We start from the raw sequence: 44,962 nt of genomic DNA, 5'->3' as shown, positions 1-44,962 counted from the left end.
TCAACAGGAAAAAGTATAGAGCCGAAATTTCAGGAAGAATTCGGTGGAAGTCGGATTCTTTTTTTTCGCAAATTTTTGGCTAATAATGCTATATTTTGTGGTATGATGAATTCATCACTACTATATGTATGTAAAGAGAAAGGGATTAACTATGAATACTATTTACTTAGCAGCGCCATTTTTCAGCGACAATCAGAACGCCAGAATTAAAGAGGTGCTCGATTTACTTAAGGCCAACAAAACGATTGATTCAAATGGCATTTTTGTGCCAATGGAACATCAGCATGAGGACTTAGAATTTGGATCATTTAAATGGCAGGTTGCTACGTTTGCTTCCGACATGCGTCAGGTACGCAAGGCCGATGCAGTGGTTGCTATCCTAGATTATCAAATGGAAGAAACGCAAGAAAACGAGCCAGATTCAGGAACAATTTTCGAAATTGGTGCAGCATTTGAACATGGAATTCCCGTGATTGTGATTCAGTATAATCAAGATCAAAAAATCAATTTGATGGTCGCACAATCATACACTGCTTTATTTAGTGGTAAAGACGATATTCAAAACTTAAAGAATTATGATTTTAACGACTTAGCACAAAAGTACGTTGAAAAAGAAGTGCTATAAAAATTCGGATTAAGGCTGAGAAAGTTTCAGCCTTTTTATTTTGGTAAAATTTATATTTCAGGCAGATTAAATTTTGTGGATAAACGAACAAAAATTCGCACGCTTTCAATTTATTCTGTACAATGATAGCAGAACCAAATTTACCAAGGGGGATTAGTTCAATGAAAAAAGTCATAAAATACATAGCAGCTTTGCTACTACTAGGTGCAGCAACGGGTGCGGGGATTGTCACAAGCAATTCCAAGCAGAATGTTGAAGCCGCTACTTCGTTTACGGTTAATGCACAGCATCAGGGGATGAAGGCGGATGATAAGACAGACAATACGCCAATTTTGCAAAAACTACTCGACAAATACAATAGCGATACGCCAATGACCATACATATTACCAAGGGGACGTACCTATTTAAAGATTCAGAATTAAATGCGATTAAATTACGTTCAAACGTGACGTTTAATTTTGACAAAGGAGCCATTTTCCAAATTCGGGGTGGCGATCGGATTGCCTTCGCTTATCCTAGTCCAGAAGACGGCTATAACGGTGGGATCAAAAATGTGACATGGAATAATGCCACGTTTAAAGGAACTCATCCTTCCGCAAATACGCAGAGTGTTTTTGTCCAAAGCTTGAACCATGCGGTAACCGTTAATTTTAACAAGTGTACGTTTACCAATGCCGAATCACCCACAGGACACTACATTGATATTTGTGGGAGTCATAATATTCATATTAAGAACTCAACCTTTAATGGATTCTATCCAAAAAAGGGGTATGAGTATAAGGAAGCTATCCAAGTTGACTACTCAAATTCTAAGGCAATGTCCTATAAGAATTCCGGTGATAGTTATGACGGACTTCCTTCATACAACGTCTACATTTCAAACAACAAATTCTTACCAATCAACAAGGCGTCTGGAACCATTAAGTCATACGCGCCTAACCCAGTTGGGGAACATGTTGTTTATACGAAACTATTCAACGGCACAATCCATGACGTTTACTTCAAGGGAAATACAGTTCAGGATGCAAAACCATTACGAGAAGAAGATGGCGCTAACTTACATTTCGTAGCCGTTTCTAACTTGTATATCGAGAACAATACCTTTGAGAACAAGCATGCGTTAGGGTCAGGTAACTACATTCGGTTATACAATACCCGTTCAGACATTCAAATGGATAACCTCAACATTAAAAATAACAAGTTTGTTAACTTGAACCCTGGCAACCGATACGTCTATTTTGAAAAAGATGGCGAAGCGGGCGATATCACGGGCGTTGACGTTTCCAATAATCAGATTACGTCTTCTAAGAAGTCGATTTCATTTGTATCAGCTAACTTTAGTACGGATGGGATGACCATTGATAGCAACAAGGTTTCAACTGCTAAAGCAACTGCAACCGCAAAGGCAGCTAAGCAAAAAACAGCAACGCCTATCAACAGCAAGAAAAATAAAAAGACAAATAAAGTCGAAAAATATTATGCTGGATTAGCATCTCAATATGCTTACTTTAAGACAAATGCTAAAAAGACCTATGCTCTTTATACGCATATCAAGGGATCTAAGAACTGGAACTATGCAACCAAGAAACTAAAGGCTTCTAAGGCAACTCACGTGTACATCGATATGCGGGCTGAAGCCACAAGTGGTAACTGGTATCGAGTTCGATTTACCTCAAGTACGAGCAGTATTCGCTACTGGATTAAAGCGGGGTCACTCTCATTTAATAAGATTACTTATGAGGACTACAGCAAGACGGTAACCCCACTGCAAAGTTATCCAACCTATACCAAGGTCTTTAATGACTCGACGTTGGCTAAATCAGTTGGGACTACGGCAAGTTTCCCAAGTTCAGTTAATGTTACCCGCCGAGCAGTCAGAACGGCGCATAACGGGAAACAAACAACGTATTACTATATTCCTGCCCAAAAGGCTTGGACTAGAGCATCAGCGTTCTTCTAAACAAATATTTTTATGAGATAAGCCAAGATAATGTTGGTTTATCTTTTTTTAATTTGGGGGTTGAAAAAATGCTGGAAAGGATTATACTAAGTTCATAAATTAAATTTAGATGAGATTTAACAGACGATTATAAGAAACGATCCTTTTATCCGATTGTTATAGAGAGTCCCGAGTTGGTGTAAACGGGATACAGTCATGATTGCGACCATCATTCTTTAAAGTTGCGCGCTGAATTCAAGTAGGTTGCGTCGGGGATGCCCGTTACAGCATGACTGTATCGCCAATTTGGCTGTACAGGATGAGGCTAATTTAGCGATAAATTGGCAAATTAAGGTGGTAAAGTGCAATAGCACCCTTAACTTTCAGAAATGAGAGTTAGGGTGCTTTTTTCGTCTAAATTTAAAATACATATTTTGAGGGGGTGGTTTTATGGAATCGGACATTATGAAGAATGCTGACGATGGTCAGATTCAGATTAGAGTGACTGCTAATGGAGGCAACAATACGATTTCTCAAAAGGCACCCAGGCAGTATAGGTAGCACATATAGTTCCAACATAACGTTCCAACACATAGCATCACATAGTAACAACACATAGAACAAGACACATATAGAAAAATTTAACACATAGGAATTCACATAGAAACACATAGGCGACACCGGTTGTGGGTAAGGTGTTGACACATATAGCGTCAAATAAAAAAATCATCCAGTTAATGAGCTGGATGATTTTTTGTGGTTAACATTTCTTTTAGTTAATTTCTCGCATTATGCACTTTCACTGCCAACTTTGCTCTCGCAACATCGGTACTTGTGACTAGGCTGAATCCCTTACTACTATTTTTGACTTTATTATAATTATAAATATCGTTTGTCCCACTCGCCCAGTACATTAAATCCGACTTGTTTGGCGAATGCTTTAAGCCCATCACGTGACCAAACTCGTGAGCCAAGGTGTTGGCATATTCGAATTCACGGGCCTTGATTGCCAGTCCGGATTTCAAATTGCTCTCTTGGTTATCAAAAGCGGCCTTCGCATAGTCAACTTGCTGCTGTTGGTAAGTATCAAGCTTTGACTGATAATCTGGATCAGTGGTGCTTAAGCCAGCTTTGTAAGCTGCTAAATTGGCGTTTGCCGTTTTGACGAGCGATTTTTCACTGTTATACAATGTTGTATTTGTGATAACCGAAAGATCATCGGCATAGAGACTGTTACGAATCTGAACTTTCTTAGTTGATGGGATCCACCAAGCATCACTGTCATCCGATTTGGATGCTTTCGCGTTGGAAACGGAGAAGGTGACGGTGTGGTATTTCTTGGAGCCAACCTTAATTGCTTGGCGGCCAAGTTTAGAATTCCAATAGTTCATTGCCAAACTGAGACTTTTTTTGAGGTAAGAACTCTTCGTTTTCTCGTAGACATAAATGGTGCCAGATTTATTCAATCCGGTTTGGGCACTATACGTAAATTTATACTTCTTTGCGATTGCTTTGTAATGCTTTTTATAATAACTATTGCTCTTCTTTAACATTGCAGATGAAGGCTTAACACTGGAAGCTTGTGCTGGAATAGTGGCGACTGGTGCAAAAATCATTAGCCCCGATAATGTTGCAAGCGAAACGTGTAAAATTAGTTTTTTATGAGTCATATGGATCCCTTCTCCCCCGAACGAAATAGTGCATCTATAAACTACCATCATAATACGCTAAAACCCAATATTATGGAATTTTAACGGCGAATTATTTCCAAAAATTAATCCTTTTTCGAGAAGTATGATTTTTCAGTGAAAGAAAACCGAAAAGACAGTGAATCCGCTTCCATTGAGGGACTTTATAAGATATGATAACACTAAATTGGAGGTGGCTCACTTGAAAAAAATTCTCATCATCAATGCTGGCAGCTCATCCCTTAAATGGAAACTATTCTCGATGCCAGAAGAAATCGTGGTGGCAGAGGGGCACGTTGAGCGAATTAATTTGGCAGATTCAACGGTCAAGTTAAAATTTAACGGTGATAAAACAAAGCGGACTTTCGATAAGCTATCCATGAACGATGCCGTCCAAAACGTGCTAAATAGCTTGGTGGAATCCAAAATTGTGAGCCAACTCGACGAAATCGGTTCAGTGGGCCACCGGATTGTTGCCGGAGCGGCCGAATTTAAATCCGTCACAGAATTAACAGCGCCCGTGATTGAAAAATTAAAACAACTCAGCGATTATGCACCACTGCATAATCCGATGCAGGTCGCAACGGTGGAAACTTTAATTTCCTATTTGCCAAATACGCCTCAATTTGCTGTATTTGATAGCGCCCTTTTCCACCAAATGGCTGAAGAAACGGCATTGTTTGGTATCCCATACGAATTATCTAAACAGTTTTATATTCGGCGCTACGGGGAACATGGGATTTCCCACGAATACTTGGCCTGCCAAACTGCAGCCTTGATGAGACAAGCCCAAGCAGATTTGAACATCATCACCATGCATTTGGGCAGCGGTGCTTCTATTTCAGCATTTAAGAATGGCAAAATTTACGACACGTCAATGGGCTTAACCCCAGTAACGGGGGTTCTGATGGGAACCAGGTCTGGAGATGTTGATCCAAGTCTAGTGCCATTTTTGATGAAACGGTTGGATCTTGATACGCCTGAAGAAGTGATTAATATCCTGAATGAACGATCAGGGTTACTCGGCGTATCGGGGCTTTCTTCAGACATGCGCGACCTAAACGCTTCGGAAAATTATCAATCTGAACTGGCTTTGCAAATGTTTGAAAATCAAGTCGTCAAACAAGTTGGCGCCTACTATGCGGAAATGGGTGGCGTTGATGCGCTCGTATTCTCAGGTGGGATTGGTGAAAAGGATGACGAGATGCGCCGCCGAATTTTAACAAGGTTAAGTCATCTTGGCGTTCAAATTGATCCAAATTTAAACGAGATTGGCGTTGAAGGGCAGATTACCGTTGAAACGAGCCCAATAATGGCGTTAATTGTGCCGACGGATGAAGAATTGGCAATCGTGCGGCAGGTATTTGATAAGGACAAATTGGATGACAAAAGATTAGTGCATTAAAAAAAGAGCTGCGAGATTAATCGCAGCTCTTTAAAATTGCTTATTTAACCATTACGTAGGCTTTGTTAGCCGTGATGTAGTGGCCGTTTGATAGTTGAATTCTTGGTGTTCCCTTAGTTGACTTAGCAATTGCTTTAACCGTGTAAGTCTTGCCCTTAGAAACCTTTGAAAGCTTACCCGTGAAGTTTGCGGTTGTGTATTGGTAGAAGGCCTTTTTAGCAGTAACCTTTTGACCAGCAGTTACGGAAGTGTAATAGCTTGGTGCCGTCTTTGTACTTGATCCTGAGTACCAGCTAGAAACAGTGGATGAGTCAACGACCTTGTTTAAGTCGACGTTGCCACTAATTCCTGAGACCGATCCTTTACTCGTGTATTGCCATAAGTCGGTGCTGACGTTTGGCTTGTTTGAGTAGTTCGCAATCCATGAGCCATCAAACTTAGAGTAGTTGATGCTGTGGACGGATACGAAGTTTTGGTATGAGTAGTAAACGATAGGCTTGTTGGTCAGTGAACGCATCGTGGTTAACCACGCATTCACGTAAGTTTGTTCCTTACCCTTAACGCCTGACTTACGCTTTTCGTTATCTAAAACGTAGAACTTGGCGTTTTTGCTGGCTAAGCTATAAAATTGTTTTGCATCAGCTTTGGCATCAGCGACACTATCAAATTCAGCGAAGTCGTATTGGCCAAATGGCACGTTGTACTTGTAAGCGCCGTTTGCGTTTGTATTTCGTTTTGTATCAATCGCGTAATCTGAATCTCCTGGGTTACCATGCTTAACCCGGATGATTACCATTTTGAGTTGCTTTGAGGCCTTTGACCAGTTAATGGAACCTTGCCATTGGGACACATCGGCAATCTTCGTCTTAGCAGCATCCGCACCAGTGGCACCAATAGCTAGAAATGCGAGACCGACAAAGGCACCGGTAATAAGTCGTTTTAATAAAGGTTGTTTCTTCATAAAATGTTTCCTCCCTATGTAATTATATTTACCCCTAGTGTAACGAGAAAATAAAACAAAGTAAAAACAGGGGAATTACAGTCGACTAACAATTGTGTATCAGTCTGTCATGAACTTAATTTTTAAAAAGGGTTGCATTTTATTCTAAATGAGATTATGATGTGAATCATTAAAAACAAATTAAACGACAAGCAATGAAGAATCAAGGATGACGATTTAAGCCATGCAAAGGGAGCGCCAGTTAGTGGGAAGGTGCCATGACTTATATCCAAAAGTTGATTTGAGCTGATAAAAAAATCCGGTGGCCCCGATAACGGTCAAACACATCGCCAAGTGGCCGTGTGTGAGAGGTTGGCGCAAGCCAGCAATTAGGGTGGTACCGCGTTGAAAGCGTCCTTAGTAATTTCGATTACTGAGGGCGTTTTTTATATTTTAAGGAGGTGGTGGCAGTGAAGTCCCAGTTAGCGTTACAAGAGGAACAATCTGATGGTCCGTTACTAAAATTCGAAGGGAAGTACTATTATGACAACAACAATTTACAAGAACGCAAACATTTACAGCTACCGCCAACACAACTTTATCAGGGACGCATGGTTCGCCGTAGATGACGAAACCGGTAAAATTTCTCAAACTGGTGAAGGACGCATCAACATTTCCGCAGATAACACGATTGATGTTCACCATCAATTTGTCATGCCGGGCATCATGAACGCCCACACTCATATCACGAGTGTTCCTCGCGACTTTGCCGACAAGGTTGATGCACGTCATCCATCAACTCGCGAAACCGCAACGATGTACGCCATTCATAACATGCAAGACATGATCGACAACGGGGTTACTTATATTAGAAACGTGGGCGCACCATTTGATGTTGATATTGCCATTCGAGAAATGCAAAAACAAGGATTCATTCAAGGACCGCAAATTAAAGCATCGGGTCAAGCAATTTCGATGACTGGCGGCCATGGTTCAGATGGTGGCTACGAAGTCGATGGCGCCGATGAAATGCGAAAAACAGTTCGAACAGCTATGAAAAATGGTGCCAACAACATTAAGATGATGGTTACTGGCGGTGTTCTAAAGAATGGCGAAACGCCAGATGACATTCAGCTCACATTTGATGAAGTTCGTGCAGGGGTTATTGAAGCGCATCATAAGGGCTTTACGGTTGCCGCTCATGCACAGGGCAATGCGGGAATTAAAGAGGCCGTCAAAGCTGGTGTTGATACCATTGAACATGGCTTTGATATTGATGATGAAACGATTGCCATGATGAAGGAACACGGGACCGCGGTAGTGCCAACATTAAATGCCATGTACGGGATTTATGAATTTGGCGAAGGCACCGTTCCAGACTGGGCGCGTCAAAAGGTCATTGTTAACATTAAGAAACATTTTAAATCAATTGAAAAAGCCGCTAAAGCAGGAATTCCGATCGCAATGGGCACGGATGCAGGAACACCCTATAACGGCTTTAAAGAAGAAAGTGCATACGAGATTCAGCTAGAAGTTGAAAAGGCCCATATGACACCCGCTCAAGCAATTGAATCAGCAACGATTGTTTGTGCAAAGGTCATGCAAGTCGGCGATGAGTACGGAAGCATTGAAACAGGTAAGTTTGCGGACTTTATCATCATGGCCGATAATCCAATCGATGATATCAGTGTCATCCAGCGTGATAAGGACGTTTACCAACACGGCAAACGCGTCCACGCAGTTATCCAAGAAATTGGTGCAGCAGAGGTGGAACCAATCGCTGAGGCTGGCCGTTAATTAGCTAAAATTCACATAGAAAATGAAATGCGTACACATAGCAAAGAAGGGCTTCCCGAAACGGGGAGCCCTTCTTTATGGATGAATTATAGTGCTGACTTTAATTTTTCATTTGTACGATGAATCATCATCAGAACAATTAGGATCACTAGCAGTAAAACAGCGTTCACCACGAAGGTGCCGCGATAATCGATGATACCGGCAAGCACGGCTCCCATCATCGGGCCAATGACGCTGCCGAATCCCTGGGCAGATTGACTATAGCTAAAGATGGTCCCCACACTTTCTTTGGGGGTCATTTTAATGAGCATTGTCTGAACGCCAGGGAGCAAGGCGGCATCCGCAAGACCAATGATAAAGCGAAGTCCCCAAAGCTGCCAAACGTTTGTGACAATGGCGCTTAGGATGAATACGATAACGCCAAGGCCAAGTGCAATCTTGATAATTCGGGCGGTGCCAATGTGATCGCCAATGTCGCCCAATTTTGCGGCAATGAGAACGGTGGCAAATCCTGGGGTAGCGGCAATGACGCCACTAACCATCGTTATTGGCCCGTGGAAGTGCATGAGTTCGCGGATAAATAGGGTTAGGAAGGGATTAACCATGGTAATTGCCGTTTGAATGATGAGGGTGGTCAGCATCATGCCCCAAATGACGTTTTCGTGTTGGGTGGATGCCATAATCTGTTTGAAACTAAGCTTGGCTTTCTCCTCGGATAAGGGGGTAAAGTGCTCTTTAACTAAGATTAGGCTTAAAAAGAAGACAATCAGCAGTAGAATCCCAGTGATAATGAAGGTGCTGCGGTAGCCCCAAACCGATGCAATTGCGCCACCCAGTAAGGGTCCCAACAAGGTGCCGGAAATGTTGCCAGTCGTTAGGAATCCTAGCGCTTTCCCACTTTGATTTTGGGGAACTTCGGTTGCAATGAGGGCGCTAGCGGAAGGGATATAGCCAGAAAAGAGGCCAATTAGGACTCGAGCAAAGACTAATTGCCAAGTATTTGTGACAAACGCCATGGCTAAGTTGACGACGGCCATTCCAAGCGAGGACCGGAGCAACATTAATTTTCGCCCCTTTTTATCAGCCAAACGGCCCCAAAGCGGTGCAATTAAAGCAGACACTAAGAAGGTTGAGGAATAGGCAACCCCATTCCAAAGGTTGAGCGAATTTTTGCTGAAGTGACCCAACGTGTTGATAAATAACGGTAGAAATGGCATGAGTAGGTTAAACGCAATTCCAGCAATAAAGTTACCCAGCCACAATATGTAAAGATTTCGTTTCCATGGGGTAGCAGTTGTCATCGTGAACGCCCCCTTGTGGTAAAATTTTATTAAAGTCGTTATGACCATTGATTGACAAACTGCTTATAGAAAAATAAGTATGTATTTACCTATATTACCAGCTTATTAGGCGGTCGTATAGGGTTCTTGCCCTTTTTAGTGATTAAATTTGGAGGTGGCGCAATGCCAGTTTTACCAGAAACGTTTTATTTCAAAGGTGGTCCCACAGCTATCCTACTTTTTCATACATTCTCAAGCAGTCCAATCGATGTTCGCTCATTTGCCCAGGACTTGAATAAGGCTGGTTATACTGTTCTCTGTCCCTTATTTAGCGGTCATGGGACGGATGATCCGGAAAACGTCATCACGAATGGTCATCCAGACATGTGGTGGGAGGATGCGTTGGCCGCTTACCAATTGCTGAAACGGGATGGTTACAGTCCAATTGCCGTATTTGGCGAGTCACTGGGTGGGATTTTTGCCCTTAAGTTAATGGAAACTTTTCCAGAAATCAGTTGTGGCGGAACCATCAGCACGCCCCTTTTTCCAGTGGATAAAACGCACGTCAAGGCAAGATTTGTCGAACGGGCTCAGAATTGGTTTCAAAAGGAAAAATTATCGCCAGAGACTATTGCCGAGCGGGTCGGCTGGCTTAGCGAGCATATTTCGGATCAATTGCAGGCAATCAGTGCTTATACGGTGGGGATTCATGATGATCTATCAAGCATTAAGCAACCCGTTTTTATTGCTGAAGGAACGGCGGATGAGTTATTAGATCCGAAGATTAATGAACAGCTTGCTACCTACCTAAGGCCGACCACAAGTGTGACTTTGAAAAAATACGAAGGGGCGCCACACGTCATCACGTATAGTAAGTACCGTCAACAGCTTGCGGCTGACGTCATTGAATTTATTAAAAATAAGGAGTCCTCAAAATGAGCAAATTAACGGAAACGTATGAACTATCAAACGGGGTTAAGATTCCCAAAATTGGTTTCGGAACCTGGCAGGTACCAAATGGTCAGGTTGCCTATGACGCGGTTACTGAGGCGCTTTCGCAGGGTTACCGTCATATTGATACAGCGTGGCAGTATGGCAATGAGGAAAGCGTTGGACGGGCCATCAGAGATTCCGGATTAAACCGGGAAGATGTTTTTGTGACATCTAAGCTTGCGGCTGCGGCCAAGAGTTATGATGCCGCGATGAAGACGTTTGATGAAACAATGGATCGAATTGGGTTAGATTACCTGGACCTTTATTTAATTCACGCACCATGGCCATGGGATGAAATGGGTGCCGATTATAGTACCCAGAACATTGAAGTTTGGCAAGCCATGGAAGATATTTATAAAACCGGTAAAGTCCGAGCAATTGGCATTTCTAATTTTAACGTTGCCGACCAAAAGAACATTTTAAAACATGCCACAATCATGCCGATGGTGAACCAGATTCAATATTACATTGGCTATACAGAACCAGACATTACTGTTTACGCGCAAGACCATAATATGTTGGTCGAAGCCTTCTCACCTTTGGCCACTGGTTACTTGTTAAATAACGAAGCGGTCAAAGATATTGCAGCACACTATGACGTCTCTGTTGCGCAACTGGCGATTCGATACGTCTTGCAACACGGATTATTGCCCCTTCCAAAGGCAACTAATAGCGCTCACATTGAAAATAATAAACAAGTCGAATTTGAAATTAGTGTTGCCGATATGGCCGTATTAGATAAGTTAAAAGACACAGCTCCCGGTGAAGATCATAACGGTTAAAATTAATGGTAATAATGATTGCTAAAGGCAATGAAACCTGAGTATACTTAGCTTGAAAACTGAGGGGAGTGAGCTAAGTTGAACTGGAAAATCGGGGTTAGTATTTTTGCAGCCGCACTAATGGGCGCTTTAATGACTGTGGGATTTGCAGAAACAGTTCACGCGAAGACGACTAGTCGTGCTGTTACAATCAGTCAAATTAAGACTAAAAAAACAGCCCAAAAATATAAAAAGCAAATTGGGAAAAAGTATGGCATTAACTATGCGTTTCAGACGGGCTACTCTAAGACTCACCGAGTTTACATTTACGACGCGACTCACTCCAAATCAGTCGGCATCAGCTTAAACAGAGCTATGAATGATTGGAATAGCCGACTGGGAAAAAAGCGTTTCTATTTAGGAACAGCTAGTCATCATTCCATTACAATCAAATTTGTCGGGGATGCCCAGACCAAAATTGACGGGGGCATTTCCTGGTGGTTTAATAAATCAAGGACGATTGCAATTTCCCGTGTGTACTATAATACTGAACTTGGTGATATTAGCAGACAGATGAAGAAAAATTATCAACACCGACTTAATCCAGCGCTGTCAATCTCGGATGCCAATTTAATGATTGATAAAGGGATTGCTGGACAAGCGCGCATGGTCGAGTTTAGTCGAATTCTGGAACACGAAATGGGGCATACACTTGGCCTCCTCCATTCGAAGTCTGCTCAGAACCTAATGTATATGGGAATCGGCTATGGCGACATTTATCAATTTGACGACGTGCTTTCAGGGAAAGTTTTCGTCAATTTGGTGACAAATAATGATTTATCGCGGGCAAAAGCCGCAATTAAAATGTATGAGTTACTACATTAATCTTGTTGAATAGGGTGAATTTGAATATGGATAGTCATAATCTTCCTGGCAAAAACGTCATGAAGGGGATTTTTTGGGCAACGGTGGCTTCGACAATGTGGGGAATCTCGGGAACGGTGCTCCAGTTTATCGCACAAGGACAGGCAATTCCAGCAGGGTGGCTGCTTTCGATCAGAACGATTGGGGCTGGCACCATTTTACTGGTGATTAGTTTCTTCAAGTACAGAATGGGCATTTTTGATATTTTTAAAAACTGGCATACAATCGGGTGGCTGCTTGCCTACGCCATCTTTGGATTAATGGGAAACCTACTGACTTTTTATATGTCAGTTCAAACGGGAACCGCTGCTGCGGCCACTATTTTGCAGTACCTTAGTCCGCTCTTTATCGTGGTGGGAAGCTTTCTCTTCAAACGAATTATGCCACTACGAAGTGATTTACTGGCGTTCGTTATTTCAATGATTGGGGTTTTCTTGGCGATTACCAAGGGCGATATCAGTCAGTTGTCGATTCCAATGGCGTCCCTATTTTGGGGAATTGGTTCCGGCATAACGGCAGCATTCTACGTTGTTTTACCACGGCCAATCGTTGCCCACCATTCACCTATTTTGGTCCTAGGGTGGGGCACGTTTATCGCTGGTATTTTGTTTAACCTGAATCATCCATTTTGGATGTCAACGCCGCCAATCACGGGAACCTTAGTGGCCTCCGTTTTAACGGTCATCGTGGTTGGAACAATCCTACCGTTTAGCTTACTGTTATATAGTTTAAACTTTGCCCCTTCGGATGTGGTGAGCATTGTGGATGCGGTGCAACCCGTGATGACGTTCATCTTAAGTGTCATTTTCTTGAGTCTCAAGATTTCATTTGTGGAAGTGATCGGATCAGCCATGGTTATTTTGGCAATTTATATTCTGCAGCGTGGAAGAAGTAGTTTGGATAAGGAAATTATTAAGTAGAATTAAGCTTTCTTCAATAACCTAGCGCGATAAACGGCTGGGATTTTTGCTAAATTACTTTTAAGTTCCGTTTCTTGAACCTCTTTCAAATGGTCGACATCAATGATGGTATAGGCAGTGTCGCCCTTTGCGGCATTACTCATATTCTCAATGTTAATTCCTGAATCGGCGAGGAGGGTCGCAATTTGACCGACCATGTTGGGGATGTTTTTGTGCATTAAAGTTAAGCGATATCTCGTTTTAAAAGGGGCTTGAATGTCAGGTAGGTTGACTGAGTTTTGAACATTTCCAGTTTCAAGAAAGTTCATGATGGTTTGCGCGCCCTGAACGGCTCCGTTTGATTCGGCCTGTCCAGTTGAACCACCAATGTGTGGGGTGATGACAACATCGTCACGATTGAGCAATTTGTCGTCGCCAAAATCGGTAAGAAATTGCGTCAATTGGTGATGATTTAGGGCAGCAAGTGCAGCATCTAAATCAACGATTCCACCACGAGCGTAGTTCAGCAAAACGGCACCGGGTTTCATTTGGGAAATGATGGCTTCATCAAACATGCCGACTGTTTCCTCATTTTTGGGAACGTGAATAGTCACGTAATCGGCGTTTGAAATTGCTGCTTCCAGTAAGTTTGCCCGATGAATTTTGGTTGAAATGCGCCAAGCAGCATCAGCGGATAAGTAGGGATCATAGCCGATGACTTTCATGCCCAGGGTATTTGCAGCGTTGGCGACTAGTGAACCGACGTGGCCGACACCAATGACTGCGAGAGTTTTGCCAGCGAGCTCGGTGCCATTAAACTGAGTCTTTTCTTTTTCTGTTCGGAGTGAAATATCGGCGCCGCTGTTCTTGGCACTAAACGCAGCTGCGGTAAATAGGTTTCGTGAGCTGGCAATTAACAAAGAAATAACCAGTTCTTTAACCGCGTTGGCGTTGCTGCCTGGGGTTGTAAAAACCGCAATACCATTCTGCGTTGTTCTATCCAAAGGGACGTTGTTAAAGCCAGCGCCGCAGCGGGCAATGACCTTTAATTTTTTAGGGAAGGTCGCTTCATGCAAATTGACCGAGCGAATGAGGTAGGCATCTGGTGCTTCTGATTCGTTAATTTGGTAGTCGTCCGTGAATTGATCGAGTCCTGCTTGGGCAATTGCGTTGAACGTTTTAATTTGATACATGGGTAGTGACCTCCTTGTGGTCCTTTTCAAATTGATAGAGAAAATCGATGAGGGCATCGACACCCGCCATCGGCATCGCGTTATACAGGCTCGCACGCAAACCACCAACACTTCGATGTCCCTTCAAGTTTAGTAGGCCAGCGTTAGTTGCCTCCTCAACGAATGCTTGATCCAATTTATCGTGAGTTGTTGAGAACACGATGTTGGTCAACGAACGATCGTCTTTGAAGGCCGGGCAGTTAAATAGGTGAGACTGATCGAGATAGTCGTAAAATTTGCTTGATTTGGCACGATTACGTTTTTCCATTTCATCGACGCCGCCCTGTTCTTTTAACCATTTGAGGACGAGACCGGAAGCGTAAATGGCGAAAACAGGTGGGGTATTCAACATGGAATTCTTGTCCGCGTTCAGTTGGTAATCAAAAATGCTGGGGATGCCATCGACGTGATGCATGAGCTCGTCTTTGATAATGACAATAGTGACGCCTGCTGGGCCAAGATTTTTCTGGGCGCCGGCGAATATCATCCCGAAATCTTTAACGTCATAGCGTTCGCCTAAAAAGTTCGATGACATATCGCCGACGATTGGAATATTTGATTCGGGAACCTCGTGATAAGCGGTGCCCTCAATTGTGTTATTAATAGTGACGTGTAAGTAATCAAACGAGTTTGCTGGAATTGTTTGGTTTAAGCGTGGAAGTTCTCGGTATTTACCACTTTCCGTTGTTGCTAAAGTGGTGACGTGGAACCTTAGTTTTTTGGCTTCAGCACCCGCTTTTGCAGCCCAGTGACCACTATCAAGAAGGGCAATTGAGCGGTGTTTAGTTGCCAGATTCAGGGGAGCGGCAGCAAATTGACCAGTACCGCCACCCTGCAAAAAGAGAACGTGATAATCATCGGGAATCGCCATAAGGTCCTTGATGTTAGCAACTGCATCGGCCATTATTTGTTCAAATTGCTGGCTTCGATGAGAGATTTCTAAAATACTCATTCCGGAGTTATTCAGTGAAGGTAATTCTCTTTGAATTTGCTCAATAACTGGTTTTGGCATCACTGCTGGTCCTGCTGAAAAATTATACACTGACATAAAATCGCTCCCGTTCTAAATTAAAAGCCCCCACCGCAAATGCGATGAGGGCATGGATTTACTCCATTTATAGACTTGATTGTCTGCCCTACCTGGATGAGTGACTCATCTATGCAGGGCATTTTTGGTACAAAAAGCTTAGCCTACATAAATGAGAATGTAGACCAGGAAGAGGCAAGACTTAAATTTTGATTGTTTAATTTAAACATGATAGAACCCCTTTCACTTTCTAATCTAAATCTAACAAATTTCCATTTTGAAGTCAAATTGAATTTCAACTTTATTTTAAGGCGTCAATTTGTTTTTTTAACCTTTGTAATTCTTGGGAGTCAGATTCGGGAGCGGTCATTAGTTGATCATACCTCAGCTGAAGCAGGGGAAGGTCGCTTGGATTTGCAGCATGAACGGCCGTTTTTTGAGGATCTATCAACTGCTGATTTTGGAATTTGAGGGTTCGATTGACGACCCGTTGACGAAAATCCACGTCATGTGAAACGAGAAGCACCGTGCCCGGATAGGCTATCAAATAGGTAGCTAAGGCATCAAGTGCTTGGCCATCAAGAAAGTTGGTTGGCTCATCCAGAATGAGAAAGTTACTTTCACTGAGCAACACACTGAGTAGCTGCAGTTTTACCCGTTCACCACCGCTCAACTCGCTTATTTGACGCGTATAGAAGAGACTATTAAGTCCAAATGCGCCCATCATTTGGCGGGTACGATCGTCGTCGAGAACGCTTTGCCGCTTCATGAATTCCCAAACGGTTTGGTTCAGCGGTAACTTAGTGATGTCTTGATTGAAATAACCCACTTTAGCGTGGATAGAAAGGTGCGTATGAGGTTGCTCTGCGAGAATGGCTTGAATCAATGTTGTCTTTCCGATGCCATTCGGCCCAACTAAGGCGACCCGTTCTCCAGGCTTAATTTGAAAAGAACCATTTGTTAAAAGCGCTTTTCCATAAGGCTTTAGTGTTAAGTCATTCGCACTCACGACGGTTTTACCAGAAAAGGCGGGGAAATCAGTGACCATTAGCTTAATGGCGGAGGTTTCGAATGGTTTCTCAACAGAGTTTTGATTTTGCGCCCGACTCAATAGAGCGTGTGCGCCACGCTCCATTTTGCCAGCATTTTGTTCTCTGGCAGATTTAGTTTTGGCCAGCTCCACTCGGCCCATTTTTCGACTCCCACGTCTAATTCTTGCTGCCTTTTCTTTTCTAGACTGAACGGCGAGTTTTAAGTCGTGTTCTTTTTGAGTTTGTCGGTGATACTCGTGAAGTTGGTTAGCGTGATTTTGCTTGGTGAGTTGTTCGAAGTTGGCAAGATTACCATCAAATTGGGTATATTGACCATTTGAGATTGCCCAAATCTTTGTCGCAGTTTGGGTTAAAAAGTGGCGATCATGAGAAATGACTAATATCAAGCCGTTGACCTGGTTGACCTGCTTAACGAGCCAGTCTTGATGCTGTTCATCCAAGTTAGCGGTTGGTTCGTCCAAAATTAGGATTTCTGGTCTAAGCGCCAAGGCTTCACGAATCTTGGCAATCGTTTCTTGACCACCACTTTTGTCGGTAATTGGGTTCACCTGATGGACGAAGGAAAGGGTGCCTTGAACGATTCGCTGTCCTTCAAAATCAGTATCCTGTTGGGCAATAATTTTCATTAAAGTTGTTTTACCAGTTCCGTTATTACCAACGATTCCAACGACATCTCCGGTGGTTGCGGTCAGGTCCGTTGCGTCGAATAATGGTTCGCCAGCAACGATTTTTTTAAGATGAGTTAATTTAATTTGTGTCATTTGGTTGTCCCCCTTTAAGGGATCAATTAAGTATTTGAGGGTATACAAAAAGCACACCTTATCAGTAAGCGTGTGCCGACTATTAGACTTAGTCCGCACGCAGTTAATCAATCCCAACACTAAATAAACGGTTATACTCAGCATGTTGCAAAGTATCGTTCTGTTGTTGAAAATGATTAGATGCGCATTGGCCTAAATCCTCCGATTTCTTTATTATCTGTAATATAGCATGTGAAAATAAATCTGACAAGTAGGTTGATACAGGTTGAAATCGAAATGACATCAAAAAGATGATAAAGTTATGAGATAATGACAGAAAGTGATAATGAGGAGTGATCGTTAATTGACTGAATTTTACCTAGTTCGTCACGGCCAAACGAATGCAAATTTGGCAGGAATCAAGCAGGGAATCATTAATGATAAATTTACATACTTAAATGATCGGGGTAAGGAGCAAGCTCGAAATCTACGAACGAAATTTAACATTCAATTTGCGGATCGATTGATTGTGAGTCCATTACATCGAACGATTGAGACCGCAGCGATTCTTAATGGGACGGCAAAATTGCCAGTTAGTTATGACGATCGACTTTTGGAGATTTCGTATGGTATGTGGGATGGACAAAAGAATGCCAATCTTGAAGCAGAGTTTCCCGAAGTCTTCGACCACCATCTGCACGATGTGTTGCCAGCATATGCGCCACTTGCGAATGGCGAAACATTTGAGGCTGTTCAAAAACGCGTTGCCGCATTTACGAAGAGTATGACCAAGAAGTATCCGGATGGGAAACTGATAATCGTGACCCACGGATTTACGGTTAAGGCATTTACGTTGAACGCTTTGCAGCCAGCTGATCCAATGACGTTGCCGGAGCCGGCCAACACGAGTGTGACTAAGCTAACGGTTGAGTCGTTGACGGGAAAGCAATATTTAGAATTTTATAATCAGAGATCATGAGTAGGTGAGATAAAAGGCGGTCAGCTTCCGAGCGTAACCTAGATTAACGAATAATCCCGTACCTGGATTGTTTGTTAATCGTAGTTAGGCATAGGAAGTTGCCTTTTGGAGCCCGATTAGGAAAAGTAATAGTAAAAAGATGTGGCCGAGACAAAACAAAAGTTTTGTCTCGGCCACTTTTTGCCTGCGGATGAGTAGTGCTCGAAAAGGGGCGTAAGGTATCACACTTCTTACTTATTCAGCCACACCCTCAACGTCAGCAAATACACTTCCAATTCAGGAAACTCAAAATCCTTATAAAGCTGGGCCAAATCATGCAAAATACCCTTTGACCAATTAAACAACTTATCATACTCCTGAATCATATTGGCCTGTTTATCTGTGAACAACTGCTGGAACGCCGCGTGCTTAACAGTTCCATAATGATAACGCATTGTTAGTGTCCAAAGGTAATTGGTAATGTCGACCTGACTGGATTCGTTTAAATCAGAAAAGGCCGCTAAATTTTTAACGCCATCATGAATTTTTGCAATGACCCGTTGTTTTGCAAAAGGTGTTTGCGGAAGATGGTCTTGCTGGCCATTTGTTTGGGAATATAAATCCATCAGGATAAACATAATCCCTTGCTGAATATCATTTTCATGGCCAAAAATCGAAAGCTGATCGAATTCCGGATTTAAAGTAAGTCTGAATGTCTTGGTGAAATCACCAATGACGCTCAAATCTTGATGAAGTGCATTGAGATCAATGTCATAGTAGTCGAGAATCCAACTAGTTGTGACTGGCCTTGGAGAGCTTATTAATAGCCATAAAGTTAGCTCATTTTCTCTATTAATACTGTCTACTGCCATGTTGGTCATCCCCAATCAATTTAATAAAAATGCTTGTGTAACGTTTCACCTTTTATAATGACGCTTTCAAAACGAGGTGTCAAACGAGAAATTTGTTTATTGACAATCAGGCAATTGGTCGGTAATATTAGGTTAATAAATTATGAGAGAAAGGGGGAAACTTCAATGTTAATGCAATGCTGTTGTTAAAATATGTGTTTTGGTTGTGCACAATTTGCGTACGTTAACGCTGAAGTGGACCCTCTTTTTGTGCTTCAAAATTAATTTATTAGCCGTTTGTAACCAACGGATAAATTGATTGATGCAGCTAAGAGACCCTCAAGTGTCGGTGTTCGTGCCGGTATTTGGGGGTCTCTTTCTTGTTCTTGGAGGTGAATAACGCTATGAAAAAAGCGTGTTGTTGCAGGATGTTGAGGGGTTCCATATAGCGAATAAAAAATAAATCAGTCAGAATTGGGGATTAATTATGATAAATATAAAGTGGATAAAGGGTAGTTTAGTTGCAATTGCAGTTGTTGGATTAGGGGCATTTCTGACCGCTTGTGGTAATGAAAGTAGCACAGCAAGTAAGCCACAAGTTCTGAACCTCAGTGCTGAGGCACCACTGCCAACAATTGATTTGGCAAAGGCCACGGGTTATGGACAAACAGGTAACGTCTATGAGAGTTTCTTCCGTTTGGGTAAAAATGGGAAGTCAACAAAGGGACTTGCGAAATCGGCAACTGAATCAAAGGACGGTAAAACCTGGACATTTAAGCTTCGGAACGCCAAATGGAGCAACGGGGACAAGATTACCGCTCAAGATTTTGTCTATTCATGGCGCCGCACATTGACCCCTAGTACAAAATCGCAATATGCTTACCTGTTTGAAGGAATCAAAAATGCAGATAAGATTAATGAAGGGAAATTGAACCCTGATAAATTAGGCATTGAAGCAACTGATAGTAAAACGGTTGTCATTCATTTGGACAAGCCGATTGCCTACTTTAAAATTTTGATGGCATATCCACTATTTGCACCCCAAAATCAAAAAGTGGTCGAAAAATATGGTAAGAAATACGCCACAAAGTCACAGTATATGGTTTATTCCGGACCCTTTAAGATCAAGAACTGGAACGGAACTGGTAACAAATGGTCCTTCGTAAAAAATAATCAGTACTGGGATAAAAAAGCTGTAAAGCTTCAGAAAGTGAACTTCACAGTGGTTTCGAGTCCAACAACTGGACTAGATTTATTCCGTCAAAAGAAGCTTGATTTAACTGAACTTTCAAGTGAACAAGTTAAAAATTACAAAGATGATGCACAGTTCAAATCTTACCCATATTCACAAATCTTCTATTTGAAGTATAATTTCAAAGATCCTGATGCAACGAATCGAAAGGCGCTTAATAACCGAGACATTCGCCGTGCATTCTCTCTTGCAATAGACAGAAAGCAACTGACCAAGAAGGTTCTTGGTGACGGTTCAACCGTGCCTAATGGATTCGTTCCCAGTGGGTTGGCAAGCTACAATGGCGAGAATTTCTCAAAGGGACAAGCTGTGAAAAACACAGTGACGCATAATGAAAAGTTGGCGGCTAACTATTGGAAATCAGGGCTGAAGGCTATTGGGGAAAAGAAGCTTAAGATGACCATTACTGCGGCAAATGATGATCCGTCAACGAGTGCAGTTACCCAGTACCTTAAAGCACAATTTGAAAAGGTATTACCTGGCTTTACTTTAGATATCCAGGCCGTTCCAACGCAAACAGCTAATCAGTACGGTCAAAAGGGCCAATTTGATATTACAATCTCTGGATGGGGTGCAGATTTCAATGATCCAATCTCATTCCTCCAGATTCCAATGACTGGAACGTCATACAATTATGGGAAGTATAGTAATAAGGCCTACGATAAATTAGTCAAAAGAGCCGATGACCAAGATGCCAATAACCCAAGCAAACGTTGGCAAGATTTACTTGAGGCAAGTCGTTTATTTAGTGAAGATCAAGGGATGACCCCTCTTTATCAAAATGAAACGTCATACCTACAACGTTCTGACGTAAAGGGAATTGTGCATAACACCGCTGGAACTCAGTGGAGTTATAAGTACGCCTATATTAATTAAAATTTAATTAGAGCTAATTTGTGCCGCATTGCCGAAAAAGTGATACAGTGGAGTTGTGGAGTTTTTATCTCACAAACTAAATTAAAGAGGCGAATCGCTTATGGCAGGAAAAGTAAGTAAAGCAGATCGTAAAGCTATGATCGAAAAAGCAGAAGAGGAACGCTCAAAGCATCCTCAAAAGCGTACTAAGTCAGGTTTTGCAACGATTGACGAAGAAGCCGACAAACTAGCAAAAGAAAACTAATTGCCAACTAACATTGACTATTGAAAGAGGACTAAATCCATTGGATTTAGTCCTCTTTTTGGCATCATTTAACTTAATTTTCAGTAATTTCCATCAACCAGTTATCACGATCTGACTGCTCTGAAATTTTTTCTGGATTATCAATCAGGTCTTGGTTTCGTTTGACAATGTGTCCTGAAACGGGCGCCTTTAGATTCTCAACGGCCTTGTCGCCCTCTAATTCTACCAGGTCATCATCCGTTTCAATAGAATCTTCAGCTGTTGGATAAACGACAAACGTAATGTTTCCAATATCCTGATAGGCAAATTTTGTCAGGCCGACCAGCGTATTTCCAGAATCCGGATTCTTCCAATACCAGACGCCTTCCTTTTCGGTTGGCTCAAAAGCAGCCGAACGTGATGAGTGACCCGTGAAGAATGATTTTAATTTTGCCCAGAAGCCAGTTTGTTGTGGTGAATTAGTCATTTGTGCGATACTCCTTTGTGAAAAGATATTACCTAAAGTATAACGGATTTTTACTGAAAGGGAAGCGTTTACTTTTATACGGTGACAAAGTAAACTAAGTGTATTAAATCACGCGTTAATGAGGAGGAAACTCATGTTTTTAATTGATACTAGTCGCAACGGTAAACCCGTTTATGATCCAATCGTCAATCAATCACTCGATAACTATTTAATTAACGATTTAAAGCTGCCAGGCCATGGCCTAATCATGTACATTAATGATCCTGCAGTCATTGTTGGAGTTAATCAGAACGTGTTTGCTGAGGTCAACGTGCCCTATCTTATCGAAAATAAGATTAAATTGGTGCGCCGTTCTTCCGGAGGCGGTGCCGTGTACCATGATCGCGGAAACTTAATTTTTGAGAATATCGTCGTTGGTGAAACAGATGATAATGCCAAATGGGGCGACTATGGCGTGTTCGCGCAACCAGTTTTGGATGCCTTACACGAGCTGGGAGCTTCACAAGCAGTTCTGCGCGGGAAGAGCGATTTGGTTATTAATGATCATAAATTTACGGGGATGACGATGGTGAAAGCCGGCGACGGATATGCAGCTGGTGGCACCCTGATGTTTGACATGAACATTGACGCCGCAAGCAACGCGCTTCACCCCGTTGAAGAAAAGATTCATGGTAAGTGGGTTAAATCAAACCGTAGTCATATCACCAATGTTAAACCATTTTTAGCAGCTGACTATCAGAAGTTAACTCCGGAAGAATTTCGAGAACAGCTACTCCTAAAGCTTTTCAAAGTTGACAGCTTAGATCAAATTGAAACGTATCATTTGAACGAGAAAGATTGGCAGATTATTGATGAGCGGTTGGCTGAAAAGTACAATCAGGATAATTGGAATTTCGGCTCCAATCCAGGATTTAGTCAGTATCGCCGTCAAGCTTTTGATGACAAAGCAATCGTTTTTAATTTTGCGACAGAAAATAATCAAATTAGTAAAATGGCCGTATACGGCGATGTCCTTTCACGGAAGCACGCGGACAAGCTGCAGGACCTATTGACGGGCGTCTCACTAGACGAAACTGCAATTACGCGTGCAATCGATAAGCGGTTCGTGAAGCACGCAATTGGTGAAAATGGCCCAGATCAGCTCGCCAAGCTTATTTTGCAATAGTATAATAGTAAAATAATTAAAATTTGAGGCGATCAAGTGAAGGGCAAGTATGAGGTAACACAGTATATTGGCGTTCCAGTAACGACCAATCAATCCGGGCAGTATGTGATTGATGAGGCTGGCTTTAATTTTCATTCTTGGCGAACTGGGAAACATACCAAGGGCAAATTTAAGAAACTGGGACAAGTATTTTTAACTGAAAATAATTTAGAAATTGCGGTCATCAAGACTTTGCCCGTTGCGTTTAAGGATCGCCATGGCTTTACGCCAATGCAGCGGTTTACTTCAGCAGCCATCAGTGATGAAGCACTCAAACTAGCGGAACAACGACTAACAGAAACCGACAAATAGAGAGATTGAGGGTTAAACGATGAGCGAACAATTAAGTAGGGAACAGGTAAATCAAGCGGGTCACTTAGCCATTGATGGTGTAGATGCCCTTGATTTGGCCAAGCAATACGGGACACCATTAGTAGCATACGACGTGACTGCAATTCGGGATCAGATTCATCGATTCAGATCCGTTTTTGAACAAAATAAGGTGGATTACGCGGTTAGTTACGCCAGCAAAGCCTTCGCAACCATTGCAATGTATCAATTAATTGCGCAAGAGCATGGCCACATTGATGTTGTCTCCGGCGGCGAACTCTACACAGCGATGAAAGCAAATTTCCCGATGCAAAGTGTCAGCTTTCATGGTAATAATAAGCCGACTGCTGAGCTTGAAATGGCGGTTGATCAGCACGTTGGCGTCATCATGCTGGATAACTTTCACGAAATTAAGCTGTTGTCAGCAATTTTGGCAGAGAAATCAGCTGAAATAAACGTTATGCTCCGTGTAACCCCTGGGATTTCTGCCCATACGCACGAGTACGATCAAACTGGCCAAGAAGATAGTAAGTTTGGTTTTGATATTAAATCTGGTCAGGCGCAGGACGCTTTGAAACAAGTTCTTGCTGAACCACGGATGAACATGCTTGGCGTTCACGCACATATTGGGTCTCAGATTTTTGAAGTGAACGGGTTCGTCATGGCAGCCAACAAATTGGTCGACACCGTGGCAGATTGGCATGATGAATTGGGTTACGAACCCAAGGTGATCAATGTCGGTGGCGGTTTTGGAATTCGTTACACTGAAACGGACGATCCAATTGCACCAGAAGACTTTGTGGACGCAATTGTGAAGGCCGTAAAGGTTCGTACGACTGAACGCCAGTTGGCCACGCCTGAAATTTGGATTGAGCCCGGTCGCTCAATCGTGGGTCCCGCTGGATATTCCCTTTATACGATTGGTTCCCGCAAAGACGTTCCCGGTATCAAGCCTTACGTTGCTGTGGATGGCGGAATGGGTGATAACATTCGACCCGCGCTTTATCAGGCAGAATATGAAGCGGTGCTGGCAAATAATCCATTAGCCAAACCCGTTGAAACGGTTAGAATTGCTGGAAAATATTGTGAGTCAGGAGATATTTTAATTCAAAATCAACCACTTCCTGAAACGAAGGCTGGGGATGTGATTGCCATTTTAGATACAGGGGCTTACGGGTATTCAATGGCCTCAAACTATAATCGTAATCCGCGACCAGCCGTGGTATTCGTTGAAAAAGGCAAAGCAAAACTAGTTGTTGAACGAGAAAGTTTTGATGATTTAGTAAGATTAGATAAAAAATTGTAAAGAGAAAGGTCATGACGCCCAACCACGTCATGACCTTTATTTGTACTGTGTTAGGTTCTTATTTCACAAAATAAGCGCCCTTATAATCCGCAGACACACCCGTTGAGTTGAAGACAACGCCATTCAAATGCGGATTAACTAAGTATGAGTGGACTTGCTGATAAAGCGGGGTCACACCCTGATCCTTCATCAAAATTTCATCGGCTTTTAGCATCGTGTTCCAACGTTGACTAGCGTCATTGTCGGAATTACTGATGGCTGATAAGACAAGCTTGTCGTATTCCTTATTTGTCCAGCCACCATAATTATAGGGATTGCGCGAGGACATAATCTGAAGAAATGAGATTGGATCCGAAAAATCGGCGCCCCAACCAGAAATCATGAGATCGGCATTTCCTGATTTAAAGGTGTTAGTGACCGCTTCTGTGGTTGGCTCAAAATTAAATTTGATGGTTAGTCCCGGCAGGTTATTTTCAAGCTGCTCCTTCAAGTTAGTTGCCAGAAGGTGATTTAATTGGGAATTGACCACGACAATTTTAATCGTTGCTGATTTTCGATTGAGTTGGTTGAGTGCATTCTGCCATTCAGTCTTTGCCTTCTTGGTTGAACCGGTTACGGTGCTTGAAGCACGCTGGACACCCGCAAAATCAGCACCCGATTTCACTTCCCGGCTTAGGCCAGTTGTGACAAAGCCACGCGGTGCTAATGAAACATTTTGCAATCCGTCATAGATTAATTTTTTTCGATCTATGGCATGGGACAAAGCTAGTCGAAAGTCTTTGTTATTAAGTAGCTGACGTTGACTGCCCGTTGAATTCCTAAAATTATACGAGAGAAACATCATCATTGAGTAGGGACGAATCGTATAATCCATTCGTCTAAAATTATTTTTGATTTGTCTGCCAATCAGTTCGACTGAATCTAATTTTCGGTCCCTGTACAAAGATAGCGACCTAGAGGGACTCGAAATGGTTCTGATTGATATTTTGGAAAGATAAACGTGCTTTCGGTCCCAATAGTAAGGATTAGGGACAAGGGTCCGCGACTGGTCGCCTTTTTTCCAGTTAATGAGCTTGAACGGCCCAGAATAGACTTGGTTACTGGCAGTTGATGCAAAGCGGGATCCACTTTTTTTGATGATTTCGGCATTTTGCGGGGCAAAAAGTGGGTAAGCCATCAGCGATTGAAAATAGATAATTGGGTGTTCCAAATTTACCACTAAGGTTCGCTTACCCTGCGCTTTGACGCCAAGCCGGTTGACCGACATATGGTGGTGGGCAATGGCAGCAGCATTTTTGATTCCAATGAATAAATCTGTATAATCAGATTTAGTTTCAGAATGTAGCGTTCGTTTCCATGAATAGACGAAATCCTGCGCTGTAATGGCTTGACCATTACTCCAGCGAGCATTCTTCCTAATTGTGAACGTGTAGCGCCTACCATTGTTAGAGATGGCCGTTTTACTTGCCAAACCAGGATCGATGCTGCCACTTTCGCCCTGACGGTAAAGGCCCTCAGTAGAATTAGCAAGCTTACCAAACCCGGTTGCCTTTGAAATATCAATGGTGTCTAATGGTTTGGTTTCGGAAATGTTAAGGACCTGTCTTTGGGTCATTACGCCCTTATCGTCAGTCTTTTGTTGAGGCTTTTCGGGAGCGGCGGTACACCCCACAATAAATAAACTCACACTCAAAAATACGATGCTCATTAAAATGCGACGTTGGTGCATCTTCACCACCCCTTTACGAATGTTCTCCTAAGTTTGATAATAGGGGACAGAATAAGGCGTGTCAAGCTTGTAGCCACGGGAAACGAGGTGTTCCTTGAAAAAAGGAGAATTGACAACGGGTCAGTTTGCTAAAATGGTCAATTTGACCAAAAGCGAACTTGCCCATTTAGATGAAATTGATTTGTTTAGTCCAATTAAAAGGGACAAAAATGGCAATAAACGATATCGCGTTGAACAGTTGGTAATCGCTGAATTAATTCAACAATTGATGACCGTGGGCGTTTCACCGGCGGAAATTAAATTGCAGAGAAATCGGAATGTTGGCGAATTAAAAACCTACTTCGAGAAAAAAGTCCTCGAAATAGCGCAACAAATTCAAACGTTAACTGAGACGAAGCAGCGATTGATTGACTTAAGTTCCGCACCGGTTGCAAACGAAAACTTTGTAATTGAAGCCAAACAGACACGGTACTTTCAGCAGGTGACGGATGATGAACAAGTTACCCTAGCAGATGTTAGCCAGCTGTTTGCGCAAACAACAAATGATTCAGCAAGGCAAGTGACGAGCGCCTCACGGAAAACGAGTGAAACAATTGAGCTTCCAGCAGGCAATTACTTAATAGAAACGTTTGTTGGCATCGATCATTTGGTAGAAGCCATAGACGAGCTAACAAGGCATGCAGTCCACCTCGGGTTGAGTTTAGTTTCTGACATTCTTGAACAAGTGGTGCCAACCAATCCTGCCGACGATCAATTAAACGATGTGATTATCACACTAGAAGCCAAAGTGGAGGAAAATAAGTGATCAACTGGTCCAAAAATAGAATAGCAGCTTTTCAAGACACTCTTTTAGCTTGGTACGATCAAGAAAAACGGCATCTACCATGGCGTCAAGATCATGACCCATATCACGTCTGGATTTCGGAAATCATGTTGCAACAAACGCAGGTTAAGACGGTGATTCCGTATTATGAGCGGTTTATGAAGCGATTCCCGACGATTGAGGCTTTAGCAAACGCGGCCGAAAATGATTTAATGAAAATGTGGGAAGGACTCGGGTATTATTCACGAGCTAGAAATTTACAAAAAGCCGCCAAACAAGTTGTGTTTGATTACGAAGGTAAATGGCCTAATACGGCGGTTGGATTGCAAAAATTAGCCGGAATTGGGCCGTATACGGCTGGTGCAATTGCTAGTATTTCGTTTGGTGAAGTTGTGCCTGCAATCGATGGGAATGCGTTTAGAGTGTTTGCCAGGCTGCTTGAAATTGATGCGGACATTGCCAAGCCCCAAACGCGGCACCTATTTGAAGAAATTCTGCAACCGATTGTCTCACCAACCCGGCCCGGCGATTTTAATCAGGCAATCATGGATTTGGGCTCGTCCTACATGAGTGCTGCAAATCCAGATTCGGCGCATTCACCCGTTCGAGCATTTAATCAAGCTTATTTGGATGGGGTTGAGGAAAGTTATCCGGTTAAAACGAAAAAGCCTCGGCCCGTGTTAAAGCGAAAATTTGGCTTAGTCATCGAGGTAGCTACCAGCGTTTTACTGACAAAGCGGCCAAGTAAGGGGATGCTAGCTGATTTATGGGCATTTCCGCTCATTTCCGAAGAAACGGTGACGGAATTCTTAGAGAAACAGCCTAAATTAACTATTGTAGAGGCTTTGAATCAGATAGTGGCAGACGAGTATGGGCTAAAGGTTCAATTTGATGATGCTGATGTGAAGGACGTGACCCATACCTTTACGCATCAAAAATGGCAAATTAAGCTTTACAGAGCTGAGCTTCAAAAGGCCCCAGACTTAAGCAATTTCCCGGGAAAATTAGTTTCCCAAACGGATTTAAATGACTTACCCATTCCAAAAGTTCAAGTTAAATTGTTTGCAGCTTTTGATAAAGAACGAGTAAATAGATGACCCTTTGAGGATTGATGTGTATAATTAAGCCAACAACTTAGGACAAACGGAAGAAGGAATCTAGATGAACACACTGTTTGATGTCTTGAAGATGACAACAATTGACCATCAAAATTTGACGATAAACCGGATTCTGATTACCGACACGGAGGGGAAGCCAAACGCAATTCTGACGGAGCTCTTTCACGATGTAATCAATAAGATTAGGCTGTTTATTGATTTTTCGAGTGTGGATTCTGCAGATTCACTCATCATGGAACTTAGTGTACACACACCGCTACCAGATGAGGTTCTTTCCGAATACCAAAAAATTTTGACGGAGCCGTTATTGGGGATTAATTTTGCGGCGCGTAAAGGTGAAATTGAATTAATCGTAAAATAAAACGCTTGGAATTAAAATTCCAGGCGTTTTTTGGTTGCTATTCAAATGAAATATCCATTGGCACTGATCCCTCTAATGAAGAGTGAACGGTACATTGGCGAACGACCTCGTTCAAAAATGTTTGCTGGTCAACTGGATCTAAATTCGTTTCAGACTTAATTTTGATATCGATATGGGTTACTTTTGAACTTTGATCGGCGTAGGTGGTTGTTTCACCATGAACGTCTACATTAAAGCTTTTGATTGTTAGGGAGTCTTCCCGATTTTCGATGTCGCGTGCAGTTGCCCCCATACAGCTCCCTACGGCTGCCAATAGATATTGTACAGGATTGGGAGCAGCATCGGTTCCCTTTGCCGCTACCGGCTCGTCTGATAGGAAAGAATGGATACCCAGCTTGTTAATGACCTGACTTCCGATTGGACGAAGCGTTGAATGAACAATGTATTTTCCCAAAATAAAAACCTCCAATAATTTGACGCTTTGTTGTATTCGCAACAATAAAGCAATCATGATATACTAACTTCTAGAAAAAGAAGGGTTGGTGTAATTATGGCAGATTTTGACGTAAAAAGCTTTGATGAGCTCACCACTAAAGAATTGTTTTTAATTTATGAACTACGTGTGAAAGTCTTTGTCGTTGAACAAACTTGTTACTATCAGGAAGTGGATCGTGATGATCTGATTTCAAAGCATTTTTTTGCGAAAGATGCTGATGGCAATATCATTGCTTATGCCCGCTTGATACCGGCTGAAGAGGGTAAAGTCGTTCACTTTGGTCGAGTCGTTGTGGCTCCGGAAGCTAGAAAAGGTGGTTTAGGACGAGAACTAGTCACAAAATTGTTAGCAGAAATTCCCAAGCAGTATCCGGGAACAACCACGATTCTTGCTCAAGCCCAAGCTTACCTACAAAACTTTTACGAAAGTTTCGGATTGAAAGCAATTAGCAAAGTATACCCAGTTGACGGCATTCCGCACCTTGATATGCAAAAAAATATCGATTAATTTTAAGCTGATTAAAGAATAAGGGTTGCTATTTAACGAAATAGCTGTTATTCTATGGTTAATGTATTTATGCTTCGGAATAAAGGTACAACGTTCTATTTAAGAATGGCTCCTTTTTCAAAAGTTTCAAATGCAAATAAATTAGCGCAATAGCGCAACGGAGGTTTCATTCTTATGGAACAAGGTACAGTTAAATGGTTCAACGCAGATAAAGGTTACGGCTTCATTACTTTAGAAAACGGCTCAGATGTATTCGTACATTTCTCAGCTATCAACTCTGAAGGCTTCAAGACTCTTGAAGAAGGCCAACATGTTACCCTTGACGTCGAAGACGGCGATCGTGGCCCACAAGCTGCTAACGTAACTGTTGCTTAATTAACTTAAATGTTAAGCGGGAAGACTTACCATTCGTGGTAAGTCTTTTTTTGTATTTTTTAAGTTGAATTATGAGAAAAATAAAGATAACAAATTTTGATTTAATGGTTGACAGTGGGACATAAACTGGTTAAGATTAGTTTTAAATTAAAACGCTATGAGAAAGTTGAGTAGTTATTATCATTTTTTAAGCGAGCTTCGGTTGGTGAGAGGAAGCAAAATATAATGACGAAAATCCCTTTTGAGCGATGTAGTGAACTAATAGTAATCTACACTGGGCACACCCATTATCGTGTTAGCGTATCGCAGTATTCTGCTGTACGTGATGAGGCTATTTCAGTAATGGAATAGCGATATAAGGTGGTACCGTGCAAAGCACCCTTAATCCAGAAGTGGATTAAGGGTGCTTTTTGGCGTCGTTAATTAAAAGAAGGGGATGATCATTTGAAAGGCCAGATTAGTCACATTAGAGGAACCACATTTAAATGACAAAATTAATTGGAGGAATACATATTATGAATGACATGCCAGATTTAAATCGTAAACCGTTAACAGTTAAACAATACTTATTAGTGAGTTCAATGCTCTTTGGTCTCTTCTTTGGTGCAGGAAACCTCATTTTCCCAATTCACTTGGGACAACTAGCGGGTGCACACTGGGGACTTGCAACACTTGGTTTCTTAGTAACCGCCGTAGTTTTGCCATTATTATCCGTTTTAGCAATTAGTGTCACTCATTCTGAAGGCGTTTATGACATTGGCAAGCCGCTTGGTTCTGCCTTTGCGTTAGTCTTCATGATTCTAATTCACGCAACAATTGGACCACTTTTTGGAACACCGCGTACTGCGACAATTCCATTTTCAGTTGGGGTTCAACCTCTTTTACCAAGTAATTTAGGTCAAATTGGCCTGTTCGTGTTCTCACTGCTTTTCTTTGGGACAGCATTCTTAGTGTCATACAAGGAATCAAACATCATGAGCAGTGTTGGTAAAGTACTAAATCCACTATTTTTGGTTCTTTTATTCTCTGTGTTCGCCCTAGGATTCTTGTCACCAATGGGTCAAGCAGCCAGCCAAAAAGTAACGGCAGCCTACCAAAGTGATTCATTTTTCAATGGATTCCTTCAGGGGTATAACACAATGGATGCATTGGCAGGATTAGCCTTTGGTGTAACCGTTGTGACAGCAGTTCGTCAACTTGGAAAAACATCTCGAAAGAGCAACGCCCGCGTTACCGCCAAAGCCGGAGTGTTAGCAACCGCCATGATCGGCGTTATCTATGTTGGCTTAATCTGGCTTGGTTCCACAACCCTTGGCCATTATAAAGTTTCAGCTGATGGTGGTGTTGCGTTCAACCAACTGGTTACTCACTATCTTGGTGGTGTTGGACATGCGCTTTTAGCAACATTGCTAACTGTTACCTGTTTGACAACGGCGGTTGGATTGGTTGCTGCATTTGCACAAGATTTCCATAAGCATTTTTCAAAGGTGAGCTATCGCCAATGGTTAGGTTTCATGTGTGTTGCGTCATTCTTAACCGCTAACTTCGGTTTAGAGAAGATCATTCTCTGGTCAACGCCAATGTTGATGTTCTTATACCCATTTGCAATGGTATTGATTCTCCTTTCCGTTTTCTCACCACTGTTCAAACGAGATTCAGTTGTCTATGCGTTTGTCGTGGTCTTCACGTCAGTTCCCGCACTTCTTGATATGGTTGCGGCTTTTCCACCAGTTGTCAGCCAAAGTGCCTTTGGTAAAGCACTCGTTGGATTCCAACAAAGCGTTCTACCTTTCGCTAGTTTAGGAATGGACTGGGTAGTTCCAGCCCTTGCTGGAGCAGTCCTAGGATTAGGAATTCACTTCCTGAAACCAGTCTTTGCTCGCCAAAGTGCGGTCAATACTGGACGTTAATCTTTCAATAATAAATAAAACGGGCAAGCCAAAAGTTGGCTTGTCCGTTTTGCGTTTCGCTATAATGCTAAATGATTTTCCAACTGGGTCTGGCCGATTGTAATCAGCCAGCAGAAGAACCAATAAATAATGGCGATGGTGATGTAAATTGTCATATAATCTAAATTTGCACCCGCCACTATTTTGGCATCCATAAACATATCGGTGACCGTAATCATTGCGGCTAAAGACGTTCCCTTGAACAAATCGAGCAGGATATTGCCCAGGGCCGGAATGGCAACTCGAAACGCCTGTGGTAACACCACCTTTGAGATGACCTTTCTGTATGGTAAACCAAGCGAGTAGGTGGCTTCCCATTGACCATTATTAACGGCCAGAAATGAGGAGCGAAATACCTCAGAGATGAATGCACTACAACTAATTGTGAATGAAATGATTGCTGCAGGAATTGCATCTGTTTGAAAGCCAAAATAGATGATGAACAAAACGACCAGCATGGGAACCCCACGCATAAACGAAATGAAAGCCCGAGCCGGCCAGTGTAAAATCCGAAATTTACTAAGCTGCGCCAAGGTAAGTAACAATCCTAAAATGAGGGCGAGGGCAAAACTGATAATCGTTAGAAAAGCAGAAATGGGAAAGCCAGCTAAAATTTTTGGAATGGACTGTACGGCGAGCGGTGCGTCAAAGAAATTCGGAATTGAGAAATGACTTAGCCAATTCATCCACTTACCTCAATTCTTGAAGCTAATTATCGTTTTTAATCGTGAAGGTTTTTGAAATCTTGACCTTAGGCTGTTTTGAAACATCCGTGCCGTAGAATTTCTTTGAAATCTTTGCGAGCTTACCGGATTTCTTAAGTTTTGCTAGAGCAGCATTCACTTTTTTATCCAGCTTGGTGTTTCCTTTTTTCATAATGATCCCAACACCACTACCATCGTCAGTCGTCTTGAAGTACATGTTCTTGATGAGCTTCAGACCACTGTTAGGTGTTGCGGCGAGCGCCAATTTTTGAAGATAGTAATCATTTGCAATAAAATCAGTCTTCCCGTTCTTAACATCGCGAAGGTAAACGTCATTTGAAACGTTATCGTAGTTGACTAGCTTAGCACCCAATTGCTTAGCAAGTCGTTGATAACCGGTTCCAGCTTCACCAGCAGACTTCTTACCTTTGATATCCGCCCATGAATGAATTCCAGAATTGTCACTCTTTCGAACCATCAAGCTGTTAAACGAGTGCTTGTAAGGTGTCGATAGGGTAAACTGTTTCTTCCGTTGTGGCGAGATACCGAAGTCGTTTGCTGCCATGTCAGCCTTACCGGTTTTGACGGCGGTTAATTGACCATCCACGTTGAGTTCCTTGAACTTTACTTTATAGCCCATTTCCTTTGCCACGTTTCTGACAATCTCAACGTCGAACCCAGTTAACTTGTTTCCCTTTGTATCGTGGTACGAAGTAGGGTACAACGTCCCAGAAGTGGCAACGATTAACGTTTTGTCGCCATTAACACTGACATCATTGCTATTACTACCCTCCTTTTTTCCGCATCCTGCCAATACCAAAGGCACGATGACGGCGATTCCCAATAAACCAACCAATAAATGCTTCGTCTTACTTAACATTGAAATATCATCCTTTCTGTAATAAGACTAGTTACAGTATAAGTTTGTGAAAGCGTTTTAACAATCCCTAAAAGCCAAATCTTTTCATTCACAAATTAAATGATATGATAGGGGTAAAATTTACTGGAGGCAAACGTTGAAAACACTCATATTAATGGCGCATCCACACGTTGATAATTCTTACACCCAACAGTTTTTGGCAAGAGCTGCACAAATTGAAAACGTCACCTGGCATTCACTAGATTCCAGCATGCCATTTGACGTTGCTGCTGAACGAAACTTATTTTTAGATCATGATCGAATTATTTTTCAATTTCCCCTTTATTGGTACAGTGCACCCGCAAGTTTGAAAGAGTGGGAAGATTTAGTTTTGGCTGACCAATTTGATACGATGAACTTCAATGAGAAGCAATTGGGGCTCGTTATCTCAACGGGGCAACCGAGCGATGCCTACGAACGAGGTGGGACTGAACACTTTGGAATGGGGGAAATTACAACCCCATTTCAGGCAGTGGCATTGAAGCTTGGGATGACCTTTTTACCACCACTGATCATTTCGCAATTTGCCTACCAAACGGATGAGGAGAAAGCCCAACTACTGATTAAATATCAACGCTATCTGACGCAGGAACCGTTAAATAATTTACAGGTTAAAATTACTTGGCTAATTAGCCGATTGAATCAGCTAGAGTTGGATGAAGCGACCAAGCAGCGAGTTCAATTAATCATGACTGAATTGCAAAATGGCACCGAACGACTGTCGGATTTGCAGGACACTTTGGCACTTATCAAGCGGGAGGGTGAAATTGATGGATAATTTGGATTGGCTATTAAACGAGTCGCAAATGATGGCGGAGAAAAGTCAAAAATTTGACGAAAAAGCACTGTTCATTGCCGTTCAAGATACAGCAAAAGAGCTCAGCCAGCGAATCAATCAAGTGAGTGGTGAAATTGACGGACGGACCTGGGACACCGGAAACTGGTAGTCACACAAATGCTAAAGTTTCTCCAAGGTTTATTCAAAGTGTCCAGTTACACTCAAGGTATAGTCGCAACTCCCTTGGATTTTAGAAAGGATGATGACCATGTTGAGTTTAATTTGTACACTTATCGTCGGCGCAATCATCGGAATTGTGGCGAGTGCAATCATCAGTCGCGATATGCCATTGGGCTGGGTTGGCAATATTATTGCCGGTTTGGTCGGATCATGGCTTGGCGAAATGATCCTCGGATCGTGGGGCCCAAGTCTTGGTGGAATGGCGCTTGTTCCATCGATTATCGGTGCCATCATATTGGTATTAATCGTTTCCTTTATCATTGGTGGAACGAAACGGAAGTCGACTAGTTGAGTAAGGAAGGATGAAACCGGAATGGGTTCATCCTTTTTTTTTGCCCGACAAATTAAAGTTGACTTTTGTTGCATTTCAGCATTTAATGGGACTAATTCATTTGTTACATATTGAACGTACACCACGTTACTCAATTCAAATTACAGTAAAGCGTAGGTGGCATCAATGACTCGTTTAGAGCGATTTAAAATAACAGCGTGCTTGTACTTCAACTACTTTGTGCATGGTATGGGCATTGTAATCTTAGCTCAAAATATGACAGTTTTAAGCCGACATTGGCATACAGATGATGCCGGTGTTTCTTTGGTTATTTCTTCACTAGGAATCGGTCGGTTACTCGTTTTATATATAGCCGGGAATTTGTCCGATCGTTTCGGAAGAAGTTTTTTTATTAAATTAGGGATAGTGACGTACATGCTATTTTTCATTGGGATTGTTTTGTCGCATACGATTCCAGCAGCGTACGTTTGTGGCATTTTTGCAGGAATGGCGAATTCTTTTCTGGACTCTGGAACCTATCCTGCGCTTATGGAGCTTTATCCCAAAAATCAGGCTTCAGCTAATATCCTGATTAAAGCGTTTGCGTCGATAGGTGAACTTATTTTGCCTATCTTTGTTGCGGTCCTGTCGTTTGCAAAGTTGTGGTACGGCTGGTCATTCATTTTTTGTGCCGTGGCAATGGCGATAAGTCTCGTCTTTTTGAGAAATGTTAAATTAAATAATCCCACGCAATCAAAACCAAAAAAGGTTGAGAAAGCGACACCGGTTGCGAAACCGAAGACGAGCAAACGGAATCTATTTTTAGGAATTATTTTGACAATTTTCGGCTACATTTCAATGGCCACCTTTTACCTGATTAGCCAATGGTTAACCAAGTACGGCAGTGAGGTTGTTAATTTAAATATGGTCCATGCCCGATTGCTTGTTAGTATTTACAGTGTCGGTTCAATTATTGGTGTTGTGATTTCAGCTATTTTAGTGGAGCGGTTCATTCGGCCGGTTTGGTTCATGCTGTTTGATACAACGGTTTCCTTGATTGCACTGATTGCTATGTCGCTGCTTCCTATTCCGGGGATAATGTATATTGGATCCTTTGTTATCGGGGCATCGGCGGCAAGTGGCGTGATGCAAATTGGCTTAACCGTCATGAGTAATCTCTTTCCGGCAACGAAAGGACGAATCACCGGAATTTACAATACGGCTGGGGGCCTGGCTTCGTTCACGATTCCAGTTTTTACGGCTTTCATTTCTAAAACGAGCATTCATAATATTATGTGGTTTGATGTGGGAATCGCAGTAATCGGCGTCCTTTGCAGTATTATTGTGTTTATTGTTCTTAAAAATGGCCCACAGAATACGACTGAAAAACTTGTGTAACTTAAAAACGTCAGCCTAGTGAAAACTAGGTTGACGTTTTTTAAATTAATCGATCTTTATTTGTATAGTGTTGCCAACAGTAGCTCTTAACAAATTCCTGGAATCGGCTGACAGAGGGGGTGATGAACTGACTCTGCTTGGTTACCAAAAACAGCTCGTGATTAACCGGATTATCAACAATTGGTTTTAGTTTCACAAATTCTTGATTGAGTTGGGGGAGATTTGGCACTAGCGCAATTCCCAGCCCTTGGCGTACAAAGCCAACGATTGAGTGATCATCAACCATCTCAAATTTGATGTTTGGCTGAATGTCCGCATGTTCTAATATTTGATTGATTAGGGGTCTTAATCCACTATTCTTTGAGTACATAATTAATGGCTGATCTCCGATATCTGCCATTCGAACCTCTGCTTCCTGTGCGAGGGGATGGTCAAAGGGAACTGCTAACTTTATTTCTTGTTCGACAATCGGCGTGAAATTAAAGATTTTATGGGGATCCTGATCACCAAACTGAGTGACATCGGAGGATAAAATAACGTCGTATTTTTCATCGTATAAGTCCCGCAATAGTTGGGCGGTGAAACTTTGGTTTAATTCAAACGAAATTTCACGATTATTTTCTTGAATGGAGAACTGCTTAATGAGTTCCGGAACCAAGCTTTGGCCAAGCGTGTAGGTGAATCCCAGTTTAACGTAGCCCTTATTCGGATTAATCAGTTGTTTGATGAGGTCATTCCCATGATTCAGGCTGTTAATGCTTGCGGTGATGTACTTGAGATAGAGACCACCAAGGTGGGTTAATTTGATGTTTCGGCCATCCGGTTCGAAAAGCGGCACACCAAGTTCAACTTCTAACTTTTTGATGGCATAGCTAAGTGAAGGCTCAGAAATCCCGAGATTTTCTGCCGCCTGTGACATGTGCTCAGTACGCGCTAACTCCTTGAAGTAAACCAAATGTTTAATGTTCAAAATGTTCACCAGCTTCTATTGATAGAGAACTTCTATTGATTACCACACTTATCCTTATTTATTATTATAGGTGTAAGTGCTAACATTGCAAGTGAATTGAGTAACAAATTACCCAAAAATTTATTTAGGAGTGATTATATTATGACAGAACGACTTGACGGACACACATTACTTATTGGTTTGATGGCTTACCCAATCAGACATTCGATGTCCCCAACAATGCACAATAATGCTTTTGCTAAATTAGGTTTGAACTTTGCTTACCTTGCTTTTGAAATCACAAATGAGAAGTTACCTGGCGCAATTGATGCCATTCGGACTTTAGACATGCGTGGATCAAACATCTCAATGCCTAACAAGCAAAAAGTGATTCCATTACTAGATAAATTAGATCCAGCTACCGAAATGATTGGTGCTGTTAACACAGTTGTTAACGATAACGGTGTTCTAACAGGATACACGACTGACGGAATTGGCTTCATGAAGTCATTAGCTGATGAAGGACTTGATATTCGCGGTAAGAAGATGACGTTGGCCGGTGCCGGTGGTGCTGCTACTCCAATGGCTATCCAAGCTGCTTTAGATGGTGTTAAAGAAATTTCAATTTTTAACCGTCATGATGAATTCTTCGACAATGCTAAACGTAACGTTGATATTATCAACGAAAAAACTGACTGCAAAGCAACCCTTCATGAACTTGAAGATCAAGACGATTTCAAGAAGGAAATTGCTAGTTCATACATTTACGCCGATGCAACTAGTGTTGGTATGAATCCACTTCAAGATCAGACTTTAGTTACCGACCCAACTTGGTTCAGTGAAGACCAAATCGTATTCGATACAGTTTACGCACCAAGAGATACTAAATTGATGGCAGTTGCTGAAAAAGCAGGTGTTAAGCATGTATTCAACGGTCTAGGCATGATGCTCGAACAAGGCGCAGCCGCATTCAAGCTTTGGACTAAGAAAGATATGCCAGTTGATTACATTCGTGAAATTCTATTCGGCGACGACGCCAAATAGTCCACACATAAAGGGGAAGTTTAAACATGAAAAATCGTTATATGCCAACTGCTATAAGTTTGTATATGAACTACTTTATCCATGGTATTGGTGTCATTATCTTGGCGCAAAACATGGCAATGCTTGCAACTAAATGGCACACAAATGCCGGTGGGGTTGCAGTTGTTATTTCTTCATTGGGAATTGGACGAATCATTGTCCTACTAGTTTCAGGTGCCTTATCAGATAAATTTGGGCGTAAACCATTTGTTATTTTGGGGATAATCACCTATATGCTGTTCTTTGGTGGGATATTAATGAGTTCCTCGATTGCGGTGGCCTACATTTTTGGTATCTTAGCCGGAATTGCAAATTCGTTCCTTGATTCTGGGACATATCCAGCTTTGATGGAAATGTTTCCCAATGCTAAAGGAACTGCCAACGTTGTTCTAAAAGCCTTCATTTCTGCAGGACAATTCATCTTGCCACTATTTGTTAGCTTCTTAGTTGCTAGCAAAATGTGGTTTGGCTGGTCATTCGTTGTCGCTCTCGTTGTTCTCTTAATCAGTTTAATCTTCGTTATCTTTGCTGGTAAATTCCCAGCTCCAAATGAGGATGCTAAAGAGGCTGAAGCAGAAGAAGAAAAAGAAGAGGGCCCAGGTGCCAAATTACAAGAAGGTAACTTATGGATTGATGGAACACTCTTCATCCTTTACGGTTACATTTCTCAAGCAACTTTCTACCTTGTTAGTCAGTGGTTGAGCCAATATGGTGCAAGCATAGCGCACATGGGAGATACAAGTTCACGGGCATTAATCAGTTACTACAGTATCGGTTCAATTGTTTGTGTGTTGTTAACAGCCGTTTTAGCTAAAAAGGCTGTTAAGGAAATTCAATTCTTGGGAGTTTATACCTTACTATCATTCGCATCATTACTTCTAATGTATCTGTTCCCTACAGCACTTATTTGTTCAATTATGTCATTCGTTGTTGGTTTCTCAGCAGCTGGTGGCGTTATGCAACTAGGACTAACTGTTATGTCAACCTTCTTCCCCAAAGGAAAAGGAACAATTACGGGTGCCTTTTATACAGCAGGATCAATCGCTTCGTTTACAATTCCGCTGTTAACTGGTGCAATGTCCTCAAATCTGGCAAACATTATCTTGTTTGACGTTTTCATCGCGCTTGCAGGATTTGTTCTAGCCGTCTTAATTACAATTCGATACTATAAATTATTTGGTAAAAAACGACAAGGAGGCGCTAACCTTGAGTAAAAATACTGTTAAATTGAGAAGTACGATGCTTGGTGAAGGTCGTCCTAAAATGGCCGTTCCGATTACCGGTACAACTGAATCAGAGCTCGTTAAGCAGGCCACAAAGGCTCGTGAAGCAGGCGCCGATTTGATTGAATGGCGGATTGACTATTTTGAAGGCGTCCAAGATGAAGCCCAATTGACTAAAGTCGGGGATTCTCTCCGTGAAGCCTTGGGTGAAACTGCTTTGCTCGTTACGTTTAGAACGATGAGCGAGGGTGGGGAGCTTGAACTTTCTGATGATGATTATTTTGAAATTTGTAAGAAGGTTCTTGCCGGTAACTACGCTGATGCATTAGACGTTGAACGCTATCACGACGAAACCAAAGTAAAGGCTGTTGTCGAAGCGGCTCACGCTAATGGCGTCAAGGTTGTTATGAGTAATCATCACTTTCATGAAACCCCAGATGAAGCCGATATTGTTGCTCGTTTGACGAGCATGGCAGAATTTGGCGCAGACGTTCCAAAGATTGCGGTCATGCCAACTTCAGTTGATGATGTTTTAACATTGTTAACTGCTACTCATGAAGCTAATGAAAAATTAGATCAACCAATCATTACCATGTCGATGGGTGATTTAGGAAAAGTTTCTCGTTTAAGTGGCGAAGTGTTTGGCTCATGCCTGACATTTGCAACTGTGGGTGCAGCCTCAGCTCCTGGCCAAATTTCATTGGCTCACCTTAAGAACGAACTTGAAGATTTAAAGTTAAGCTAGTAAAAGCCAAAGTAAAGGAGTAAACACTATTGAGTAATTCAGAAAAACAGATCAAAGGGCAGGCAAAAGGTCACAACGGTATTATTGACTATGAAATTGACGTTGCGGACGATAAAGTCAAGGATCTAAAAATATTAAAACATTCAGAAACTTCTGGAATCTTTAACCAAGTTATTGATAAGTTAAAGAAGAGTATCGTTGACGAACAATCATTTGATGTTGACACCATTAGTGGTGCAACGGTTATGACGAAATCCATTTTGGATTCAGCCAAGGATTCAATTAAGGAAGAGGACGTTCATTTGACGCCAATTCCTAAGAAAGTGGTTGAACACCAAACAACGCGTTTGAAGACTGATGTTGTCGTTATCGGTGGTGGTGAAGCCGGCCTAGTTGCTGGTGCACGCGTCTTAACTGAAGGACAAAATGTGATTTTGGTTGAGAAGAATGGTTACCTTGGTGGTGCCACGATTCTTAATGGTTCAAACGTAACAGGTACCGGTTCTGAAGTTTCTAAGAAAATTTTTGGAAACTCAGGTGATACTCCGGAACATTTGGCAGAAGATGTTGCTCGTGAAAGCAAAGACTCAAATTATCCAGATTTAACTAATTTGATGGCGCATAACATCGGATCTGCGATTGATTTCATCAGTGATTTTGCTGGCCTTGAGTATCAAAAAGCTCAGACCCAAACCATCGAACACTCAATCGATCGCCAAATCGAATTGCCAACTGCAAGTAGTTATGAATTTATCAAAAAAGTTTCCAAAGCATTTGAAGACAAGGGTGGCAAGGTGATCCTATCTGCTCGTGTTGAACAATTAACATTTGATAGCAAGGGTAACTTGAATGGGTTAGTTGCTGAAAGTGATAACGAAACTATCAAAATTAAGGCTAAATCAGTTGTTTTAGCAGCTGGTGGTCATGGAGCCAACGCTAAAATGCGTGGTGCCGAAAGTGAAGGCATCGACTATTACGGTCCAATGACTGCAACCGGTGACGCCTACAGTTTCAATTCAGAATTGAAGCTAAAGACGCATGATCTCGGCTGGTACAAAATTTATCCTCATGGTGTTGAAGTTGAACCTGGTATCGCCAAGTTAACAACTTACGCATCAAAGGAAGCAACCGATTTAGGGTCAATCTATGTCAACTCAAAGGGAAAACGAATTGTTAACGAATTAGCTCCTTACACGGATGATCGTGATGCAATCCTTGAGCAACCAGATCGAATTTCATACCTTGTGATGGACGAACGGACTTGGAAGGCATTTTATGACTTGCTTGTTCTCCATGATTTCTTACCAGAAGAGATTAAAGGATTCTTTGACAACCAAGATAAGAAGCCTGTATTTGCAAAAGGCAGTTTAGCTGACGTTGCCAAAGTAGCTGGAATTGACGCTACTCAACTTGAAAAAACTGTTTCCGACTACCAAGGCTATGCAGAAAAGGGTCGCGATCCTGAGTTTGGTCGTGACGCTAAGTTCCTTCACCAATTTGAAGGCGATACTTTCTACGTCGTTGAACAACGTGGCCGTTACGCCACCACACTGGGTGGCTATTCAGTTAGTCCAGCTAACCTTGAACTATTAGATGAATCAGATAAGTTAGTGCCAAATTACTTTGGTGCTGGTGAAGTCATTGGCGGTGCCAACGGTCATGATTCAATGCCAAGTATGATGAATACTTGGGGCATTTCTTCTGGCTATGTAGCTGGTGAAGCTGCTAGCAAGAATGCTGATAGATTGAATGAAGTCGGCGGACAAGAGAAAAAGATTGTTTCGCTAGTTGGGACAAACGCTTCTAAGTCATACAACCGGAAGTTATTACACTCAATGCGTGATTTGTTTGATGCCCAAACTGATTTCGAAATTTGTGAAATTAAGGATATTCCGATGTTTAACGAGGATCTCCTGGAAAGTGAACCTCAGATTGTTAAGGACCTTGCAGCCAAAATTGAGGATGCTGACGGAATCGTCATCAGTACACCTGAATATGACCACTCCGTTCCTGCCTCTTTGAAGAGCGCAATCGAATGGCTTTCATCCATTGAACATCCATTTACTGACAAGCCAGTTATGATTGTCGGTACGTCACTTGGAATTCAAGGAACGGTTCGTGCACAAACGAATCTTCGTCAAATTCTGGATTCACCAGGGGTGGATGCTAAGGTGATGCCTGGTAGTGAATTTATGTTGCCACAAGCTGGAAACAAGTTTGATGAAGACAACAAGATTACTGATTCAGGTAGTGTTGACTTTCTTAAGTCATGTTTTAACAAGTTCCTTAAATTTATTGAGATGGACAAGTCATTAGCATCTGAATAAATCCATGCTAAAAAGGTCAGATCAAGCTATCTTACTTGTCTGACCTTTTTGCTATATCAAATAGAATGTGAGTTGAATGATATGAATAAGGCGGAAAAGATGAAGACGGCCGCTTGCCTTTATTTAAATTACGTCGTCTACGGAATGGCAATCGTGATTTTGGCTCAGAATATGAATTCGTTAAGAGACCAGTGGAATGTCGATAGTGCAGGGGTTTCATTTGTAATTTCGTCACTCGGAATTGGCCATTTGCTGGTGCTCTACGTTGCCGGAATTTTGTCTGATCGATTTGGGCGGAAAATTTTTGTGGGATTAGGAATTTTGACCTATTTACCCTTTTTCCTTGGAATAATATTTTGCAAAAATTTAGTTTTAGCTTATATTTTGGGAATTATGGCGGGGATGGCAAATTCATTCTTGGACGCGGGTACTTATCCAACATTGATGGACCTGTTCCCGCAGCATGAGGCTTCTGCCAATATTATGATTAAGGCGTTTTCATCAGTTGGGGAGTTACTTTTACCAATTTTGGTCTCCGTACTCGATATTTCGAATATGTGGTATGGCTGGGTATTTATTCTAGGTGGCGTCATTTTGATTGGAAACCTGGTCTATCTTCAATTCAGAAAATTCCCCAAATTGGCGGATTCGGTTAGTAATCAAAGTAGTCCAATAATCAAAAAAACGAGCTCGCTTTCGCCTAGTCGTAAAGTGGTAAGCTCAATCGTATTAACGATTTTTGGCTATATTGGAATGGCGACTTTTTATCTGATTAGTCAGTGGCTGACTGAATACGGAACAGAAGTGCTACATTTGCATTTAACGAGTGCAAGGTTGTTGGTTAGCATTTATAGTGTCGGTTCCATATTTGGCGTGTTATTGACCGCTATCATCGTTAATCGATTGATCAAACAAGTGAACTTTATGCTGGCTGATACAATTGTGTCGCTGATAACACTATTTTTGATGGCAGCATTTCCGGTCTACTGGGTGGTCGCAATTGGGGGATTTGTCATCGGCGTTTCCGCAACTGGCGGCGTCTTACAAATCGGATTAACCCTCATGAGTGACCTATATCCTGAACATAAGGGTCGAGTTTTAGGAATCTATTACACTGCTAGCGGATTGGCTTCCTTTACAATTCCTATTTTCACTGGTTTTATTGCCAAGGAAAGTATTCGAAATATTATGTGGTTCGACGTTGGGGTCGCAGTATTAGGCGTCATTTGTGCGGTTGCAACGCTCTTGCTCCTAAGGGAGAAGAAAACGAGTATCGCTTAAACAAAAGGAGATCTTAAGATGTCTGAAAGTTGGTTAAATTTAGCAAATAAAGTTTGTGTGATTACTGGAGCAGCTGGTGGCATGGGCAAAAAAATTTGTTTAGAGTTGGCTGAGCAGCATGCCAAGCTAGTCTTAGTGGATTTAGATGAAGATAAGTTAACCAAATTGGCTAGTTCAATTAAAGCAAAATTTGATGTTGAAATAATGCGAGCAGTTTGTGATACAACGGACGAAGACCAAGTTTCCGAGTTAGTGGAAAAGGTGGCTGCAAAATTTAATAAGTGTGATGTGTTAGTAAACACTGCAGGTATCTTAAAATTTGCGCCACTTGAAAAACTATCGTATAAGACCTGGAAAAAGGTGCTTAATGTTAATTTAGATGGTTACTTTTTGATGGCACAACATTTCGGTAAACTGATGATGAAACATGAAGGCGGGTCAATGGTACACATTTCGACCGTCGCCTCTGAAGCACCAGAAACCTACAGTGGTGCGTACAGTACCAGTAAGGCGGGCGTGAATATGCTGTCAAAACAACTCGCTGCTGAATGGGGACAATTTGGCATTCGAAGTAATGTCATCATGCCTTGTTTAGTTAAAACGCCAATGTCCATGGGATTTTATTCTGATCCTGACGTTGAAAATGGCCGAAAAGAGTTAACGGCAAGCAAGCGGATTGGCACTGTATCCGATATTGCGGATAGTGTCTTGTTCTTAGCAAGCAATCGCTCTGATTATGTTAATGGGGCGGAGTTACCAGTTGATGGTGGTTTCCACATGATGATGGGAGACCAGATTCCTAAGCCTGGTGGCAGAAAGCAGTATGCGTTAGATCATTTGAGTGATTAATCTAAAAAAACGAAATCAGTTCACCTGATTGAAGTGAACCCCAAATA

44 protein-coding genes and 1 other annotated feature are annotated in these 44,962 nt (G+C 42.0%); of the genes, 31 read left to right on the top strand and 13 right to left on the bottom strand.

What is annotated here, in order from left to right:
• The 3 genes from FD44_RS10685 to FD44_RS04135 all read left to right on the top strand — a co-directional run.
• Positions 1 to 210 (top strand): hypothetical protein (locus FD44_RS10685; protein ID WP_235809388.1); only part of this gene is annotated, 210 nt, incomplete at its 5' end.
• Positions 152 to 625 (top strand): nucleoside 2-deoxyribosyltransferase, encoded by a 474-nt coding sequence (locus tag FD44_RS04140; protein ID WP_010619335.1) that lies wholly within the window; start codon positions 152 to 154, stop codon positions 623 to 625. The genes FD44_RS10685 and FD44_RS04140, both read left to right, overlap by 59 nt.
• 161 nt (positions 626 to 786) lie before the next feature.
• Positions 787 to 2,586 (top strand): glycoside hydrolase family protein, encoded by a 1,800-nt coding sequence (locus FD44_RS04135; protein ID WP_010619336.1) that lies wholly within the window; start codon positions 787 to 789, stop codon positions 2,584 to 2,586.
• A gap of 755 nt (positions 2,587 to 3,341) precedes the next feature.
• On the opposite strand, the gene FD44_RS04130 is transcribed toward FD44_RS04135, so the two are convergent.
• On the bottom strand, positions 3,342 to 4,235 hold the full coding sequence (locus FD44_RS04130) for a matrixin family metalloprotease (RefSeq protein WP_010619337.1): 894 nt from the start codon (positions 4,233 to 4,235) through the stop codon (positions 3,342 to 3,344).
• Between the two features lie 220 nt (positions 4,236 to 4,455).
• Here FD44_RS04130 and FD44_RS04125 point away from each other — a divergent pair, with 220 nt between their 5' ends.
• A complete protein-coding gene (locus FD44_RS04125) occupies positions 4,456 to 5,658 on the top strand; it encodes an acetate/propionate family kinase (protein WP_010619338.1) in 1,203 nt (400 codons plus the stop codon).
• A gap of 40 nt (positions 5,659 to 5,698) precedes the next feature.
• Here the strand turns inward: FD44_RS04125 and FD44_RS04120 are convergent, their stop codons facing one another.
• Positions 5,699 to 6,619 (bottom strand): GH25 family lysozyme, encoded by a 921-nt coding sequence (locus FD44_RS04120; RefSeq protein WP_010619339.1) that lies wholly within the window; start codon positions 6,617 to 6,619, stop codon positions 5,699 to 5,701.
• A gap of 522 nt (positions 6,620 to 7,141) precedes the next feature.
• Here FD44_RS04120 and FD44_RS04115 point away from each other — a divergent pair.
• A complete protein-coding gene (locus FD44_RS04115) occupies positions 7,142 to 8,395 on the top strand; it encodes a metal-dependent hydrolase family protein (protein ID WP_010619340.1) in 1,254 nt (417 codons plus the stop codon).
• A gap of 86 nt (positions 8,396 to 8,481) precedes the next feature.
• Here the strand turns inward: FD44_RS04115 and FD44_RS04110 are convergent, their stop codons facing one another.
• Positions 8,482 to 9,696 (bottom strand): MFS transporter, encoded by a 1,215-nt coding sequence (locus FD44_RS04110; protein WP_010619341.1) that lies wholly within the window; start codon positions 9,694 to 9,696, stop codon positions 8,482 to 8,484.
• Positions 9,697 to 9,858: 162 nt separating this feature from the next.
• Here FD44_RS04110 and FD44_RS04105 point away from each other — a divergent pair, with 162 nt between their 5' ends.
• The 4 genes from FD44_RS04105 (at position 9,859) to FD44_RS04090 (ending at position 13,273) form a co-directional block, all read left to right on the top strand.
• The gene (locus FD44_RS04105; RefSeq protein ID WP_010619342.1) at positions 9,859 to 10,614 is read left to right on the top strand and encodes an alpha/beta hydrolase; all 756 of its coding nucleotides are present in this window, start codon (positions 9,859 to 9,861) and stop codon (positions 10,612 to 10,614) included.
• Positions 10,611 to 11,450, top strand: a complete 840-nt coding sequence (locus FD44_RS04100) for an aldo/keto reductase (protein ID WP_010619343.1) — start codon at positions 10,611 to 10,613, stop codon at positions 11,448 to 11,450. The genes FD44_RS04105 and FD44_RS04100 overlap by 4 nt, the downstream gene beginning before the upstream one ends.
• A 78-nt stretch (positions 11,451 to 11,528) precedes the next feature.
• Positions 11,529 to 12,314 carry a matrixin family metalloprotease gene (locus FD44_RS04095; RefSeq protein WP_010619344.1) on the top strand — a complete coding sequence of 262 codons (786 nt, stop codon included), beginning with the start codon at positions 11,529 to 11,531 and terminating at the stop codon, positions 12,312 to 12,314.
• 26 nt (positions 12,315 to 12,340) lie between these two features.
• Positions 12,341 to 13,273 carry a DMT family transporter gene (locus FD44_RS04090; RefSeq protein ID WP_010619345.1) on the top strand — a complete coding sequence of 311 codons (933 nt, stop codon included), beginning with the start codon at positions 12,341 to 12,343 and terminating at the stop codon, positions 13,271 to 13,273.
• A 2-nt stretch (positions 13,274 to 13,275) separates the two neighbouring features.
• On the opposite strand, the gene FD44_RS04085 is transcribed toward FD44_RS04090, so the two are convergent.
• The 3 genes from FD44_RS04085 to FD44_RS04075 form a co-directional block, all read right to left on the bottom strand.
• Entirely contained in the window at positions 13,276 to 14,445 is a 1,170-nt protein-coding gene (locus tag FD44_RS04085) for a phosphoglycerate dehydrogenase (RefSeq protein WP_010619346.1), read from the bottom strand.
• Positions 14,432 to 15,532, bottom strand: coding sequence for a 3-phosphoserine/phosphohydroxythreonine transaminase (gene serC / locus FD44_RS04080; RefSeq protein ID WP_010619347.1), 1,101 nt, complete (start codon positions 15,530 to 15,532; stop codon positions 14,432 to 14,434). Before serC ends, FD44_RS04085 begins: the two co-directional genes overlap by 14 nt.
• A gap of 280 nt (positions 15,533 to 15,812) precedes the next feature.
• The gene (locus tag FD44_RS04075) at positions 15,813 to 17,324 is read right to left on the bottom strand and encodes an ATP-binding cassette domain-containing protein (protein ID WP_010619348.1); all 1,512 of its coding nucleotides are present in this window, start codon (positions 17,322 to 17,324) and stop codon (positions 15,813 to 15,815) included.
• 343 nt (positions 17,325 to 17,667) lie between these two features.
• Here FD44_RS04075 and FD44_RS04070 point away from each other — a divergent pair, with 343 nt between their 5' ends.
• Entirely contained in the window at positions 17,668 to 18,282 is a 615-nt protein-coding gene (locus FD44_RS04070; protein ID WP_010619349.1) for a histidine phosphatase family protein, read from the top strand.
• 230 nt (positions 18,283 to 18,512) lie between these two features.
• On the opposite strand, the gene FD44_RS04065 is transcribed toward FD44_RS04070, so the two are convergent.
• Positions 18,513 to 19,133: a hypothetical protein gene (locus FD44_RS04065; RefSeq protein ID WP_010619350.1), complete on the bottom strand. Its 621-nt coding sequence runs from the start codon at positions 19,131 to 19,133 to the stop codon at positions 18,513 to 18,515.
• A gap of 466 nt (positions 19,134 to 19,599) precedes the next feature.
• Between FD44_RS04065 and FD44_RS04060 the strand changes: the two genes are divergently transcribed.
• Together FD44_RS04060 and FD44_RS10615 are read left to right on the top strand one after the other, a co-directional pair.
• Complete coding sequence (locus FD44_RS04060; protein WP_010619351.1) at positions 19,600 to 21,240, top strand: peptide ABC transporter substrate-binding protein; 1,641 nt, start codon at positions 19,600 to 19,602, stop codon at positions 21,238 to 21,240.
• Between the two features lie 100 nt (positions 21,241 to 21,340).
• On the top strand, positions 21,341 to 21,484 hold the full coding sequence (locus tag FD44_RS10615; RefSeq protein ID WP_010619352.1) for a hypothetical protein: 144 nt from the start codon (positions 21,341 to 21,343) through the stop codon (positions 21,482 to 21,484).
• 73 nt (positions 21,485 to 21,557) lie between these two features.
• Here the strand turns inward: FD44_RS10615 and FD44_RS04055 are convergent, their stop codons facing one another.
• Positions 21,558 to 21,950 (bottom strand): glycine cleavage system H family protein, encoded by a 393-nt coding sequence (locus FD44_RS04055; RefSeq protein WP_010619353.1) that lies wholly within the window; start codon positions 21,948 to 21,950, stop codon positions 21,558 to 21,560.
• A 133-nt stretch (positions 21,951 to 22,083) separates the two neighbouring features.
• Here FD44_RS04055 and FD44_RS04050 point away from each other — a divergent pair, with 133 nt between their 5' ends.
• The 3 genes from FD44_RS04050 to lysA are packed head-to-tail and all read left to right on the top strand — an operon-like array spanning position 22,084 to position 24,790.
• Positions 22,084 to 23,115, top strand: coding sequence for a lipoate--protein ligase (locus FD44_RS04050; RefSeq protein WP_010619354.1), 1,032 nt, complete (start codon positions 22,084 to 22,086; stop codon positions 23,113 to 23,115).
• Positions 23,116 to 23,151: 36 nt separating this feature from the next.
• Positions 23,152 to 23,466: a DUF7671 family protein gene (locus tag FD44_RS04045; RefSeq protein WP_010619355.1), complete on the top strand. Its 315-nt coding sequence runs from the start codon at positions 23,152 to 23,154 to the stop codon at positions 23,464 to 23,466.
• Positions 23,467 to 23,485: 19 nt separating this feature from the next.
• The gene (gene lysA / locus FD44_RS04040; protein WP_010619356.1) at positions 23,486 to 24,790 is read left to right on the top strand and encodes a diaminopimelate decarboxylase; all 1,305 of its coding nucleotides are present in this window, start codon (positions 23,486 to 23,488) and stop codon (positions 24,788 to 24,790) included.
• Positions 24,791 to 24,848: 58 nt separating this feature from the next.
• Here the strand turns inward: lysA and FD44_RS04035 are convergent, their stop codons facing one another.
• Positions 24,849 to 26,519, bottom strand: coding sequence for a peptide ABC transporter substrate-binding protein (locus FD44_RS04035; RefSeq protein ID WP_010619357.1), 1,671 nt, complete (start codon positions 26,517 to 26,519; stop codon positions 24,849 to 24,851).
• Between the two features lie 94 nt (positions 26,520 to 26,613).
• On the opposite strand from FD44_RS04035, the gene FD44_RS04030 reads away from it, so the two are divergent.
• From FD44_RS04030 to FD44_RS04020, 3 genes are all read left to right on the top strand, one after another.
• Positions 26,614 to 27,324, top strand: a complete 711-nt coding sequence (locus tag FD44_RS04030; protein ID WP_010619358.1) for a MerR family transcriptional regulator — start codon at positions 26,614 to 26,616, stop codon at positions 27,322 to 27,324.
• Complete coding sequence (gene mutY / locus FD44_RS04025; RefSeq protein ID WP_010619359.1) at positions 27,321 to 28,439, top strand: A/G-specific adenine glycosylase; 1,119 nt, start codon at positions 27,321 to 27,323, stop codon at positions 28,437 to 28,439. Before FD44_RS04030 ends, mutY begins: the two co-directional genes overlap by 4 nt.
• Positions 28,440 to 28,503: 64 nt before the next feature.
• A complete protein-coding gene (locus FD44_RS04020) occupies positions 28,504 to 28,821 on the top strand; it encodes a hypothetical protein (RefSeq protein WP_010619360.1) in 318 nt (105 codons plus the stop codon).
• 37 nt (positions 28,822 to 28,858) lie between these two features.
• On the opposite strand, the gene FD44_RS04015 is transcribed toward FD44_RS04020, so the two are convergent.
• Positions 28,859 to 29,275, bottom strand: a complete 417-nt coding sequence (locus FD44_RS04015) for an OsmC family protein (protein ID WP_029327511.1) — start codon at positions 29,273 to 29,275, stop codon at positions 28,859 to 28,861.
• Between the two features lie 96 nt (positions 29,276 to 29,371).
• Between FD44_RS04015 and FD44_RS04010 the strand changes: the two genes are divergently transcribed.
• The 3 genes from FD44_RS04010 (at position 29,372) to brnQ (ending at position 32,109) form a co-directional block, all read left to right on the top strand.
• Positions 29,372 to 29,824 carry a GNAT family N-acetyltransferase gene (locus FD44_RS04010; protein ID WP_010619362.1) on the top strand — a complete coding sequence of 151 codons (453 nt, stop codon included), beginning with the start codon at positions 29,372 to 29,374 and terminating at the stop codon, positions 29,822 to 29,824.
• 174 nt (positions 29,825 to 29,998) lie between these two features.
• Positions 29,999 to 30,199, top strand: a complete 201-nt coding sequence (locus tag FD44_RS04005; RefSeq protein ID WP_010619363.1) for a cold-shock protein — start codon at positions 29,999 to 30,001, stop codon at positions 30,197 to 30,199.
• A gap of 148 nt (positions 30,200 to 30,347) precedes the next feature.
• Positions 30,348 to 30,585, top strand: a binding site (T-box leader).
• Positions 30,586 to 30,714: 129 nt separating this feature from the next.
• Complete coding sequence (gene brnQ, locus FD44_RS04000) at positions 30,715 to 32,109, top strand: branched-chain amino acid transport system II carrier protein (RefSeq protein WP_010619364.1); 1,395 nt, start codon at positions 30,715 to 30,717, stop codon at positions 32,107 to 32,109.
• 59 nt (positions 32,110 to 32,168) lie between these two features.
• On the opposite strand, the gene FD44_RS03995 is transcribed toward brnQ, so the two are convergent.
• Positions 32,169 to 32,834: an amino acid ABC transporter permease gene (locus tag FD44_RS03995; protein ID WP_010619365.1), complete on the bottom strand. Its 666-nt coding sequence runs from the start codon at positions 32,832 to 32,834 to the stop codon at positions 32,169 to 32,171.
• A 22-nt stretch (positions 32,835 to 32,856) separates the two neighbouring features.
• Positions 32,857 to 33,732, bottom strand: coding sequence for a transporter substrate-binding domain-containing protein (locus FD44_RS03990; protein ID WP_010619366.1), 876 nt, complete (start codon positions 33,730 to 33,732; stop codon positions 32,857 to 32,859).
• Between the two features lie 136 nt (positions 33,733 to 33,868).
• Between FD44_RS03990 and FD44_RS03985 the strand changes: the two genes are divergently transcribed.
• The 4 genes from FD44_RS03985 to FD44_RS03975 all read left to right on the top strand — a co-directional run bounded on the left by FD44_RS03985 (position 33,869) and on the right by FD44_RS03975 (position 36,458).
• Positions 33,869 to 34,549, top strand: a complete 681-nt coding sequence (locus FD44_RS03985; protein ID WP_010619367.1) for an NAD(P)H-dependent oxidoreductase — start codon at positions 33,869 to 33,871, stop codon at positions 34,547 to 34,549.
• Complete coding sequence (locus FD44_RS10490; RefSeq protein ID WP_010619368.1) at positions 34,542 to 34,718, top strand: hypothetical protein; 177 nt, start codon at positions 34,542 to 34,544, stop codon at positions 34,716 to 34,718. Before FD44_RS03985 ends, FD44_RS10490 begins: the two co-directional genes overlap by 8 nt.
• Before the next feature lie 99 nt (positions 34,719 to 34,817).
• On the top strand, positions 34,818 to 35,081 hold the full coding sequence (locus FD44_RS03980; protein ID WP_029327512.1) for a GlsB/YeaQ/YmgE family stress response membrane protein: 264 nt from the start codon (positions 34,818 to 34,820) through the stop codon (positions 35,079 to 35,081).
• A 165-nt stretch (positions 35,082 to 35,246) separates the two neighbouring features.
• Entirely contained in the window at positions 35,247 to 36,458 is a 1,212-nt protein-coding gene (locus FD44_RS03975; RefSeq protein WP_010619370.1) for an MFS transporter, read from the top strand.
• A 40-nt stretch (positions 36,459 to 36,498) separates the two neighbouring features.
• Here the strand turns inward: FD44_RS03975 and FD44_RS03970 are convergent, their stop codons facing one another.
• Positions 36,499 to 37,428, bottom strand: a complete 930-nt coding sequence (locus FD44_RS03970) for a LysR family transcriptional regulator (RefSeq protein WP_029327513.1) — start codon at positions 37,426 to 37,428, stop codon at positions 36,499 to 36,501.
• A gap of 141 nt (positions 37,429 to 37,569) precedes the next feature.
• Between FD44_RS03970 and FD44_RS03965 the strand changes: the two genes are divergently transcribed.
• The 6 genes from FD44_RS03965 (at position 37,570) to FD44_RS03940 (ending at position 44,915) form a co-directional block, all read left to right on the top strand.
• Positions 37,570 to 38,451 carry a shikimate dehydrogenase gene (locus tag FD44_RS03965; RefSeq protein ID WP_010619372.1) on the top strand — a complete coding sequence of 294 codons (882 nt, stop codon included), beginning with the start codon at positions 37,570 to 37,572 and terminating at the stop codon, positions 38,449 to 38,451.
• Between the two features lie 26 nt (positions 38,452 to 38,477).
• On the top strand, positions 38,478 to 39,704 hold the full coding sequence (locus FD44_RS03960; RefSeq protein WP_010619373.1) for an MFS transporter: 1,227 nt from the start codon (positions 38,478 to 38,480) through the stop codon (positions 39,702 to 39,704).
• A gap of 25 nt (positions 39,705 to 39,729) precedes the next feature.
• Positions 39,730 to 40,458, top strand: coding sequence for a type I 3-dehydroquinate dehydratase (gene aroD / locus FD44_RS03955; RefSeq protein ID WP_033445183.1), 729 nt, complete (start codon positions 39,730 to 39,732; stop codon positions 40,456 to 40,458).
• Positions 40,459 to 40,487: 29 nt separating this feature from the next.
• A complete protein-coding gene (locus tag FD44_RS03950) occupies positions 40,488 to 42,785 on the top strand; it encodes an FAD-dependent oxidoreductase (RefSeq protein WP_010619375.1) in 2,298 nt (765 codons plus the stop codon).
• Between the two features lie 81 nt (positions 42,786 to 42,866).
• A complete protein-coding gene (locus tag FD44_RS03945; protein ID WP_010619376.1) occupies positions 42,867 to 44,066 on the top strand; it encodes an MFS transporter in 1,200 nt (399 codons plus the stop codon).
• A gap of 18 nt (positions 44,067 to 44,084) precedes the next feature.
• Positions 44,085 to 44,915, top strand: a complete 831-nt coding sequence (locus tag FD44_RS03940) for an SDR family NAD(P)-dependent oxidoreductase (protein ID WP_010619377.1) — start codon at positions 44,085 to 44,087, stop codon at positions 44,913 to 44,915.
• The last annotated feature ends 47 nt before the right edge of the window (positions 44,916 to 44,962 follow it).

It is taken from the genome of Secundilactobacillus malefermentans DSM 5705 = KCTC 3548 (genome assembly GCF_001436395.1).
GTDB classification, from domain to species: domain Bacteria; phylum Bacillota; class Bacilli; order Lactobacillales; family Lactobacillaceae; genus Secundilactobacillus; species Secundilactobacillus malefermentans.
Note: the sequence above shows the minus strand (reverse complement) of the source record. Positions and strands in the feature narration are given on the sequence as shown.

Excerpts from the sequence above, each read along its gene's own strand:
- FD44_RS03980 (WP_029327512.1), top strand. The coding sequence starts at position 34,818 with ATGTTGAGTTTAATTTGTACACTTATCGTCGGCGCAATCATCGGAATT.
- FD44_RS03945 (WP_010619376.1), top strand. The coding sequence starts at position 42,867 with ATGAATAAGGCGGAAAAGATGAAGACGGCCGCTTGCCTTTATTTAAAT.
- FD44_RS04060 (WP_010619351.1), top strand. The coding sequence starts at position 19,600 with ATGATAAATATAAAGTGGATAAAGGGTAGTTTAGTTGCAATTGCAGTT.
- FD44_RS04120 (WP_010619339.1), bottom strand. The coding sequence starts at position 6,619 with ATGAAGAAACAACCTTTATTAAAACGACTTATTACCGGTGCCTTTGTC.
- FD44_RS04140 (WP_010619335.1), top strand. The coding sequence starts at position 152 with ATGAATACTATTTACTTAGCAGCGCCATTTTTCAGCGACAATCAGAAC.
- lysA (WP_010619356.1), top strand. The coding sequence starts at position 23,486 with ATGAGCGAACAATTAAGTAGGGAACAGGTAAATCAAGCGGGTCACTTA.
- FD44_RS04050 (WP_010619354.1), top strand. The coding sequence starts at position 22,084 with ATGTTTTTAATTGATACTAGTCGCAACGGTAAACCCGTTTATGATCCA.
- FD44_RS04075 (WP_010619348.1), bottom strand. The coding sequence starts at position 17,324 with ATGACACAAATTAAATTAACTCATCTTAAAAAAATCGTTGCTGGCGAA.
- FD44_RS04065 (WP_010619350.1), bottom strand. The coding sequence starts at position 19,133 with ATGGCAGTAGACAGTATTAATAGAGAAAATGAGCTAACTTTATGGCTA.
- FD44_RS04010 (WP_010619362.1), top strand. The coding sequence starts at position 29,372 with ATGGCAGATTTTGACGTAAAAAGCTTTGATGAGCTCACCACTAAAGAA.
- FD44_RS04020 (WP_010619360.1), top strand. The coding sequence starts at position 28,504 with ATGAACACACTGTTTGATGTCTTGAAGATGACAACAATTGACCATCAA.
- FD44_RS03990 (WP_010619366.1), bottom strand. The coding sequence starts at position 33,732 with ATGTTAAGTAAGACGAAGCATTTATTGGTTGGTTTATTGGGAATCGCC.
- FD44_RS04100 (WP_010619343.1), top strand. The coding sequence starts at position 10,611 with ATGAGCAAATTAACGGAAACGTATGAACTATCAAACGGGGTTAAGATT.
- brnQ (WP_010619364.1), top strand. The coding sequence starts at position 30,715 with ATGAATGACATGCCAGATTTAAATCGTAAACCGTTAACAGTTAAACAA.
- FD44_RS10490 (WP_010619368.1), top strand. The coding sequence starts at position 34,542 with ATGGATAATTTGGATTGGCTATTAAACGAGTCGCAAATGATGGCGGAG.
- FD44_RS04135 (WP_010619336.1), top strand. The coding sequence starts at position 787 with ATGAAAAAAGTCATAAAATACATAGCAGCTTTGCTACTACTAGGTGCA.
- FD44_RS04105 (WP_010619342.1), top strand. The coding sequence starts at position 9,859 with ATGCCAGTTTTACCAGAAACGTTTTATTTCAAAGGTGGTCCCACAGCT.
- aroD (WP_033445183.1), top strand. The coding sequence starts at position 39,730 with ATGCTTGGTGAAGGTCGTCCTAAAATGGCCGTTCCGATTACCGGTACA.
- FD44_RS03965 (WP_010619372.1), top strand. The coding sequence starts at position 37,570 with ATGACAGAACGACTTGACGGACACACATTACTTATTGGTTTGATGGCT.
- FD44_RS04115 (WP_010619340.1), top strand. The coding sequence starts at position 7,142 with ATGACAACAACAATTTACAAGAACGCAAACATTTACAGCTACCGCCAA.
- FD44_RS03975 (WP_010619370.1), top strand. The coding sequence starts at position 35,247 with ATGACTCGTTTAGAGCGATTTAAAATAACAGCGTGCTTGTACTTCAAC.
- FD44_RS03960 (WP_010619373.1), top strand. The coding sequence starts at position 38,478 with ATGAAAAATCGTTATATGCCAACTGCTATAAGTTTGTATATGAACTAC.
- FD44_RS04110 (WP_010619341.1), bottom strand. The coding sequence starts at position 9,696 with ATGACAACTGCTACCCCATGGAAACGAAATCTTTACATATTGTGGCTG.
- FD44_RS04090 (WP_010619345.1), top strand. The coding sequence starts at position 12,341 with ATGGATAGTCATAATCTTCCTGGCAAAAACGTCATGAAGGGGATTTTT.
- FD44_RS04130 (WP_010619337.1), bottom strand. The coding sequence starts at position 4,235 with ATGACTCATAAAAAACTAATTTTACACGTTTCGCTTGCAACATTATCG.
- serC (WP_010619347.1), bottom strand. The coding sequence starts at position 15,532 with ATGTCAGTGTATAATTTTTCAGCAGGACCAGCAGTGATGCCAAAACCA.
- FD44_RS04005 (WP_010619363.1), top strand. The coding sequence starts at position 29,999 with ATGGAACAAGGTACAGTTAAATGGTTCAACGCAGATAAAGGTTACGGC.
- FD44_RS04085 (WP_010619346.1), bottom strand. The coding sequence starts at position 14,445 with ATGTATCAAATTAAAACGTTCAACGCAATTGCCCAAGCAGGACTCGAT.
- FD44_RS03995 (WP_010619365.1), bottom strand. The coding sequence starts at position 32,834 with ATGAATTGGCTAAGTCATTTCTCAATTCCGAATTTCTTTGACGCACCG.
- FD44_RS04035 (WP_010619357.1), bottom strand. The coding sequence starts at position 26,519 with ATGCACCAACGTCGCATTTTAATGAGCATCGTATTTTTGAGTGTGAGT.
- FD44_RS03940 (WP_010619377.1), top strand. The coding sequence starts at position 44,085 with ATGTCTGAAAGTTGGTTAAATTTAGCAAATAAAGTTTGTGTGATTACT.
- FD44_RS10615 (WP_010619352.1), top strand. The coding sequence starts at position 21,341 with ATGGCAGGAAAAGTAAGTAAAGCAGATCGTAAAGCTATGATCGAAAAA.
- FD44_RS04055 (WP_010619353.1), bottom strand. The coding sequence starts at position 21,950 with ATGACTAATTCACCACAACAAACTGGCTTCTGGGCAAAATTAAAATCA.